Raw genomic sequence first — 57671 nt, 5'->3', positions numbered from 1 at the left:
CCGCAGGGCCTGCGGTCCCTCGGTCACCATCGTGCGCACCGCCCGGCTGTCGCACAGCCCGACCCCGGCCACGAGGGTGTCGTTCAGGTGCTCTTCGGGGGAGTCCGCCGGGTCGAGCACGGCCGCGATGCCGCCCTGCGCCCACTGGGTCGAGCCGGAGCCGAGCACGTCCTTGGTGACGACGAGGACCTTGGCCTGCGGCCTGAGCTCGGCGTGCCGCAGGGCGACCGTGAGGCCCGCGACGCCGGACCCCACGACGACCACGTCGGCCTCGACGGTCCAGCCGGGTTCGGGAGCGCTCAGGCGCAGGGGAAGCGCGGGTCCGCTCATGGGGGTCTCCTCACCGAGGGCAATTTCGTCATAATGACGATAACGCCCTTGGTGAGGTGCTCGCCTGCTGGGGCCCAACAGTGTTGCGGAAGCCCCTGCGCCCGTCGTCAAGCAAGGCCATGCCCCTACGGCACGCCCCACAGCGTTGCCGAAGCCCTAGAGGCGGATGAGCGCGTTGTCGATGAGCCGCGTACGCCCGACCCGGGCGGCCACGGCCAGCACCGCCTCCCCCTTGTACGCCTCGGGAACCGCCTCGAAGGTGGCCGGATCGACCAGCGTGAGGTAGTCGGGATCGAGGCCGGCGGCGCCGAGCACCTCCCGCGCCACCGCCACCACCCGCGACGGCGTGGCCTCGACCGCGCCCGCCGACAACGCCCTGGACAGCGCCAGCGCCCGCTCGCGGTCCTGCGCGGACAGGAAGCGGTTGCGGCTGGACATCGCCAGCCCGTCCGGCTCGCGCACGGTCGGCACGCCGACGATGCCGATCGGCAGGTCGAGGTCGGCGACCATCCGCCTGATCACGGCGAGTTGCTGGGCGTCCTTCTGCCCGAAGCAGGCGAGGTCCGGCTGGACCAGGTTGAACAGCTTGAGCACGACGGTCAGCACCCCGTCGAAGTGGCCGGGCCGGGCCGTGCCCTCGACGATCGTGCCCATGTGCCCGGCGCTGACGCCGACCTGACGGTCGGCGGCGTACATGTCCTCGGCGGCGGGCGTGAAGACGACCGCGACGCCCTCGGCCCGGCACGCGTCGAGATCGGCCTCCAGCGTGCGCGGGTAGCGCGAAAGGTCCTCAGACGGCCCGAACTGCAGCGGATTGACGAACACGCTGACGACCACCCGGGCGGCCAGCGCCCGTGCCTCCCGGATCAGCGCCCGGTGCCCCTCGTGCAGCGCCCCCATGGTGGGGACCAGGGCGATCGGCCCCTCTCCCCTTGCCTTGACCAGCTCAGCGCGGTTGCGCGCGACGACCAGTTCCACGACTTTCGCCTCCTGAACGACGATCAGGGCCCGACCGGGTCCCTGTCACGTCCATATGTTGCCTCCCAGCGCGTCGAGCAACCGCTCCGCCTCCTCCGGTTTGAGCAGTCCGGCGGCCAGCGCGCGGTCGGCGGTGAGCCTGGCCAGCGCGATGTAGGCGTCGGCGGCCTCCGGCGCGGTGAGGATCAGCGCGTCCACGTGCTTGCGCACGGTGCCCGCGTCCCCCCTCACCACGGGCCCGGTGAGACCGGCGATGCCCAGTCGCAGCACGTTGTCGAGCGCCGCGCCGAGCAGCGGCCCCAGCATGCGCCCGGGGTGCTCGACGCCGATGCGGTGGAGCAGGTCTGAGGACTCGGCGATCAGCGTCACCATGTGGTTGGCGGCGCTCGCGAGGGCCGCGTGGTAGAGCGCGCGGTCGGCGTCGGCGATCCAGACCGGTTCGCCGCCCATCTCGATGACGAGCGCCTCCGCGATGGGCCGCAGCGGCTCGGGCGCGGTCACGCCGTACGAGATGCCGGTGAGCTTGTTGAGGTCGTCGTCGCGCCCGGTGAAGGTCATGACGGGGTGCAGCGCGAGCGGGAGCGCGCCCTCGCGGGTGGCGGGGTCGAGGACGGACAGTCCGTAGGCGCCGCTGGTGTGGGCCAGCAGCTTGCCGCGCAACCCGGCGCCGGTGGAGGCGAGCCCGGCGACCAGGCCGGGCAGTATGTCGTCCGGGACGGCGAGCAGGATGAGCTCGGCCGCCGCGACCACGTCCTCGGGGCCGGAGGTGCCGACGCCGAGGCGCTCGGCGGCCCGGCGCTGCGAGGCGTCCGAGACGCCGCTGGCGGCGACGACGCGATGGCCCGCCTGCGCCAGCGCGGCGCCGAGGGCGGAGCCGACCTTGCCCGCCCCGAGCACTCCGACGGCAAGGCGTCCTGGGCGATCACCAGCATGCATGATGTGCCATCCCTGTTGACCCGATGGACCTGTCGAACAGGGTATCCGGCGGCCGGTCTGTCACATGTGACTGGCCTTTTGCCGCGCGTTGAGGTACCGACAAATCCGACAAGGGCACACAAACTATGCACCCCTGTCGGGATGAACAAAGGAGAGGGGATATTCATCGCATGGCCGCGGGCGCCAGGCCCAGGATGTGGACCCGACGCCCGCTCTGACGATGTGCTGCCCCCTGTGGAGGTGCACCCCGGCCGACCAACCGCCGACTGGCCGGCCGGCAAGAGCTCGAACCGGTTAGTCACACCGGTTCGAGCTCTTCTCAACTAGCGGACGGCGTGCGCGGTGCCCTTGCAGTGCGCGTTCGCGCCGCTGAGGGCGGTGACGGCCTGGATGGCGTTGCCGCAGACGACGACGGGAACCTTGATCGGAGCGATCACCTGGGTGCCGGTGAGGATGCCGGAGTTGCCGGCGGTGGTGGCGTTGCCGGAGTTGATGTCGGCGTGGGCGGGAGCGGCCAGGCCGAACATCGCGAAGGTGCCGGCCACGACGAGGGTCTTCTTGAGCACGGGATTTCCTCTCCTGCGCGCGGGGGCGCGCTGTGCTGCGGGACGACGGGCGCGACGGGCTGTGAATCCAGCGGATCCGTACCGTTAACACCCGATGACACTAAGTAACGATAGCGCAAATCTACAACAGTGTGTAGTCAAGAAGTCGCTGTGCGTGTTAGAGCTTTCCCATGAGATAGTCCCTCCCATGTGGCTCACCTGGCGCACGGCGATGGAGCGGGCGCTCTACGGCGACGCGGGTTTCTACGCGCGCGAACGGCCTTCCGGCCACTTCCGCACGTCCGTCGACACCGGTGCGCCGTTCGTCGACGCCGTGCTCGCGCTGCTGCTCGAAGTCGACAAGGAGCTGGGCTCCCCCGCCCTCGTCGACTTCGTGGACATCGGGGCGGGTGAGGGCCGCCTGGCCGCCGGCGTGCTGGCGGCCGTCCCGCCGTCGCTGCGGAGCAGGTTGCGGGTCGGCGCCGTCGAGCTGGCGCCCCGGCCCGAGCGCCTGCCGGAGGAGATCGCCTGGCACGACCGCGTGCCGCGCGAGATCACCGGGCTGGTGATCGCCAACGAATGGCTCGACAACATCCCGCTCGACGTGGCCGAACTCGCCGAGGACGGCCCCCGGCTGGTCATGGTCGACACCGAGACCGGGCGGGAACGGCTCGGCGACCCGGTCGGCCCCGGCGATCTGCGGTGGATCGAGCGGTGGTGGCCGCTGGCCAGGATCGGCGACCGGGCCGAGATCGGGCACCCCCGCGACGCCGCCTGGGCGGGCGTGGTGAGCGGTCTGACGGAGGGCCGGGCGGTGGCCCTCGATTATGCACACCCTGTGGACAACCGGCCGACCGGCGGCACCGTCGCCGCCTATCGCGACGGCTGCCTCGTCCCCGCCGTACCCAACGGGACCTGCGACATCACCGCGCACGTCGCCCTCGACGCGTGCGCGGAGGCCGGGCGGCGGGCGGGCGCGATTTCCACAACATTGTCCACACAGCGCGACCGGCTGCGTGCGCTCGGGCTGACCGCGGAGCGGCCGCCGCTCGAACTCGCGCACCGTGATCCGCCCGGCTATCTGCGGCTGCTCGCCCGCGCCTCGGGCGAGGGCGAGCTGATCGACCCGTACGGCCTCGGCGGCTTCGGCTGGCTCTCCCAGACGGTCCGGGCCGGCTAGATCGCCACCTCCAGCGACTCCAGCCCCCGGATGACGTAGCCGGGCTTCCACACCGGCTCCTTGACCAGCTCCATGGCGGGCGCCTTGGTCAGCAGTGCCCCGAACGACTCGGCCAGCTCGATCCGCGCCAGCGGCGCGCCCAGGCAGAAGTGGATGCCGGCGCCGAAGCTGATGTGCGGGTTGTCCGCCCGGCCCAGATCGAGGCGGTCGGGCTCGACGAAGACCTCGGGATCGCGGTTGGCCGAGCCGAACAGCAGCGCGACCTCGACGCCCTTCGGGATCGCGACGCCGCCGATCTCGATGTCCTCCAGCACCCAGCGCTCGAACATCTGCAGCGGCGTGTCCCAGCGCATCAGCTCCTCGATCGCCGTCGGCAGCAGCGAGTGGTCGGCACGCAGCCGGGCGAGCTCGCCCGGGTTCCTGAACAGCGCCCACCAACCGTTGCCCGTGACGTTCACGGTCGCCTCGTGACCGGCGTTGAGCAGCAGCACACAGGTGCCGACCAGCTCGTCCTCGGTGAGTTCCTCGATCTGGGCGAGCGCGCTGATCAGGTCGTCGCCCGGGTCGCCGCGCCGCTCGGCGGCGAGCCCCCTCAGGTAGCCGGCGAACTCCGTCGCCGCCCTGACGGCCGCGTGCTGGGCCTCAAGGGAGGGGTTCAGCTCGAACATCCCGCACATGTCCGCCGACCAGGGCCGCAGCAGGCCACGGTCGGACTCGGGCACGCCGAGCATCTCGGCGATGACCGTCACCGGCAGCGGCTCGGCCACCTCGGCGATCAGGTCGCCGCCGCCCTGGGCCACGAAGGCGTCCACGAGACCACCGGCGATCTCCTTGACGCGGGGACGCAGCGACTCGACCATCCGGGGCGTGAACGCCCTGGACACCAGGCGGCGCAACCGGGTGTGCTCCGGCGGCTCCAGGTCGAGCATGCCCGCGTTGTTGACCCGCCACCAGGGCTCCTGGAACTCCGGCGGGCTCAGCCGCCCGAACTCCTCGTGGGTCGCCACATGCAGATACGTACGGCCCAGCCGCCGATCCCGCAGCAGCGCGTTGACGTCGGCGTGCCTGGCGACGAGCCACTGGCCGGTCGGCTCGAAGAAGCCGACCGGCGCTTCCCGCCTCAGTTCGGCGTAGGCGTCGTAGGGAAATGCGACGAAATCCGGATTCCAGGGATCAAAACGCACTAGTCCATCTTAGGTTCTGCCTGCTCAAGCTTCGCCCGCCTGGTGCGAACCCGGATGTTGAGGAGTTCGACGATCAAGGAGAAGGCCATCGCGAAGTAGATGTAGCCCTTGGAAACGTGCTGTCCGAAACCATCGGCGACCAGCACCACGCCGATAAGGACGAGGAAGGCCAGCGCCAGCATCTTGATACTCGGGTGCTTCTCCACGAAACGGCTGATCGGCCCGGAGGCGACCAGCATGACGATCACGGAGACGATCACCGCCGCGATCATCACCGGGAGTTCGTCGACCATGCCGACGGCGGTGATGACGGAGTCCAGCGAGAACACGATGTCGAGAATCATGATCTGCACGATCACGGACGCGAACGAGGCGGCCTTGCGCTGCTTCTGGTCGGCCGACTTCAGCTCCATGCTGTGGCCGATCTCGATGGTGGCCTTGGCCAGCAGGAACAGACCGCCGCCCAGGAGAATGAGATCTCGCCCGGAGAACGCGTGACCGAGTACCTCGAAGATCGGTTCTTTCAGCCCCACCACCCACGACAGGGCGAAGAGCAGAAGCAGCCTGCTGATCAGTGCCGCGGCGAGGCCGAGCACTCGGGCGCGGTCACGCTGATGTTCTGGAAGCTTTCCCGCGAGGATCGAGATGAAGATGATGTTGTCGATCCCGAGGACGATCTCCAGCGCCACCAGGGTGAAGAACCCGATCCAGATTTCAGGGTTGGACACCCAGTCCCACATCGTTCAACCTCCACGTTCGGGGACAGTCCCCGCCTTCAACGACCAAACCCCCGAAGAAGTTCTCGCACACACTATTCGTTGTTCCGGGTAAAAAGTGGGGTTGCGGACAACAGCTGAGTGTCGGTTATAGTTCCGACGTAGGTCATGAGTGCCAGCGACAAGCCCCGGCTAGCTGGCCGGCAACCCTCGCGTCCGCGGCGGGGTGCCCCGGGTGAAGACCTGGTCCGCCACGCAGGGTGGTGGGCAAGCGCGGGCTCCGTGGCGCACCAAGGGGTCCCGACGACCCCGGAGGCTTCGCCGTGTCCACGCTCACGATCTTCAGTTCCGTTCCCGCCCAGGCCGACTCCCCCGAGCAGCCCGCGCCGGGCAGCCGGACCGTCCCCACCGTCCTCGGCGGCGACCTGGAGGTCCCGCTCAAGGACGGCCGCACGGTCCACTACGCCAATCTCGACTACGCGGCCAGCGCGCCCTGTCTCGAACCCGTGAGCGCCGCCGTGAACGCCGCCCTGCCCGCCTACTCCAGCGTGCACCGGGGCGCCGGGTACGCCTCCCAGCTCACCACCGCCCGCTACGAGCAGGCCAGGCACAGCGTGCGAGCCTTCGCGGGCGCCCGGTCCGACGACGCCGTCATCTTCACCCGCAACACCACGGACGCCACCAACCTGCTCGCCGGATGCCTGCCCGCCGGCACCACCGCGGTCGTCTTCGACAGCGAGCACCACGCGTCGCTGCTGCCGTGGGACGACGTCGTACGGCTGGCGCCGCCCGCCTTCCCCGGCGAGGCCGTACGGGCCGCCGACAGCGCGCTCGCGGGCATCGCCGGGCCCAAGCTGCTGGTCGTCACCGCCGCCTCCAACGTCACCGGCGAGCTGTGGCCCATCGCCGCGCTGGCCCACATCGCCCACCGGCACGGCGCGCGCATCCTCGTCGACGCCGCCCAGCTCGTGCCCCACCGCCAGCTCAACGTCGCCGCGCTCGACCTCGACTACGTCGCCTTCTCCGGCCACAAGCTGTACGCCCCGTTCGGCGCGGGCGTGCTCATCGGGCGGCGCGACTGGCTGGCCGCCGGCGAGCCGTACCTGAAGGGCGGCGGGGCCGTGAAGGCCGTCGGCGCGGACGGCATCGAGTGGCACGAGGACCCCGAGCCCCGGCACGAGGCGGGCACCCCGAACGTGCTCGGCGCCATCGCGCTCGCCGCCGCCTGCGACGCGCTCGCCGCCACCGGCTGGGCGCCGCTGGTGATCGAGGAGGAGCGGCTGATCGCCCGGCTGCGCGACGGGCTCGCGACCGTGGACGCGGTGCACGAGCTGTCGCTGTGGGGGCCCGACCACCCGCGCGTCGGCATCGTGTCCTTCGTCGTGGACGGCTACAGCGCGCGGGAGGTCGCGGAGGCGCTGTCGAACGAGTACGGCATCGGCGTGCGTGACGGAAAGTTCTGCGCCCACCCGTTCGTCTCCCACCTGCTTGGGGCCGTTGCCGACGGGGGGTGCGAGGACGGGCGGGTCGCCGCCGTGCGCGCCTCGATCGGCATCGGGACCACGGACGAGCACGTGGACCGGCTCGTCGAGGCGCTGCGCGAGCTGGTCAGCCGTTAGAACGCGGCTGGTCGCCGTTCGTCAGCTCGTCGATCGCACGCTGGTCGGCCTCGCTCAGGGAGGACGGCCCGGCCGGGTCCTGGACGGTGCGGACATTGGTCGGGTTCGTCGTGGGGGGCGTGGGCGAGGGGCGCACCTGGGCCACCTCCTGGTCGCGGGCGCGGCGGTCGGCGCGGGCGCGGAACATCGAGTGGACGATGCCGTCGAGGCTGATCCGGCCCGCGCCCAGGGCGAGGAACAACAGGGCGCCGGCGGCCAGGGCACCGACGAGTTCCCATCCGCCGTCGGTGACGAAGACGCCGTTACGGGCGTGGACGAACACGACGGCGCCCACGGTCACGATCAGCAGCGCGAGCGCGGCCACCCGCGTGAGCAGGCCCACGATCAGCAGCGCGCCGCCGAGCAGTTCGGCGGCGGTCGTGAAACCGGCGGCCAGCTCCGGCATCGGCACGCCCGCCTTGGTGAACATCTGCGTGGTCGGGCCGAGGCCGTTCTGCATCTTCTGCGCGCCGTGCGCGACGAAAATCACACCGATCGTCACGCGCGAGATCAGCGCCGCCACATCAAACACTGTCTTCATCAGCGTTACCCCCGTGTGATTCTCCCCTCCACACTCACTCTGAACTCGGCATTCTTCCCTTCCTTGACCAACTCAACTGATCACTTTTGCCATCAAACCCCGACCATCTCTTCCATTCCTCTGGGACAGACCTCGCTATCTGTCACGGCAAGCCCACTTACCCGCCGCCCACCGCACCCGGCCACCGGCCTTTCCGAGCGCCACTCCCCGGTTCACACATCCGCCCGTGACGCCGCCCGGTAACCCCGTTCCACGGCCCAGGCCGGCCGCGGCGCGGACCGTGGAACGCGGGCAACGGCGCGGCGTCACGGGGAGACCTGCGGGCGGGGAGTGGCGCTCGGGGAGGCCCTCGGCCGGAGTGCGGTGGGCGGCGGGTAACCGGGCTTTGCCGTAACAGATGGTGATAAATCCACCCGCACCGAATCCCTCCCCGGGTGGATCGGGAACCGCCCGAGTGGGACTATGGGTGACTATGACGGAGCGGACGGTCGGCATCGGCGCGGGCGCGAAAGAGCTCGCCACCGAGGACATGATCCTCAACATCGGCCCGCAGCACCCCTCGACCCACGGCGTGCTGCGGCTGCGGCTCACCCTCGACGGCGAGCGGATCTCCACCGCCGAGCCCATCATCGGCTACATGCACCGAGGCGCCGAGAAGCTGTTCGAGGTCCGCGACTACCGCCAGATCATCATGCTGGCCAACCGCCACGACTGGCTGTCCGGCTTCTCCAACGAACTCGGCGTCGTCCTGGCCGCCGAGCGCATGCTCGGCATGGAGGTCCCGGTCCGCGCCGTCTGGGCGCGCACGCTGCTCGCCGAGCTCAACCGCGTCCTCAACCACCTGATGTTCCTCGGCTCCTACCCGCTGGAGCTCGGCGCCGTCACCCCGCTCTTCTACGCCTTCAACGAGCGCGAGCGCATCCAGTCCGTCATGGAGGAGATCTCCGGCGGCCGCATGCACTACATGTTCAACCGCGTGGGCGGCCTCAAGGAGGATCTGCCGCACGGCTGGCTCGACCGCGTCTCCGCCACGGTCGCCGAGACCCGCCGCCGCGTCCCCGACATCGAGAAGCTGATCCTGCACAACGAGATCTTCCTGGCCCGCACGAAGGGCGTCGGCGTCCTCGACCGCGAGACGATCATGCAGTACGGCGTGAGCGGCCCCATCGCCCGCGCCTCCGGCGTCGACCTCGACCTGCGCCGCGACGACCCCTACCTGGCCTACGGCGAGTTGCCGGTGAAGGTCGTCACCCGCACGGCCGGCGACTGCCATTCCCGCTTCGAGCTGCTGCTCGAACAGGTCAAGGTGTCGCTCGACCTGGCCGACGTGTGCGCGGACCGGCTGCGTTCGCTGCCGCCCGGCCCGATCAACCAGCGCCTGCCCAAGGTCCTGAAGGTCCCCGAGGGCCACACGTACGCCTGGACCGAGAACCCGCTCGGCATCAACGGCTACTACCTGGTCTCCAAGGGCGACAAGACGCCGTGGCGCCTGAAGCTGCGCTCGGCCTCGTACAACAACATCCAGGTGCTCCGCGAGATGCTGCCCGGCCATCTGGTCGCGGACATGGTGGCGATCCTGGGATCGATGTTCTTCGTCGTGGGTGATATCGACAAGTGAGTCAGACCGTAAGCGGCCGCGACAAATACGTCGACTGGCTGCGCGCACTCAGCCTCATCGTGGTCGTCGTGTGGCACTGGGCGTTCACGATCCTCCAATGGACACCCCAGGGCCCCTCCGCCACCAGCCCGCTCGGCTTCACCAGCGGCCTGTGGATCCTGACCTGGCTGTTCCAGGTGCTGCCGCTGTTCTTCTACGTGGGCGGCCACGTCCACCTGATGTCGTGGCAGCGGGCCTGCGAGCGGGGCGTCGGCATCGGCGCGTTCGTCTGGCGGCGCATCCGGGCGCTGGCCGCGCCCGCGCTGGTGCTGTCCGGCGTGTGGATCGGCATCGGCGCCGCCGTCACCTGGGCCTTCGACGTCGCCTGGATGTGGCGGGTGGTGGTGCTGGTCCTCAGCCCGCTGTGGTTCCTCGGCGTCTACCTGGTGCTGATCGCGCTGCTTCCGATCGCGCTGTGGATGCATCGGCGCTTCGACGTGCTCGCCCTCATCTGGCTCGGCGGCGCCGCCCTCGTCGTGGACGTCCTGCGCTTCCGGTACGGGTTCGAGTGGGCCGGCTGGCTCAACATGATCATCGTGTGGGGACTGGCACACCAGTCGGGATTCTTCTACCGGCGCATCGTGGCACTGCCCCGGCGCTACGACGTGGGACTGCTGTGGACCGGCCTGTTCGCGCTGATCGGCCTGGTGTACTCGGGCATCTACCCGGGCTCGATGGTCGGCGTCCCCGGCGAGAAGCTGTCGAACATGGCCCCGCCGACGTTCGTCATCGTGGCGCTGCTCGTCTTCCAGATCGGCCTGGTCGAGGTGTTGCGCCCGTCGATGGAACGGTTGCTGGAACGTCCCAGGTGGAAACGGGTCAACGACACCATCAACCGGTTCGCGCTACCGCTGTTCCTGTTCCACACGACGGGGATGGCCATCGCGCTCGGCCTCACCTGGTGGCTGTTCGGCAGCATCGGCGGCCGGATCCCGCCGGACCTGACGTGGTGGCTCGAACGACCGATCGCGATCGTCGGCCCGCTGCTGTGCACGCTGCCGGTCATCTACCTGTTCGGCCGCCCGCGCAAAGCCGCCTAAGAACCGTCGCGGTCGGAGTCCTTCGGCACCCGGCAGGCGTGTTCGAGGAACAGCGCCGCCACGACCAGCGCGATGAACGACAGGGACGAGCCCGTCGCCACGAAGAAGTCGGAACGCGGCGTCTCGGCCCGCAACAGCGACAGCGTGTGCAGCGCGAACCCGGCGAAGAAGCCCGCGAACACCGCGCCGACGTACGCCGACGCCTTCGCCAGCGCCGCCAGCCGGGCCACCGCGAGCGGCTCCACCGGCTTGGTGTCCGGTTTACGGGCGATGCGGGCCTTGGTCATCCAGGCGGTGTACACCTCGCCGAGCGCGAGGAGGAGCACCATCGGGATCGCCGTCCACGGGATCACCGGCAGGTCGGTGTACACCAGCCGCACAAGAAGCCAGCTGACGAGCGTGACCACCACGAAGAGAACGGCCAGCGGACCGGCCTTCGTCGGACTCAATCGGGCCTCTGCAACTTCAGGTCCTCCCGCAGCCACACACCCGCGCGATCGAGCCCCGCGAGCAGGTCGGCGACGCGCCCGTGCCCGGGGATCTCACCCTCGGGGTCGGCCTGCGCCCACGGCACCAGCACGAAAGCCCGCTCGTACGCTCGCGGATGCGGCAACGTCAGCTCGGGATCGTCGCTGACCACGTCACCGACGACGATCAGATCGACGTCGAGAGTCCTCGGCCCCCACTGCTCGGAGCCCCTGACCCGGCCGAACGCGTTCTCGACACTCTGCGCCCGGTCGAGCAGCACCCGAGGCTGGAGCTTGGTCTCGACGATCACGATCGCGTTGAGGTAGGACCGCTGCCCCTCGGGGCCGCCCACCGGGTCGGTCTCGTAAACCGGCGAGACCGCCACGAACTCCAGGCCGGGCGCGTCGAACAGCACGTCGAGCGCGCCCTGCAAGGTCTGGAAGCGGCGGCCCAGGTTGCTGCCCAGGGCGAGTACTGCCTTCATGCGCGCCTCCGCTCGATGGTGACCACCACGTCGCCGAACGGCAACGGGATCGGCGCCGCCGGCTTGTGCACACTGATCTCCACCGCCTCGACGAGGTCGTTGTCGAGGCAGACCTCGGCCAGCCGCTGTGCGAGCGTCTCGATCAGTTCGACCGGCTCGCCCTCGACGATCTTCACCAGCGCCTCCGCCAGTTCGCCGTAGTGGACGGTCCTGGTCAGGTCGTCGTTCTCGGCGGCGGGAGCCGTGTCGAGGAAGAGCGTGGCGTCGATCACGAACTCCTGGCCGAGCTCGCGTTCGGCGGCCAGCACCCCGTGCCTGCCACGGGCCCGCAGCCCCTTCAGCGCGATGCGATCAGTGTTCAAGTTCGCCCTCCTCCTCGTCGTCGCCCTGCAGCACCGGGGAGCCGTGGTGGGTCCACAGCCGCCAGCCCTGCGCCGTGCGCACGTACACGTTGCTGGCCACGACCTTGCCCGCCGCGAAGCTCGCCTCGCCCTCCTCGCCAGCCGTCAGGATGTTCTCCACGCACGTGAGCACCGCGACGTCGCCGAGCACGGTCGTCGCCACGTCGGTGAGGACGAACTGGATGTAGGTGGTGTTGGCCATGATCAACGCCCATGACCGCAGCACCTCGGATCTTCCCGACAGCAACGACCACCCCGGATGCACGCAGCTCACCTGGTCGGTGGCGGTGTCCTCGGCCCAGATCTCGGTCATCTTGTCGAGATCGGCGTTCTCGATGGCGGTGTAGAAGGCCTGGTTGACCGTCTCGATGGCCGCGGTGTCCACGCTCATCTGTCGGCTCTCTTCCATGCGGCGGCCACGCGCACGGCGTCCGCGTTGGGTTGGACGTCGTGCACCCGCACACACCAGGCCCCCGCCTGTGCCGCCAGCGCGGTCACGGCGAGTGTGGCGTCGTCACTGCGACTGAACGGCCGAGGAGTGCCGTCGGGACCGGCCAGCAGCCGGCCCAGGAACCGTTTGCGAGAGGCGCCCACCAGCAGCGGGAAACCCAGTTCCGAAAGCTTGTGGAGGCCGGCCAGCACCGCCCAGTTGTGCTCGGCGTTCTTGGCGAACCCGAGGCCCGGGTCGAGGACGATCTGCTCGGCGGCCACGCCTTCGGCCATCACCGAGTCGACGCGCTTCAGGAGCTCCTCGCCGACCTCGGTGACCACGTCGTGGTAGACGGCCTGGCCGTACATGTCGTGGCTGTGTCCCCGCCAGTGCATCACCACGTACGGCACGCCCGTGGCGGCCACGACCCTCGGCATCGCCGGGTCGGCCAAGCCGCCGCTCACGTCGTTGACCAGCGCCGCGCCCGCCTCCACGGCGGCCTCCGCCACCTCGGCCCGCATCGTGTCGACACTGACCACGACCCCTTCTGCGGCCAGGGCCCTGATCACGGGGACCACTCTGGCAAGTTCCTCCGCCAACGACACCCGGGCGGCACCTGGACGGGTGGACTCACCGCCCACGTCCACGATGTCGGCACCCTCCGTGACCAGCGCGAAGCCGTGCCGGATGGCGACCTCCTCGTCGAACCACCGGCCGCCGTCGGAGAAGGAGTCGGGCGTCACGTTGACCACGCCCATGACAAGGCACCGATCGGCAACCGGCAGCCCCGCTCTCTCCATGCCCCAAGCCTAGGCGCTCCCCCCGACACGTTGTCCCTGAGGTCCCCCACATGTAAATAACGAAACCGGGGACCGTCTCGTTGCAAACCTCCGGTCACGCAGCGTAAACCCCCACCCGTCCCGTCTTTCCCTCTCCCCGGGCGCGGGTTCCCCTCAACTCGAACATCCGTCCGCCCGGATCCAGGAGTGTGGCCGACACCCACAGGGCCGCGAACAACGAAAGGTTTCACGACAAACATCGGGTCACGACACATCCCCGCGCACGAAAAGCACCCTCGCGGGGTCACCAGGCGCCGCGACGGCGAGATGTTGGGCGGCGGGTATCGGCGCCCGCTACGGCGGTCAGCGCTGGGCCGGGCCTCGGACAACGCCGGGCTTCGGGTAACAGGGCGGCGTCACGGCGGGTGAGGGGTGCCGGGGAGGAGCGTGTTCCTGGAGGCCGTCAGCCGGAGTACGGCGGGTGGGGGTCACTTGGCTGGCCGTAACGGAGAAAATGACGACCCCCGCCACAACGGAGGTCGGTCAGCGGCCCAGGATCAGGCTCATCGCCTCGGCGCGGGTCTTGTCGCTGGTGCGGAAGTCCCCGCGCACCGCCGACGTCAGGGTCTTGGCGCCCGGCTTGCGGACCCCGCGCATCGTCATGCACAGATGTTCCGCCTCGATCACCACGATCACGCCGCGCGGCTCCAGCACCCGCATCAGCGCGTCGGCGATCTGCGACGTCATCCGCTCCTGCACCTGCGGCCGCCGCGCGAAGACGTCGATCAGCCGGGCCAGCTTCGACAGCCCGGTCACCTGCCCCCGGTCGTTGGGGATGTACCCGACGTGCGCCACCCCGTGGAACGGCACCAGATGGTGCTCGCAGGTCGAATAGACCTCGATGTCGCGCACCAGCACCATCTCGTCGTGATCGACGTCGAACACCTTCGTCAGAACGTCCTCCGGCCGCTGGTGCAGGCCGGAGAACTGCTCCGCGTAGGCCCGTGCCACCCGCGAGGGGGTGTCGAGGAGGCCGTCGCGGTCGGGATCCTCACCGATGGCGATGAGGATCTCGCGGACGGCCTTCTCGATACGTGCGTGATCGACGTTCACGCACTGTCTCCGGACGGCAGGGCATCCTGATGCCCCGAGGCCAGCGACCCGTTGGCCGACTGCTCCTTCCGGGTCAGGATCGGCGGGCGGTCCGAGGGGAGCCGCTTGCCGTAGCCCGCGTAGGACGGGCGGTGCTCCTTGACGACCACCGACGCGAAGATCTCAAGGACCATGTCGCGCGAGAGCGTCTCCTTCTCCATGAGTTCGAGCACGAGGTTGTCGAGGACGTCACGGTATTGGACCAGGATGTCCCACGCCTGGTCGTGCGCGGTCTCGATCATCCGGCGCACCTCCTCGTCGATCGTGGAGGCGATCTTCTCGGAGTAGTCGCGCTCGTGGCCCATCTCACGGCCCAGGAAGACCTCGGCCTGGCCGGAGCCGAACTTGCGGGCGCCGAGCTGCTCGCTCATGCCGTACTCGGTCACCATGCGCCGGGCGACGGCCGTGGCCTTCTCGATGTCGTTGGAGGCGCCGGTGGTGGGCTCGTGGAAGACGAGCTCCTCCGCCGCGCGGCCGCCGAGCAGCATCGCGAGCTGGTCCATCATCTCCGAGCGCGTGGCGAGGAACTTGTCCTCCATCGGCAGCGTCATCGTGTAGCCGAGGGCGCGGCCCCGGGAGAGGATCGTGATCTTGTGCACGGGGTCGCTGTTGGGCAACGCGTGCGCCACGAGCGCGTGACCGCCCTCGTGGTAGGCGATCATCTTCTTCTCCTTGTCGGACATCACGCGCGTCTTGCGCTCGGGTCCGGCCATGACGCGGTCGATGGACTCCTCAAGGGTGTCCATGCCGATCAGCTTCTGGTCGGCGCGTGCGGTGAGCAGCGCCGCCTCGTTGATCACGTTGGCCAGGTCGGCGCCGGTGAAGCCGGGCGTGCGCCGGGCGATGACGTCGAGGTCGACCTCAGGCGCGAACGGCTTGCCCCGGCCGTGGACCCGCAGGATGCCCTTACGGCCCTCCAGGTCGGGACGGTCGACGGTGACCTGCCGGTCGAAGCGGCCCGGACGCAGCAGCGCCGGGTCGAGGATGTCGGGCCGGTTGGTCGCGGCGATGAGGATCACGCCGCCCTTGACGTCGAAGCCGTCCATCTCGACGAGGAGCTGGTTGAGCGTCTGCTCGCGCTCGTCGTGACCGCCGCCGAGCCCGGCGCCGCGGTGGCGGCCGACGGCGTCGATCTCGTCGATGAAGATGATGGCCGGGGCGTTGGCCTTGGCCTGCTCGAACAGGTCGCGGACCCGGCTGGCGCCGACGCCGACGAACATCTCGACGAAGTCGGAACCGGAGATCGAGTAGAAGGGCACGCCGGCCTCGCCTGCGACGGCGCGGGCCAGCAGGGTCTTGCCGGTGCCGGGCGGACCGTACAGCAGGACGCCCTTGGGAATCTTGGCGCCGATCGCCTGGAACTTGGCCGGGGCCTGCAGGAACTCCTTGATCTCCTGGAGTTCCTCGATGGCCTCGTCGGCGCCGGCGACGTCGGCGAAGGTGGTCTTCGGGGTGTCCTTGGTGATCAGCTTGGCCTTGGACTTGCCGAAGCTCATCACCCGCGAGCCGCCGCCCTGCATCTGGTTCATGATGAACAGGAAGAACAGCACGATGATGACGAACGGCAGGAAGCTCACCAGGAGGCTGACGAGGAAGCTCTCCTGCGGCACATCCGTGGTGAAGCTCTTGGTCTTGCCTGCCGCGACCTGCTTGTCGAGCTCGTTGGTGAGCGAGGTGCCGTAGCCGCTGACCCACTCGGCCTGGATGGTCTTGGTGGACTCACCCGGCTTGAGTTCGATCGCGTTGTACAGCGTCGCCTCGATACGGTTTTCCTTGTCAACGATCTTGGCGTTGCTGACGTTTCCGCTGCGAATCTGCTGCAGGACCGTGGACGTGTCAGCCTGCTTGTAGCCGCCTCCGCTGCTCCAGAGCTGGGTGACGAGCAGGAGCAGAACGACGATGCCCAGGATCCACAGCAGTGGCCCACGTGTAAATCGCTTGAGATCCATCCGATGCGGAACCCCTTGCGGGCCCGTCCCTTCCTGACCATGGCCTGGAACCCCGGGCAGGGCCCGGGGCCGCGGCATCCGACGCCGCGACTTCTGACTACCCGAAGGGGACGCGGGGTCACCCTCCCGTTCGTCAGAAGGTACACCGGCCGAAGCGTACGGAGACACCGCCCGCTAGACCGGCCTTGCCCTACCAACGTACGTCAGGTGGAGCGATGTTCCCGGCGGCGAGAGGCAATGTCCGGATTGCTACCGGTAAACGTGGGGCGCCAGCGTGCCGATGAAGGGCAGATTCCGGTATCTCTCCGCATAATCCAGCCCGTAGCCGATGACGAACTCGTTGGGGATGTCGAAGCCGATGTACTTGACGTCGATCGGCACCTTGACCGCGTCGGGCTTGCGCAGCGCCGCGCAGATCTCCAGCGAGGCCGGGTTGCGCGACTTGAGGTTCTCGAGCAGCCAGTGAAGGGTGAGGCCCGAGTCGATGATGTCCTCGACGATGAGCACGTGGCGGCCCATGATGTCGTTGTCGAGGTCCTTCAGCACCCGCACGACGCCCGAGGACTTGGTGCCGGCGCCGTAGGAGGACACCGCCATCCAGTCCATCTGGACGGACAGGTGCAGGGCTCTGGCCAGGTCGGCCATGACCATGACGGCGCCCTTGAGTACGCCTACGAGCAGCAGGTCCTTGCCCGCGTAGTCGGCGTCGATCCGGCCGGCGAGCTCCTTGATCTTGGCCTGGAGTTCGTCCTCGGGGATGAGGACCTTCTCAAGGTCGGTGCCCATGTCGGCTGCGTCCACCTGGCGTTCCTTACGGGATGGGACTGATGGCGAAGACCAGGGTGCCATATCGGCGCACGACGGTCAGACCGCCGGGCAGGTCGATGCCTTTCTGACCGTGCCAGTCGGTGACGAGTCGCTCGGCCGCGCGTACGTGGAGCGCCGTCAGCGCCCCCGGCGGAGCGCCCGCCGCGAGCGCCATCCGCTTGATCACCCGCCGCCTGACGGCGCCGGGGACCTCTTCGAGGGGCGGGACGGCCAGCGCGATATCGCTTAGAGCGCAATGCTGGAACACCTTTTCGGCCCACTCGTCCAGCGCGTCCGCGTCGTCCCGGGCCAGCTCCGCCGTCCGCGCCAGCGCCTGCGCCACTCCGGGACCCAGCTCGCTCTCCAGCATCGGCAGCACCACCGTGCGCACGCGTACCCGCGTGTAACGAGGGTCGGTGTTGTGCGGGTCCTCCCACGCCGTCAGTCCGAGCGCCTGGCACGCCTCGACCGTGGTCGGCCGCCCGATGCCCAGGAGAGGCCGCACGTAGCGCCCCTGGACGGCCGCCATCCCCGACAGCGACCGGGGCCCGCTCCCCCGCGCCAGCCCCAGCAGCACGGTCTCCGCCTGGTCGTCCCTGGTGTGCCCGAGCAGCACGCACGCGGCCCCGAGCCGGTCGGCGGCGGCCTCCAGCGCCTGGTAGCGCGCCTGTCGCGCGGCCGCCTCCGGACCGCCCTCCGTGCCCACCTCGACCGTGAGCACCTCGGAGAACTCCAGCCCCAGCGGTGTGGCCGCGACCCGGCGGGCCTGCTCCGCCGACCCCTCCTGCAACTGGTGGTCGACGGTCACGAGCCCGGCTCGCAACCTCAGGCGCGGCGCCACGAACGCGGCGGCGGCGGCCAAGGCCAGTGAGTCGGCCCCGCCGCTGCACGCCACCAGCACCAGCGCACCCGGCTCGACGGCCGCCAGCGCCTGCCTGACAGCCCGCCGTACGTCGGCGACGGCCGGGTGCGGGCCCATGCCTGGGCTCAGCCCTCCAGCTGGGGGCTGCCCACCACGCGGCGGATCCAGACGTCGGGGTCGGCGATCTCGGCCGTGGTCGGCAGGGTCTCCGGGGAGGTCCAGACCTTGTTGAAGCCGTCCATGCCGACCTGGCCCACGACCGTGCGGACGAAGGCGGCGCCCTCGGCGTACTGCTTCATCTTCAGGTCGATGCCGAGCAGCTTGCGGACCGTGCGGTCGAGGCGCGAGCTGCTTTCACGGCGCTGGGCGAACTTGGACCGGATGTCGAGCACCGACGGCACCACCGAGGGGCCGACGGCGTCCATGACGTAGTCGCCGTGGCCCTCGACCAGGGTCATGACCGCGGTGAGGCGGTCGAGGATCTCCTTCTGGCCGGGCGACTGGATGGCGTCGATGAGGTTGCCGTCGCCGCCGCGCACCACGTCGGCCACCGTGTCGGCGGCGGTGCGCAGGCGTTCGAGCAGCGTGGGCAGGTCGAGGTCGGAGGCGAGCAGGAACTCGGTCATCTGCGACCTGACGTACTCGCGCAGCCAGCGCACGCCGGTGAACTGCACCCGGTGGGTCTCCTCGTGGAGGCAGACCCACAGGCGGAAGTCGCGCGGGTGGACGTTCATCTCGCGCTCGGCGTGGACGATGTTGGGCGCGACCAGCGTGAGCCTGCCCGCCGCCTCCTGACCCGTGGGGTCGGGCGGCAGGAACAGCTCGTACTGGCCGAGCACGCGCGAGGCCAGGAAGGCCAGCACCGCGCCGACCTCGACGCCCGTGATGCGGGAGCCGACCGCGGAGACGATCGCGGGCGGCGGGTTGTCGCTGGCACCCATGCGTTCGGTCAAAGGTTCGAGGACCACGCGGAAGCCCTCGACGTTGGCCCGGATCCAGCCGGGCCGGTCGACGATGGTCGCCGGTTGCGGTGGCGCCTCGGTGTGAATCCGGGTGAACTCGCGTACGTGGCCCTCCGCCTCTCGGGAGAGCATGCGCAGTTCGGTGACCGCCTGCCTGGCCTCCTCACGGCTCACCTGCGGCCCGGGGCGGACGAGCCGCGTGCCGGTGGAAACGGCCAGATCCCAGTCGATCACCTGCATGCCTCCCACCGTACGTGCTCGGCGCCCGCCCCGCGAAGCAACCTCAGGACCTGGCCACGATCGCGGCCAGCCGGTCGAGCACCGGTTCGGCGTTCACCGGGACCTTGTCGGCCATGAACGCGAAGGTCAGCAGGCGTCCCTGGGCGTCGGTGGCGAAGCCCGCGAGCGTGTTGACGTTGTTGAGCGTGCCGGTCTTCGCCCGGACCAGCCCGACCTCGCCCTTGCTGTCGCGCGCGGTGAAGCGCCTGCCGTTGCCGAGCGTGCCGGAGAACCCGGCGACGGGCATGCCGCTGGCGACCGAGTGGAGCTCCGGCCGGTTCGGCGCGCCCGCGACGGCGACGAGCTTGGCCAGGGCCCCGGCGCTGATGCGGTTGCGGGTGGACAGGCCGCTGCCGTCGAAGACGGACACGCCCTGGGCGGCCCCGAGGCGTTCGAGGACCTGCTTGGTGGCCTTGGCGGCGCCGTCGAAGGAGGCGGGCTGACCCTCCTTGATCGCCACCTGCCTGGCCAGCGCCTCGGACAGGTCGTTGTCGCTGTACGTCAGAGCGTGCTCGACCAGCGCGTACACGGGCGGGGAGTCGACCCGGCCGAGTTCCGGCGCACCGGCCTCCGCCTTGGCGGGGCGGACGGTCTTGTTGGCGACGCCGATGCCGTACCTGGCAAGCAGTTTGGCGAAGGCTGTGGCCGCGACCTGCGGCGGGTCGGACACGCGGGGCTGGTTGCGCGCGGGATGCCGCCTGCCCTCGTCCATGGCGAGCGCGTGGACGGGCGCCACATGGCCGTCGGGGATGTAGGACGGCTTCCAGCCGGGCCCGCTCGACGGGCCGGTGTAGAGGGTGCTGTCGTAGCCGAGCGTGACCCTGGTGACGCCCTGTTCCTTCAGCTTGGCCGCCGTGCGCGCGGCGAGCGTCGCCATCGACGCCGGCCTCGGGTAGGTCGTCTGCTTCGCGTACGGCCCGGCCAGCATCGGATCGCCGCCCCCCACGAGCACCACGGAACCCTTGGTGCGCCCTTGGACCACCCTGGTCGACAACCTGGCGTCCGGTCCGAGCGCGGCCAGCGCCACCGCCCCTGTGACGATCTTGGTGGTGGACGCCGGGGTGAGGCCGGTGTCCGGATTGTCGGCGAAGACCCGTTGTCCGGTGGCGGCGTCGAGAACGACCGCGCCCACCCGGCTTCCGAGCGCTTTGTCACCCAGGGCATCGGTGAGCTGCCGGGTCAAAGTACCCTTAGGCGGGAGAGGTCCGTCCCCGCCCGTGGCCAGCACCGGCCCCGCGGTGACCAAGGGGACGGAGGGCCGCGCGACCGGCTGCTTCGTCGGTCGGGGCTCCTGCTTCGACAAGGCCGCCAGGCTGAAGTCGGTCCGCACGGCGTAAACACCGGTCGCGATCGTCGCGGCCTGGAGCAGGGCGAGTGTGCTCACCAGCACCCACCGCTCGCGTCGTGCCACGTCGTCCGACCTCTCTCCGCTAGTTCACCTACGAGACATTAACGCCCACCCGGGGGTACCCGGGGGCTAGGCCCAGAGAAAGGACCGCGGTGGAGTTCGACGTTGTCGTTGAGATTCCCAAGGGTCAGCGCAACAAGTACGAAGTGGACCACGTGACAGGGAAGATCCGGCTCGACCGGCTGCTGTTCACCTCCACGCAGTACCCCGCCGACTACGGCTTCATCGAGAACACCCTCGGTGAGGACGGCGACCCGCTCGACGCACTCGTGCTGCTGCAGGAGCCGACCTTCCCCGGGTGCTACATCACCTGCCGGGCGGTCGGCATGTTCCGGATGACCGATGAGAAGGGCGGCGACGACAAGGTCCTCTGCGTCCCCGCCACCGACCCCCGGATGGAGCACATCCGCGACATCCACCACGTGGCCGAGTTCGACCGCCTGGAGATCCAGCACTTCTTCGAGGTGTACAAGGACCTGGAGCCCGGCAAGTCGGTCGAGGGCGCCAACTGGGTCGGCCGCCTTGAGGCCGAGGTCGAGATCGAGCGCTCATTCCAGCGGGCCAAGGAAGAGGGCCACCACTGACGTTCAGCTCGGGCGGGTGGCGCCGACGAGATCACTGCGCCACATCGAGGCGATGCGAACGACGTCACCCGTCTGCGGCGCGTGGACCATCAGTCCGCGCCCGATGTACATCCCCACGTGGTGGATGGTGCCGGGGTCACTGGTGATCCTGCCGAAGAACAGCAGGTCACCGCGCCGCAGCTGGCTCATCGGCACGTGCGGCCCCGACGTCCACTGCGTGCCCGTCCAGTGGTCGATGCGCACCCCCGCCTGCTCCCAGGCGCGCATGGTCAGCCCGGAGCAGTCGTAGCTGGCGGGCCCGTCCGCCGCCCACACGTACGGCTTGCCGAGCTGGGTGAGCACCCAGTTGGCGGCGATGTCGCCACCCGAGGAGCCGCGCACCGGCACCGCACCGGCGCGGAAGCTGGTGCGTACGCGGGCGGCGGCCCGCTCCCTCGCCAGCCGTTCGGCCCTGCTGCGGGCGGCGTCGACCTGCTTGGTCAGCGACCTCTTCTCCCGCATGAGCCGCGCGGTCTCCCGCTCCTGCACGCGCGTCGCCCGCTCGGCCGCCTCTTTCAGCGTCTCGGCGCGTGCCGTGGCCGAGCGCTGGGCGCCGAGCGCCTGGTCGGCCTGGGTCCTGAAGATCGCCGCGACCTCCTCCGCCTGGCGCAGCCGTTCGAGGGTCATCGCGCGCTCCCCGCTCATCTGCTCCAGCATGCTGGCGCGGTGGAGGGTGTCGCTGTCGCCGCCGCCGTCGAGGAGCACGGTCATCATCGGCTTGGACAGGTCGAAGCCGCCGTACGTCTCCGCCGCGATGACCGCGACGGCCGTCCGCGCGGTGGCGACCTCGGACTCGGCGCCGGTCAGCCGGGCGCGGGCGGCGTCGGCCGTCTGCCTGGCCGCCGCCATCCGGACCAGTTCGCCGTTGTACGCCTCGACCAGCCGTTCGGTCTCCGCCGCCAGGCGGTCGAGCTCGCCCTGCGCGCTCGCGAGCCGTGCGGCGGCGCTGCCGAGGGCCTTGTTCTTGTCGCGTACGGCCTCGCGGGCCTCCGCGACGTCGTCCTGCGACGGACGCGGGTCGGCCTGAGCAGGCGGGCACAGGGTCGCCAGAGCGCAGGCGACCAGGAATCCAGCCCTGACGGAGCGCATAGAACCCCCTTCTGACGATCACTCTATGCACTCGATGCCCAGTCGTCACTCACCGCACACATTACCCGCACGTAACGTAGTTATCGCAGGCGAAACAGACGTTCTATCCAGGGCCGGACGCCCAGAACGGGGGGATTCGTCCCTCTCGGGTAGGTGAAGACCGGCGCCTGACTCCCATACGCAGCGTGAAGTTCGGCGGCCTTGCACCAGTCGGCGCCGACCCGGGCCGCCGCCCACGCGGCGGCAATCGCGGGCCGCGCCTCCGGGTGCCTGTCGTAGGTCTGGAAGAGCGTCATCGTCGCGTCGGCCGCCCGATGGCCGTCGGCCGGATAGGCGGTCGCGGCGAGATACGGCGCCGCCACGCGCCCGCCGTACGAGGTGGTGAGGGCCCAGGTCCAGTTGGCCAGCACGAGGGCGAGCACCGGGTCGGGGACGGAGGCGGCGGCGCCGTACATGCGTTCCTGCCGGCCGCCGGTGAGGCGGCGGGAGGTCCACAGCCACTCGTAGTCCGGGGGCGGCTCGCAGCCGGACAGCCAGGACAGGACGGCCAGGCCGCGCGCGGTGCGCAACCGGCACAGTTCGAGCAGGTCGCGCAGCATGCGCGGGCCCGGGTCCGGCCAGGTGGGCCACAGGACGCGATGACTCCTGGGGACCAGGTCGGCGAGGTCGTCGCTCATCGGCCGGGGGCAGACCCGGCACCCGAGGTGCGGGTCCTCGCGCAACTCGAACGCCCGCACGCCGATCAGCCTGCCGTCGGCGCGGGCGGCGCGGCGGTGCCGGTGGACTGGGGTGGGGGCTGGGTAGCGGACGTGGGCTGGGGTGAGGGCTGGGTCGTGGGCCGGGGTGTGGGGTCCGGGGTGGGTGCGGGCCGGGTCGGTGTGGGGGTGGCGGGCGGGCGGGTCGGGCTGCCGGTCGGCGGGCGCGTGGGTCGCGGGGAGGACGGACGCGTGGGCCGTTCCGACGGCGGGCGCGTGGGCTGGGCGGTCGGGGTGCGGGTGGGGCGGCTGTGGGGGTCGCGGGTCGGGCGGTCGCCGGGGTTGTCGTGAGGGTCTCCGCCGGGATGGGCGGTCGGCGCTTCCTCCGGGTCCACGGTGTCCGGGTCGGACTCCTCGGGCAGCGCGGGCGGTGTCGTCAGGACCGGCCGGGTCGGACCGGACACGGACGGGACGGGGCGGCCCACCGGGTCGATGACTCTCGGGTCGCCCATGCCGACCGGCCCGCCCGTGGCGTACGGGTCGCCGGGGTTCGGTCCGCCCGAGAAGCGGGGGTCGCCGGGATCCGGTCCGCCCGGCAAGCGTGGGTGGTCGGCGTCTGAAAGGTGCGGGTCGTCGGTGTCGTTCTGGTTCTGGCGGGTCTGCCACGGGGGACGGAAGGCGGGCGGCACGCCGGTCACCGGCAGGGGCCCGGTCAGCACGCCGGCCAGGCCGGCGTGTTCCGTGCCGAACTGCTGGAAGATCATCCCCACCGAGGCGGCTGCGGCCACCGCCGCCAGCGCGCCCACCAGCGCCTGAGGCCAGCGACGAACCGTCTGCTCCCCGTGGCCGGGAAACCCGGCGGAGTCGAGCGCCCCCGAGCGCCCGGCCACATAACGCCGGTACGGCGCCAGCTCAGGATCGGCGAAGCAGCTCAGCACCCTGACCCTGAGCTCCTCCGGCGGATCGGGGGCGGGCAGCAGTCCGAAGACCCACTCGGCGGTCGGTTGCGCCCAGGGCGCGCAGTCGTCGCACTCGGCGCCGTGTCTCACCAGCCGGGCCCGCAGGTCGGCGGTCAGCTCGCCGGCGAACCCGGTCATCGCGCGGGCCCGCCCCGGGCAGTACGGCCCCTTCCTGGCGAGATGCTCGGCGGTGGCCGCGTCGCGCAGCCGTGCCCGTGCCTCCTCGGCGTCCGAGGCGGCCTGGCGGGGCGTGAGCGAGAGCACCGTCGCCGCCTCGCCCTCGGTCAGGCGGTGTCCGTGCACCAGGTCGAGGAGTTCGCGGTCGCGGGCGGGCAGACTCTGGAGCGCGTTCCAGGCGATGACCCGGAGATCGGCGTCCTCGTGGCCCCCGGCGTCCGGCATCGGATCCACCGGGCCCGGCACCGACAGGCGGCGGCGCAGGCACTCGCCGCGCGCCAGTGCGTACAGCCAGGGCCGCAGCCGGTCGGGGTCGGCCAGCGCGGCGATGTGCGCCCGCGCGGCGATGAGCGTGTCCCTGAGGGCCACCTGCGCGCTGTCGGAACTGCGCAGCAGGGACCAGCAGTACCGGTGGATGCCCTCGGCGTGGGCGTCGTACAACTCGGCCAGGGCATCCGGATCATCAGTACGCAGCGCATCGACGAGGACACGATCAGTCATGTAGCTGAAGGTAATGGATTGGTAACTAGCAGTTCTACCGATTCAGCGGTAATGACAGGAACGCCGTATGGTTATGTCACTGTTTGACGGCTTCGCCGGGCAGTGCGGCGCGGCCCCGGTCGATCTCGAACGGCTCGGTCCTCGGTGCCACCGTGTGCACCGGCCGGGCACCGCCCAGCGCCAGATCGTCGTACGGTTTGCCCGTCGAGCCCCACGTCCGCGCGACCACCTCGGTCCGCGCCGCCCGCGCCCCGTTGGGCAGGCCCTCGACCGTCAGGATGAACCGGGGCGGGCTGCCCGCCTCCACGTCGTCGACGAACGCGTGACCGCCGCCGATCAGCTTGCCGGAGGCGTCCCGCAGCAGCGCGTTGACCACCAGGCTGCTGGCGGGCCGGGTGTACGGGTTGGCCACGTATCCGGTGATCAGGTAGCTGCCATCCTTCTGCCGCATCGTCTGCACCCCCGAGACCGGGAAGGTGCGGAACGCCGAGGCGATGCGCGCAGCGGGCCGCCAGGTGGCCGGGCGGTACTCGATGGTGACCTTGGCGGGCCGGCCCGTCGCGAGCGCCTGCCCGGCGAACGGCAGCGTGCCGCCCGGCGGCACCGCGTCGAGCGGCTGATCCATCCGGACGACCTCGGTGCCCTTGGCGTCGCGGCCGATGACCGTGGCCACCACGTGCTCGCCGAAGTGCCAGGGATTGCCGTTGGTGAGGACGCCCGCCCAGTTCACCGCGTAGCCCGAGGAGGTCTTGACGGTGTTGGACACCTGTTCCTTGAGCACCAGCGGCTTGAGCTGGACCGGCTGCACCGCCTCCGGCGACGAGCAGGCGGTGAGGACGGCCAAGGAGATCGCACCGAGTGCGACGGTTCGGCTACGCAGGATCACTTTGCCGTGATAACCGGTCAATCGGTGTGGCACGCGAGGGACACGCGTGCGCACACCGACTCTTTACCCTCGGGCGCGGACGACCCGGCCCTCGTCCCAGACCGGCGCGGGGGCCTCGTAGACGCCGCCGTCGGAGCCGAACACCAGGAACCGGTCGAAGTCGGCGGCGAACCAGCGGTCGTGGGTCACCGCGACCACCGTGCCGTCGAAGGCGGCCAGGCCCGCCTGCAGCGCCTCGGCGCTGGCCAGGTCGAGGTTGTCCGTCGGCTCGTCGAGCAGCAGCAGCGTGGCGCCGGACAGTTCGAGCAGCAGGATCTGCAGGCGGGCCTGCTGGCCGCCGGACAGGGTCTCGAAACGCTGCTCGGCGACCAGGCCGGCGAGCTCGTAGCGGGCCAGGATCTTCATGGCCTCGTTCTTGAGCCGCGCGTGCTCGGTCATCACGATCTCGACCGACGTCCGGCCCTGGAGGTCGGGCCGGGCGTGCGTCTGCGCGAACAGCCCCGGCACCACCCGGGCGCCCAGCCTGGCCACGCCCGTGTGCGCGACGCCGTCGCCGGACAGCAGCCGCAGGAAGTGTGACTTGCCCGAGCCGTTGGAGCCGAGGACCGCGACGCGCTCGCCGTACCAGACCTCGGTCGAGAACGGCTTCATCAGGCCGGTGAGCTCCAGGCCCTCCAGGATGACGGCCCGTTTGCCGGTGCGTCCGCCCTTGAGGCGCATGCGGATGTTCTGCTCGCTCGGCGTCTCCTCAGGCGGGCCCGCCTCCTCGAACCGGCGCAGCCGCGTCTGGGCCGCGTGGTAGGGGGCGGCCATGCCGTCGTTGTAACGCGCCTTGTTCTGCAGCATGACGACCAGGGCCTTGAGCTTGGCACGCTCCTCGTCCCAGCGGCGGCGCAGCTCCTCCAGGCGGGCGTTGCGCTCACGGCGGGCCTCGGCGTACGTGGCGAAGCCGCCGCCGTGGATCCACACGCCGCCGGACTCCACGGTGATGAGCCGGTCGGCGGCGTTGGCCAGGAGCTGCCGGTCGTGGCTGACCAGCATGACCGTCTTGGGCGTCTCGCGCAGCCGGGCCTCCAGCCACTCCTTGCCCGGCACGTCGAGGTAGTTGTCCGGCTCGTCGAGCAGCAGTGTCTGGTCGGGGCCGCGCAGCAGCGCCTCCAGGACGAGCCGCTTCTGCTCGCCGCCGGACAACGTGGCCACGTCGCGGTATTTCACCTTGTCGTAGGCGACGCCGAGCGCGGCGACCGTACAGGTGTCCCAAAGGACCTCGATGTCGTAGCCGCCGGCGTCCGAGTAGTCGGTGATCGCCTGCGCGTAGCGCAGCTGCGTCTTCTCGTCGTCGCGTTCCATCATCACGAGCTCGGCCCGCGCGAGCTTCTCCGCCGCCGCCCGCACGGCCGGCGGGGCCACGCCGAGCAGCAGGTCGTGGACGGTCGAGCCGTCCCGAACGCTCCCGATGAACTGCCGCATCACGCCGAGCCCGCCCGAGCTGGCCGTGGAGCCGTCGACAGGCTGCAGATCGCCTGCCACCAGGCGCATCAGCGTCGTCTTCCCTGCCCCGTTGGGGCCGACCAGCGCGGCTTTGACGCCGTCGCCGATCCGGAAGGAGACGTCGTTGAGCAGCGGCCGCCCGTCGGGAAGCACGTATGTGAGGTGTGCGACCTCGACGTGTCCCACTGAGAATCCCCCTTCGGTCTCCGCGCAGGCTACCCGCCCGCCCGCCGGGTCGGCATCCCATTTGTGCGGATCCTATCTGAACTACTTCAGATATCATCACGTCATGACCACGAAGAACTTTCCCTACAGCGCCTTCCTTCGCGGCCCGTCCCACGTGCTTCCGTCTCTCGACCACGCTGACGTGATCCTTGAACGCCGGGGCGAGGAGGATCTTGTATTGATGCGGGCAGAGCGATTCGAGGCGAGCGCGGCCAGCCTGCGCATCGCCGCGCGCGCTCTGGCCATCGTGGCGCGACGCAGTGACAGCCTCGCGGAGGAGGTTCTCGCCGAGGAACTGCCCTGGGTGACGTGGCTGCCGGACACCGAACGTCAGGCTTGTGTGCGCGAGCTTCTCGGACACCTGATCGCGGGAGCGGATACCGGCGAACTCCTGCCGTTCGGCCGCGCCCTGGCATCCTGGCGCTCCACCGCAGTGGCATGGAGTGATCCGCAGCTCGCCCGCGAACTCCAAGGACCGTTCCCCGGCGACGGACCGGAAGTCCCCCGGCCCCTACCGACAGACCGGCGCAAGGGTCGCTAACCGCGCGACCCGTTTCGTAGGTCGTTCAGCTCTTCGTCCACGCCCGTGACGCCGTGCATCTGCTCGCGGATCCGCGCGAGGAGCAGTGTCGCCCTCTCCCGGCGGCCGTCCGCCTGTGTGTCTTCACTCATGTGCGCAATCTAGTGGCGGCGGCGACACACGATGGTTCCTTTGGGGCTAGACAGTAAGTCATCTGATGACTAGAACTGTAGGGACCTCACCTCCTCCCCCCTACGGATGCGTGATGAAGCGTCTTCTGCTGTTAATCCCCCTCCTCCTCACCCTCTTCCTGATCCCCCAGCAGGCCACGGCCGCCACGGTCGCCTGTACCACGCCGACCTTCCAAAGTTCCTCCACCAACCAGCGGCTGACCAGCCTGTTCACCAACTACGGCAACGACAACTCCCGCCATGACGACTGGACCGGCGCCGACGGCACCTACTCCGTCCGCCTGCCCAACGGCCGCGAGCTGTGGGTCTTCTCCGACACCTTCCTCGGCCAGGTCAACGCCGACGGCACCCGCCCGAAGGTCGTGGAGGAGGGCGGCACGACGGTCTTCCTCAACAACTCCTTCGCCGTCGAGAACGCGGGCAAGCTGCGCACGATCTACGGCGGCACCCCGGGCAGCCCGGCCGCGCTCATGCCGCCCCGCGACAAGAACCACTGGTACTGGGCGGGCGACGCGACCGTGGCGGGCAACCTGGTCGAGGTGACCTTCCAGGAGTACGAGCGCTTCGGCACCGGCGCCTGGGACTGGCGCTGGCACCGCAACGTGGTGGCCCGCTTCCCGGTCGGCAACCTGAGCCAGCCGGTCAGCGTGCACGACCTGCCCTCGGGCAAGGGCGTCGCCTGGGCCTCCGGCATCCTCAAGGACGGCGGCTACACCTACGTCTACGGCGTCGAGGACCAGGGCGCCACCAAGCACATGCACCTGGCCCGGGTCCAGGGCCAGAGCCTGGTGGGCACCTGGGAGTACCGCAAGGCCGACGGCACCTGGTCGCCCAACGAGGCCGACTCCGCCCGGCTGATGAACGGCGTGGCCAACGAGTACAGCGTGACGAAGATCGGCGACGCGTACGTGCTCATCACGCACGACACCACCGAGGCGCTCAGCGCCAGGATCGTGGCCTACTCCTCGTGTTCGCCCACCGGGCCGTTCACGAACAAGCAGCTCCTCTACACGACCCCGGAGACCGGCGGCAACATCTTCACCTACAACGCCCACGCCCACCCGTACGCGGCCGGTAACGGCCTGGTCGTGTCCTACAACGTCAACAGTTTCGTCAACACCGACCACTACAACGATGTCTCGATCTACCGGCCGAGGTTCATCGACGTGAGATTCGGGTGAGGCGGAACTGGGCCGCCCGGCTGCACCGCATCTCCGTGGAGGGGATGCGGGCGGTCGTCCTGGAGAACGAACTCCTCCGCGTCACCGTCGTCTGCGACAAGGGCGGCGACGTGGTGGAGTTCCTCCACAAACCGACGGACACCGACTTCGTCTGGCTGTCCCCGCAGGGGCTGCGCGACCCGCGTACGCACCTGCTGGGGGCGGCCGACGACGTCGCCGGGTTCGTCGACCACTACGAGGGCGGCTGGCAGGAGGTCTTCCCGAACGGCGGCGCCCCCAGCCGCTACCGTGGCGCGCGGCTGGCGCAGCACGGGGAGGTCTCCGGCCTGCCGTGGGAGTGCGAGATCCTCGCCGACACCCCGGAGGAGGTGTCGGTACGGCTGAGCGTCAGGACCCGGCGACTGCCGTACCTGCTGGAGAAGGTCTACCGCCTGCGCTCGGGCACGGCCGTGCTGGAGACGGAGGGCCGGGCCACCAACGAGGCGGACCTGCCGCTGCACGCGATGTGGGGTCAGCACCTGGTGTTCGGGCGGCCGTTCCTGCGTCCGGGTCACCGGATCCGGCTGCCCGAGGGCGTGCGGGTGGTCCCGCACGAGAGCGCGATCGGCCCGAGCGGGCGCCGGGTGCGCGCGGGCGGCCCGTGGGAGTGGCCGGTGGTGCCCGCCGACGGCGGCGGCGAGATCGACCTGAGCGTGATCCCGCCCGAGGGGACGCCGAGCGACATCGTGTACCTGACCGGGTTCACCGACGGCTGGTACGAGATCATGGGTGAGATCGGCATGCGGGTGGAGTGGGACGCGAGCGTCCAGCCGTACCTGTGGCTGTGGCAGGAGCTCGGGGCCGCGAAGGACTACCCCTGGTGGGGGCGGGCCTACGTGGTCGGGCTCGAACCGTTCGCCGGCATGCCCACCGACGGGCTGGCGGCGGCCGTTGCGGGCGGCACCGCGCTGACGTTCGGCCCGCACGAGACCAAGGTGACGACGCTGCGCGCGGAGGTGCTGACATGAACGACCCTGACGACTTCGCCGGAAAGGTGGCCCTGGTCACCGGCGGTTCCACCGGCATCGGCCGGGCGGTCGTCGAACGCCTCGAAGCGGGCGGCGCGTCCGTCGTCTTCTGCGGCGCCGAGCCGGGCGCCGCGAGCGAGCGGGAGCGGGTGACGGGGGTCGTCGCCGACGTACGGTCCGCCGCCGACATGCGCGCGCTGGCCGACCTCGCCGTCAGCAGGTACGGCGGCCTGGACGCGGTCGTCACCTGCGCGGGCGTCCAGCGGTACGGCACCGTTGAGGACACCACCGAGGAGCTGTGGGACGAGGTCCTCGACATCAACCTCAAGGGCGTCTACCTGACCTGCCAGGCGGCGGTGCCGAGGTTGCGCGAGCGGGGCGGCGGCTCGATCGTGGTCGTCTCGTCGGTGCAGGCGTTCGCGTCGCAGACGCGGGTGGCCGCGTACGCGACGAGCAAGGCCGCGCTGAACGGCCTGGTCCGGTCGATGGCGCTGGACCACGCCGCCGACGGCATCCGGGTCAACGCGGTCTGCCCCGGCTCGGTGGACACGCCCATGCTGCGCTGGGCCGCCGACCTGTGGAAGGGGGACCGTACGCAGGAGGAGCTGCTGGCCGAGTGGGGGCGCTCGCACCCGCTGGGCCGGGTGGCCAGGCCCGCCGAGGTCGCCGAGATGGTGGCGTTCCTGGCAGGCGAGCGGTCGTCGTTCATCACCGGCGCCGAGCACCGGGTGGACGGCGGGCTGCTGGCCCAGGTGCCCGTGGTGCTGCCCGAGTGATCAGGCCGAGTGATCAGGCCCGGACAAAAGCTGCAAGGTCGGCGGACTGCTGAAGCCTGCTGGGCTCGTGGACGTACATCATGTGCCCGGCCTCGTAGTACTTGAACTCGACGTTGGCCAGCAGTTCGCGCGGCACCCGGAGCTGGGCGAAGGTGTGCTCGGTGGCGTAGTACGGCGTCGCGCCGTCGTGGTAGCCGCTGGCCACGTGCACACGCAGGTGCGGGTTGCACCGCATGGCGGCGGCCAGTTTCTCGGTCACGTGCACGTGGGCGCCCTCGAACTCCTTGTACGACCACGGGTGCACCCTGCCGGAGATCGTCTCGTACGGCAGGTCGCTGGTGTAGCCGAGTTCGGCCCGCAGGTAGTGGTTGATCGCGGTGCCGAACGGCCCGAGGATCGCGCTCATGCTGGGGTCGCGCTGGTAGGTCTCGCGTCCGCCGTCGGACTCCCAGCCGGTGAAGCGCCCGTCGAGGCGGCCGACGGTCTGCCCGCGCGAGCGCAGCAGCTCGGCGAAGAAGCGCAGGTGCTCCACGCGGAGTTCGACGCGGTCGATGTAGTCGGCGGCGAGCCCGGTCAGCGCGGCGGTGCGCGCGACCAGGTCGGCGCGTTCGTCGGCGGTCAGCCGGTGGCCTCTGGCCAGGCCCCACGGGTAGTCGCGGGCGGCGAACTCCTCGGCCTCGCGCAGCACGTCGGCCAGCGGCCGGTCGCCGTGCAGGCCGTGGTGGTGGGCGATGGCCGCGTACGTCGGCAGGTAGAGCGCGTAGCCGAGGTCGTGGCCCGGGTTGAACTCCAGGCTGGCGAAGTCGAGCACCGACGAGATCAGCATGAGGCCGTTGAGGTACATGCCGAAGCGGGTCTGGAGGTGGTCGGCGAGCGCGGCGGCGCGCAGGGTGCCGTACGACTCGCCCGCGAGGTACTTCGGCGACATCCACCGCCCGTTGCGGCTGGTCCACAGGCGGATGACCTCGCCGACGGACTCGATGTCGCCGCTGAAGCCGTGGAAGGGGCCGGGCTTCTCGCCCTTGGCGGCCCGGGAGAAACCGGTGGAGACCGGGTCGATGAACACGAGGTCGCTGTGGTTCAGCAGGGTCTGCTCGTTGTCCCCCAGCGCGTACGGCGGGGGCAGCAGGGCGCCCGCGTCGCCCATGAGGACGCGACGTGGGCCGAGCAGTCCGAGGTGCAGCCACACGCTCGACGAGCCGGGCCCGCCGTTGAAGGCGAAGGTGACCGGCCTGGTGCGGGGGTCGGCGCCGTCGAGCGTGTAGCAGGTGACGAACACCTCGGCCTTGGCCTGGTGTCCGTCGAATGCTCCGTCGGTGAACGATTCCTCCCGCAGGACGACCGTTCCCGTCCTGGCTGTGTACGGCAGCCCGGACGCCAGGGTGTGCCTGCTGGTGACGATGTTGTCAGCGGGGGTTTCGTTCATCATGACAAGCAATTATGTAGCTACTTCGACCGAAATGGTGGGGTCTGCGAACCGTTCGTTGGGGACCTGCGCGTACCAACCGGGACGCCCGGGATCCCGGTCGTACGGATAACCGCCGACCCGCTTGTAGAACTCGGCGTACTCGGCCACCCGGTCGCGGTCCAGCCGCACCCCGAGCCCCGGTCCGGACGGCACCGCGATGGCCCCGTCCTTGTAAGGCAGCCTGCCGCCCTCGATCACGTCGTCGCGCAACTGGTGGTAGTGCGCGTCGGCCGCGTACGTGAGATTGGGCAGTACCGCGCCGAGGTGCAGCATCGTCGCGAGCTGGATGCCCAGTTCCCCGGAGGAGTGCACGGCCACGCCGAGCTGGAAGGTCTCGCACACCCCCGCCGCCTTCACGCACGGCCGGATGCCGCCCCAGAACGTGGTGTCCAGCAGGATCACGTCGGCGCTGCGGCGCATCACGTTCGAGGCGAGCTGCTCGAAGTTGACCACCACGGTGTTGGTCGCGATCGGCACGCCGATCTGCTCGCGCACCAGCCGCAGCCCTTCGAGCCCGAAGACCGGGTCCTCCAGGTAGTCGTTGTTCAGCCCCTCGATGGCCTTGCCGAAGCGCAGCCCCTCGGCCATCGACAGCACCGCGTTCGGGTCGTAGCGCAGCCGGTCGCCGGGGAAGGCGTCCGCCAGCGCCCGGTAGCACTCCAGCTCGTAGTCGGGCGGGAACACCCCGCCCTTGAGCTTGTGGACGGTGAACCCGTGCGCCTGCCGCAGCTCGCGGGCGTGCTCGACGAGCTGGTCGGGCGTGCGGATCTCGGCGTAGCCGTCCGAGGCGTACCTGAAGAACAGGTAGGACGCGAACGGCACGGAGTCGCGGATCCGGCCGCCCAGCAGGTCGTGCACCGGGACGCCGAGCTGCTGCCCCACGAGGTCCAGACAGGCGAACTCGACGGCGGCCAGCAACTGGGTGCGGTTGTTGTACAGCGACGCCGTCGGGTTCGCGATCTTGAACCGCAGCGTTTCGAGCTGGACCGGGTCGTGCCCCTTGAGGTACGGCAGCAGCGCCCGGATGGCGGCCTCGGCGCTCTCGCCGCCGCCGCCCATCTCGCCCAGGCCGATCAGGCCGTTGTCGGCCTCGACCTCGACGATCGTCCTGATGAAACGCCCCCAGTGGGCGCCGTTGCTGTGCCGCAGCGGCGCCTGGAGCGGGACGGCGACCGTGGTCGCCCGGATGTCAACGATCTGCACAGATCCCCCAAACGGCGGCGACCCCACACGCGGGCAGTGTGACCTTCACCGATTCCCCGGCGACCTCGGCGGGCCCGAGGTCGGTGCGCAACCCCGAGCTGACCTGGGCGGAGATGAGGCCGGGCAGCCCGACCCGCACCTCGACCGGCTCCGGGGCGAACGACTGCAGCCGCACCACCAGGCCGTCCTCCGACCGGCCCAGCGAAGTGACGTGCACGTCGGGATGGTCCACCGTGACGTACCCGTCGACGGCCTCCGGCGTGCCGGTGACCAGCACGCCGACGAACGGGTCGGTCAGCCCGGCCGCCACCTGGGCGCCGAGCCGCCGGGCCGGGGCCTCCTGCCCGGAGGTGACCGCGTACCGGAAGGTCGTCTCGCCCTGCTGCTGCGCGGGGAAGTTGGTGTCCCAGATGTTGTTCAGCGCCCACGAGTAGACCGTGCCCGGCTCGTCCTCCAGCGTCGGCGGGAAGGGCGCGTACGGCATGTGGATGGTGCCGAGCTGCACCAGCGGCGCCTCCATCGTCGCCCACGCGATGCTCAGCCCGGCCTCCTCGTAGGCGATCCAGTGCCGGATCGGCAGCATGTACTCCGCCGAGCCCGGCACCCGCGCCACCTCGGGGCCGCCGACGCCGCCGGTCAGTTCCCAGGCCGCAGGGGCGCCCGCCGCGAACGGGAAGGCCAGGAAGACCGCCTCCTTCGCCGGGGTGCCCTGCTTGGCGAGCTGATAGGTCAGGTCGAGGCGGCGCACGCCCCGGTGCAGCTCGATCGTGGCGCGCAGCCAGTCGACGCCCTTGCCCTGCAGCTCGACCACCAGCCGCTCGCCGACGACCGTGCGCTCGGCCCTGACCACGGCGGCGTTCCGCGCGATGGCCCGGTCGCCGAGCAGGGTGCGGTCATGCGCGCCCACGTGCCCGGACATGTGGTTGAAGTGCGGGGCCGTCGCGTAGCGGTCGTAGACGTACTGGCCGAAACCGGCGGCGGCCTCGGCGTTGACCAGTTCCCTGCCCGCCGCCTTGTCGAACACCGAGCTGATGTAGCCCTCACGCACGTCGTAGGTCACGCGGTAGAACTCGTTCTCGATCACCGGGTCCTGGCCCAGCTCCACCGGCTCGGGCGCCGGGGCGTCGGCCGCGACCACGTCGAGGCGGGCGTAGCCGTACCCGGGGACGTCGGGGACGACCGCGTGCAGGTGACGGCCGATCGGGCGGGTCGGCCACTCCTCCGGGAGCACGATCTCCTCGTGGTGCGGCAGGATCTCGCCGCTGCGGGCGTCCCTGAGCGCGATCGGCCGGTCGATCGGCACCAGGTCGCGCGGCAGGAACGCCTTCACCACGTCGGTCCTGGCCTGGGTGCCCGGGTTGAACACCGCGAACGCCGGCTCGCCGGCGCCGCCCAGCGCCGCGCCGAACCTGCGGACACCCGCCTGGAGCAGGTCGGAGGCGTCGTCCTGGGCGTCGTAGGCGCCCGCCGACTTGCGCGTCCACTGCAGGCCGCCCGAGTCGCCGCCCTCCTCCGCGTCCTCCCACGGATTGGCCGCGCCCCAGGTGTGCTCGTTGAACAGCGCCACCTTGTCGTAGGCGGCCGAGATCTGCTCGGTGGCGTCCACCCCGGCCAGCGTGTGCAGCGTCTCGGCCGCGCGCAACGACGACTGCGCCCGCCGTACGTACCCGAGCGGACGCGCCCCGGAGCCGAGCCCGTCGGCCCACCAGTCGGTCCAGTCGCCCTCGTGGACGGCCAGGCTCTCGCCGTACCGCTCCTCCACGTGCTCGAAGAAGTCGCTGTTGACCGCCGAGCGCAGGCGCGGGAAGGCCCACTGCTCGTTCCAGCGCCGCGCGATCGACGCCGGCACGATCGACGGCCCCGCGTTGTCGGCGTGCGCACCCTGCACCCGCAGGTGCAGCACATCCAGCTCGTACGGTTCCCGTGGCGCGTCCGGCCCCTGCCACCCGAACGTCCCCGGCCCGTACGGGTACCCCCGCGAGGCCAGCGCGGACAGGTAGCGCGGCAGCAGGTCGTCGGCCAGTTCGTAGGAGTCGGTCAGCCCGACCGTGTTGCCCTCCATGTAGGCCATGCCGTGCGGCGTGTCGGTGAACCACACCAGCACCCGGTTCCCGCTGGGCGCCCGCCACCAGAACGGCCGCGTCAGCTTGTCGCCCCCGTGCAGGTAGGGCACCGAGCGCCCGGCCCAGTTGTGGGCCGCCGCGAGGTAGCGCACCCCGGCCGCGTTGAGCGCGTCCACGAGCCCGACCACGGCGCCCGGCACGTCGGTGTGCATCGCCGAGCGGATCGGGAAGTCGAACATCGGGCGCAGTTGCCGGTACAGCTCCTCGGTAGAGCACGCCTCGGTGTGGAGCTGGACCGGCAGCGCGGTCACCTCGATGAGGCCGTCGCGGGCCGCCTGGTTGAAGCGTTCCACCTGCTCGGCGGGGCGGGAGGCGAGCCATTTGGCAGCGGGCATCGACGACTCGACGGTCCAGCGGAAGCGTGCGTCGTCCGGCCAGTCCCTGGTCTCCTCGGCCAGCCGTACTGCGGCGTCGAGATAGTCGAGGTGGTGGCGCAGCACCGTGCCCTGCGGGTCGGTGTAGCCGATGTCCAGGTGGGAGTGGTGGACGACGAAGACGCTCCACTTGCGCTGCGGCGTCACCGTGACCTCGGCCGAGCCGATCACGCCGGCGCCGTCGCGCACCTCCAGGGTGAAGGCGCGCGGCGCGTCGACCTCCGGCACCAGCAGCGTGACGTCGTTGCCCACCGCCTCGTCCACACCGACCAGCGACACCGTCAGGTCGGTGCCGACCAGGCCCGTGCACGACACCCGTACCGCCTGGCGGCCGTCATGGGTGAACAGCGGGAGCACGGCCAGCCGTACTTCCAGGCCGCGCGCGCTGATCACCGGGGTCGAGGTGTCGTGGCGCAGGGCCTGCCTGATGCCGTCGTAGTCCGGGGAACCCAGGCTCCGTTGCAGCAACCGGCTCGTCATCAAACACTCCCTAGGGAAAGGCCTCTCGCGAAGAGGCGCTGGGTGGCGAGGAACAACACGACCGTCGGCAGCGAGACCAGCAGCCCGGCGGCCAGGCCGACGGGGGCGGGGGTGCCCGCGTACACGTCGGTGATCATGCCGTTGAGCGCGACCATCACCGGTCGTACGCTCTCGGTCTGGGTGAGCACCAGGCCGAAGATCAGGTCGTTCCAGATGAAGGTGAATTCGAGGATGTAGACCGCGGCCAGCGCGCTCGTGGACAGCGGCAGGTACACGGTCCAGAAGATGCGGAAGGTCGAGGCGCCGTCCATGCGGGCGGCCTCGAAGATCGAGAAGGCGACTCCCGAGTAGAAGTTGCGCAGCACGAACGCGGCCAGCGGCACGTTGATCGCCGTGTAGAGCAGCAGCATGCCGAGCCGGTCGTCGTACAAGCCCGCCTCGCTGTAGCCGATGAACAGCGGCACCAGCAACATCTGCGACGGGAAGATGGTCCCGCCGAAGATCAGCATGAACCACAGGAACCCGTACCTCAGGCGCAGCACCACGATCGCGTAGCCCGCCAGGGCACCGACGAGCACCCCGAGCAGCGGCGAGACCAGGCTGTAGAGGGCGGTGCTGGCCAGGCTCTCGGCCAGGTTCGCCTTCTCCAGCGCGGCCGAGATGTTGTCGAACAGCGCGAAGTCGACCGAGGGCACCCACGCGCTCGCCGGGTCGTAGGACTCGGCCGGGCGCGAGGCGTTCACGAGCAGCAGGTAGGTCGGCCCGAGCCAGACCAGCCCGAGCACCACGAGGACGATCCGCCGGATCATCGCACCTGCCTCCTCAGGTAGAGCCAGGAGGCCAGCCCGGCGACCACGGTCAGCACCACGGCGACCGCGGAACCGTACCCGTACTTGGTGGCCACGAACGTCTCGCGGTACATCATCACCGCGAGCGTCTCGGAGTTGCGGCCGGGGCCGCCCTGCGTCATGGCCCAGACAATGTCGAACGTCTTCAGGCTCGCCACCAGCGCCAGCCCGACGACGACCGCCGTCAGCGGGCGCATCAGCGGCCAGATCACATGCCGGAACAGCGACCAGCCGGAGGCGCCGTCGAGCCGGGCCGCCTCGATCGGCGCCTTCGGGATCGACTGCAGGCCGACCACGAACAGCAGCGTGTTGACGCCGAGCTGCTGCCACGTCCACACCAGGAGCATCGCGATCGTGTTGTACGGCTCCTGCGCCATGTAGGCCGTGTCGGTGCCGAGCAGCAGGTTGGCGATGCCGTCGTGGGACAGGATCGGGCTCCACACCATGCCGAGCCCGGCGCCGCTCAGCGCGTACGGGAGCATGAACGGCAGCCGGAACCACATGCCGCCCCTGAGGTCGTACGACAGCACCGCCACCAGCAGGCCGAGCCCGACCGGCAGCACCATCGTGCCCGCCACCCAGATCAGCGTGTTGCGGACGGAGGTCAGCAGGGCCTCGTCGTCGAAGAGCCGGGCGAAGTTCCTCAGCCCGACGAACTCAGGGTCGGCCAGGCCGTCGTAGGCAGTCAGACTCAGAAAGGCGGTGTAGAGGAAGGGGGCGTAGAGCAGCCCGGCCACCAGCAGGACGGCCGGAGCCACATACCCCCCTCGGAACCGGCCGAGAATGGGGACGTTTCTCACTGGTTGGTGCTCCAGTATTCGTCGGCCGCCTTCTGAATCGTCTCCAGCACCTCCTTGTAGCTGCCGGGTTCGGTGACGAACTTGCCGAAGCCGTCCAGCGCGGCGGTCAGGATCGGCGGCGGGGTCGCCTCGAAGTAGCGGTTGACCAGGCGGTACTTACCGGATCCCGCGTCCTTGGTGATCGTGTCGAGGGCCTTGTCCGCGACGGTGACCTTCGGGTTGGCGCTGACGTCGCCCCGGCTCGACGCCCACTTCTCCTGGGCGCTCGTGCTCGTCCACCACTTGAGGTAGTTCAGGGACGCGGCGGGGTCGGCCGACTTCGTCAGCGAGCACAGCGGGCCGCTCTCGAAGATCACCGAGGTCTTGGGCAGGTCGGCGTTGACGTTGGGGATGACGAAGAAGCCGTAGTCCTTGCCCGGCTCCATCTTCCGCTGGGTCATGCTGGTGTTGAAGAAGGTGCCGAAGGAGACCATCGCCGTCTTCTCGTTCTTCAGCACGTCGGCGGGGTCGGTCTTGTCCCCGGCGTTGATGAAGTACCCGGCGTCGATGAGCGACTTCCACTTCTCCATCACGGCGACCACGCCGGGGTCGGTGTACTTCGCCTTGCCCGTGGACAACCGGTCATACAGGTCGGGGTCCATCCCGGCCATGATCTGCTCGAACCAGACGAAGGAGAACAGCACGCTGGTGTGGTAGAAGGGCGTGACCCCGGCCTTTTTGAGCGTCGCCGCGGCCTGCTCCAGCTCCGCCCAGGTGGTCGGCGGCTTCACGCCGTGCTGGTCGAAGACCTTCTTGTTGTAGAACATGCCCCAGTAGGCGACGTTGAGCGGCACGCAGTACTGCTTGCCGTCCACCGTGTAGTAGGGCGCGAGGTCCTTGGGCAGGTCGCCTGCGGCGATGGCCTCCTGCCACAGCGCGGTGGTCTCGGCCACCTGCTTCTGCTTGACGATCTCCTGGAGCATTCCCCCGGTCTGCCAGGTGAACAGGTCCGGCTTGACGTCGGTGCGGAACGAGGCCTTGATGAACGCCTGGTACTGCGCGGAGTCGGTGTAGCCGACGGGTTTGACGCCCAGGCTGATCTGCTGCTTGGACAGCGTGCCCATGTCCTCGAAGAACTTGCTCCAGGCACCTTTGTCGTTGTAGAGCGACAGCTCGGTCTTCTTCTGCTGTGCGGCGGTCTCCGGGTCGTTGCCACCGCAGGCGGCCAGGGTGAGTGTCGCCGCCAATCCGAGCGCTGCCAGTCTGCGCATGCCGGACTCCTTACCTTACTGGGGGGAACGCAATCTCTGCTCTATGACGGTCCTGACGTCCACGAGATGGGCGCGCATGCGCCGTTCGGCGGCTTCGGGGTCGCCGGACTCGATGGCCGTGAGGATCGCCAGGTGCTCGTCGTAGTCGCGCCGCCGGTCGTCGAAGATCTGGAGGATCTCCCGCTGTTCGGAGGCATGGACGGTCAGCAGCGAGTCGACGACCTCGTGCAGGACGCCGTTGCCCGCCAGCCGTGCCGTGGCGCGGTGGAAGGTCATGTTGGCCTCGTGCAGTTCGGCGTCTTCGCCGCGAAGGTGCCTGCCGGCCTCGTCGAGCAGCCGCCGCAGCCCCGCGAGGCTGTCGTCGGTCGCCTGCTCTGCGGCCAGCGCGGCCAGGGGCGGCTCGATGACGATGCGGGCGCCGAGCAGGTCGAGCAGCTGGGCGCCGCGCATCGCGCGCATGTTGGGGTTGGGGAGGACGAGGCGTTCGATCGCGGGGCCCACGTAGATCCCGGATCCGTGCCGCATCTCGATCGCCCCGGTGGCTTCGAGCCGGCGCAGCGCCTCACGCAGTGTCGGGGTGGTGACGGCGAAGCGCTGGGACAGCTCCCTGGTCGAGGGCAGTCTGTCTCCTGGCCGGTGTCCGCCGGTGCGGATGAGTTCGAGCATGCGCTCGGTGAGCGCGTCGGAGAGGGTGGGACGGGTAACCTCGGCGGACATATCAAGTGATCTAATCACTTATCCGGCCGTCGTGTCTACGGTCAGTCTCGCCTACATCAGGACGCCCGGTCGGTCAGGGCGCCCGGTCCGTTACGACACCCGGTTCGTCAGGGCGCCCGGTTCGTCAGGGCGCCGGTGGGAGCATGCCCTTCATCTGCTCGATCTGTGCCTTGCGCGACTGCTTCACCTTCTCCGCCCAGCCCTTCACCGTGGGGTTGTCGCCGTTGAGCGCCTCAAGGCCGGCGAGTTGGACGGCGTCGTCCTGGTGCGCGATGAGCAATTGGAGGAAGTCGCGTTCGAAGTTCTTCGACCGGGTCAGCCTGGCGATCTGCTCCCGGTCGGTCTCCGGCAGGCCGCCGTGGGCGGCGTGGGCGTCCGACGGCGCGGTCATGGGCTGACCCCAGGAGCGGAGCCAGCCCATCATGGTCTTGACCTCGTCGGTCTGCGTGGTCTCGATCGCGGCGGCGAACGTCTTGAGCTGCTGGTCCTTCCCCTTGTCCCGAGCCTGCTTGACGATCTCGATGCCCTGGCGGTGATGGGGGATCATCATCTGCAGGAACATCACGTCCTCGGAGTTGACCGGCTCCGGCGCGGAACTGCCTCCGGCGGGCGCGCAGGCTGCGGTGAGGAGAAGCGCGAGTCCTAGGACAGTGAGTCTTTTCATCTCCCCCCGACAGTGACATCTGACAACAAAGGCGTCGAGGGCCCTAAGTCGGCCTTAATCATCTTTTATGGGTCGGCGGCCGGACACCGACTGCAGGAACGCGCGCACCCTGCGCTCGGGCGGCGACCGGGTCGGTGGCCACCTCGGTAGGACACCGACCCGTCCGAACTCAGCCCGCCAGGCAGGAACTACCCGCCGCCGGGACCTTCCCGTCGAAGAAGTACTCGTGCACGAGCTTGTCCACGCACGTGTTGCCCATGCCGTACGAGCCGTGGCCCTCGCCCTCGAACGAGACGAGCACGCCGGTCTTCAGCTTGCGCACCATGCTCTCCGCCCACTCGTACGGCGTCGCCGGGTCGGCCTTGCCGCCGATGACCACGATCGGGTCCGAACCCGTCGCGTCGATCCGGTCGTTCGGCACGGCCGGAACCGGCCACAGCGCGCACATGGCGCTCCCCCCGCCGAACAGCCGCGACAGTTTCCGCAGCTGCCGGTCCGCCTTGACCATCTGCCCCAGCGTCAGCGGCTCGACCGCGTCCAGACAGGCGACCGCGTAGCCCGCCTGCAGCATCGTGGAGTAGCGCCCGTCCGGCGACCTGCCCGTGAGCAGGTCCGACAGGGACAGCAGCGCGCGCCCGTCGCCCTTGACCGCCTTGCCCACGGCCGACTCGATCACAGGCCACGTCTGCTTGGCGTACAGGCCGATGGCGACGCCGACAATGGCCAGCGAGCCGGACAGCTTGCGGTCGCCGACCTTGAGCGGCTGCTTCCGCAGGCGCTCGACCAGCCGCTCGACGGTCTTGTTCGCGGCCTTCGCCGTACTGCCGAGGTCGCAGCCGTTCTTGACGCAGTCGTCCAGGAACAGCCGGTACGTACGCTCCCGCCCGGCGATCTGCGCCTCGGCCAGCTTCAGCTGCGGCTGCGCCAGGTCGGCGGCGGCGTCCAGGACCATGCGGCCGACGTTGCGCGGGAACAACGTCGCGTACGTCGAGCCGAGCATGGTGCCGTAGGAGTAGCCGAGGTAGTCGAGTTTGTCCTCGCCGAGCGCGGTGCGCAACAGGTCGAGGTCGCGGGCGACGTCCGGGGTGCCCACGTGGGGCAGGATGTCGCCGGAGTTCTTCTCGCAGCCGGCGATGTACTGCTTGGTCGCCTTGACGGCCTGGGCCCGCTCGGCCGCGCTGCCGCCGAGCCGGGCGTCGTCGGCGAAGAAGCCGTCGAGTTCGGCGGTGGTGCCGCAGGTGACGGGCGAACTCCTGCCGACGCCCCTGGGGTCGATGGCCACCAGGTCGTAGCGTTTGCGCAGCTCCGCATAGCCGGGGTAGGCCACGGCCAGGGCCTCGACGGCCGGGCCGCCGGGACCGCCGAAGTTGAACACCACCGAGCCGAGCCGGTCGCCGGTGGCCTTGACCCGCAGGACGGCCAGGTCGATGGTCTTGCCGTCCGGCTCGGTGTGGTCGAGCGGCGCCGTGAGGGTGCCGCACTCCAGGTCCTTCGAGGCGGGCAGATCCTTGCACGCGCCCCAGGTGATCGCGGGGGCGGCGGGCGCCTGTACGGCGGGAGCGGCGGCTGCCGTGAGCAGCAGAGCCGCCATGGGAATCAGCACTTTTCGCATGGCACCCATACTGGCGATTACGATGAATTACCCGATAGTGCCAGGAATGCACGATTTCTGATGACAGATGTCATTTCCACCGTCGAAGCCGCCTGCCGAGCAGTTCACCGTTACGCACTTCCGCCTCCGCCGGGACACGCACGACGAGCCGTGAATTCCCGGCCAGCGGCGCAAGGTCGAGACCCGGCTCGAATTCGAGCAACAACAGCTCTTTCAGAGCGACACACCCCGCCAGTGGCGAGACATCGTCGAGTCGCCCGGCGGACGTCAGTGTGAGGCGCTCCAGATTGAGCTGGCTGAGCGCCTGCAGATCGACCACGTTCGCGATCCGATTCAGCCGTAGACTCCTGACCGCCGGAGTGCGCTCCACGATGTCGCGGACCCGGACCTCTGCCGCGTCCACGACCATCAACTCGCGGAGGCCGCCCAGCACGGGGAACGACGGCGACCCGAGCAGCCACGACACGTCCTGGAGGTGGAGAGTCCTGAGCAGCGGGAGACTGCGCAGCGGGTCGAGATCGGTCTCCTCGGATACGGACCGCAAGGCCAGCCGGTGCATCCTGCGCAGATCCCGCAGGAAATCGAGGTCGTCCACCCACCGCACGAGAAGATATTCCAGTTTCCGGAATTCACCTATGTCGCGCCGGGCCTGGCGGGAAAGTCGGCAGTTCAGGCTGAGGTTCACCAGCCATCGGCGGTGGGGAAGGACCTCGCTCAGACTCTCCATCACCGGGATATGGATGGAGGCGCCCCGCTTCGCGGGCATACGGGAGAACGCGGAAAGCTGCCCCGGCGTATGGATGATGATGAAATCCACCTGCGCCCGCATCGGGGCGATGACCCGCTCCGCGTAGACGTGGGGATCGAAGAACCGCCACCCCGCGATCAGTTCCCTGCCCACCAAGTCGCGTCTGTCCACCGCGTACCGCGCCAGCAGCTCCAGCGCACGCGGGCCGTTGACGAGCCAGGCCGTCCTGACACACGCGAACGCGGCCTCCACAGACAGACCGTCGAGGTCACGTGGCAGGCGGTCGAGCATCATCTGCCCCGCCGCCGCCAGGGAGGCCGCGTCCGCCTCGCTACACGGCGGGACGAGATCGTTCACACACCGGTCGACGTCCTGCCGGACGCTCTCCGGAACCGACGGCAACGTCTCCAAGCACGCGCACAGCAGGACCTTCAGCCGTCGCGCGTGCGCGGGCTCGGCGGCGATCCGCGCCAGCAACCCTTTGAGCAGTTCCTCCCGCAGCGGCCCGTTGGCGTGACCGGCGGCCATGATCACAACCTCGCGCCACTGGTCCAGGTGCGCATTCTTCACCAAGGGCTCGATGTCGCCGTCCTCTGCGGCTGCCCGGGCCGTCAGGTACTCCTGCACCGTCCGATGGATGAAGTCGATCCGGCCCTCGACCGGCTCGCGGATCACCCCACTGCGTTCCAGCAGGTACTTGAACACCGCCGCCCCGTCCGCCTGCACCCGTGGCATCGCCGCCACGATTTTCTTCACCCGCGCGAGCGCGGCCGACTTGGGAAGCTCCACCCGGTTCGTCATAGACAGCCGCCATGCCAGGTCCTGCAATATCTGGATCTTCTGGGGGCGGTCCAGGTTCAGTTCGGCGTAGCTCGGGATGGCGCGCTCCGCGTCGCGCCGGTCGAGCAGCATCTCCAGGGCGGCCGCGTACAGGCTCATCCGGTCGGGCGGAAGCTGGGCCACCCGGTCCAGGTTGAGCGCGCACAGCATGGACGCGAGCAGCGGCGTCGCCGCGAGCGCCCGCAGATGGGGCGTCCCTTCGAGATTCGACAGCAGCCGCGCCCGTATGACGGACAGCTGATCGGTCGAGCAAGGCAGTTCCTCGCTGCTCCTGATCGCCTCGTGCCAGTGCTCGACCAGCGCCCGGGTGTCGGCCGGTGTCATCCGCTCCAGGTACACGGGTGCGAAGCCGTACTCCTCCAGCCACGCGGCTCCCGCCGCCGACGGCCGGCTGGTCACCACCACGCGGAGGGCGGAGAACTCCGCCAGCAGCCCGCCCAGCCACGGCCTGATCGCCTTGCGCTGGTCGCCGGTGAGTTCGTCCACCCCGTCGACCAGCAGCAGCGGTCGGCCGAAGGCGAGTTGCCGATGCGCCCAGCCGGCCGGCATGAGCCCGGCCAGCGGGCCCGCGACCAGGTCGAGAAGCTGCTCGGGCCTGGGTAGCTCGCGGTCGGCGTAGCTCCGCAGTTTCACCAGGAACGGCACGCAGCCGTTCCAGCCGGCCAGCTTCCCCTCGAAGCCGCCCCGCGCCGCCGTGACGGCCAGCCAGCGCAGCAGCGTGCTCTTGCCGCCACCGGCCTCTCCGCGCAGCAGCACCCACCGCCACTGCCCGAGTGCGCTCTCCACCCGCATCGTCGCGGGTTCGGCGGGTGCGCCGTGCCAGGTCTCCGGCTCGGCCCGGTCGCGCGCGGCCGACACCGACAGGCTGACGTAGGCTACGCTCAGCGACGTCCGGGGCTGGAACCGCTTGACCCGCACCCCCAGCAGTTCGAGGCTGTCGAGCGTGCGCGACATGTGCTCCAGGTACCGCCGCCGGAACTCCGCATCGCGGTCGGTGCCGTCCGGGGCCTCCAGCGTCCGCACCGGGAGCCGTTCGAGTACGGCCGCGACCTGCTCCCCCACGCCGGACAGCCGCGACAGCATCTCCGCCGCCGCCCTCGGCTGGAACTCCGGAAGCTGCCGCACGATCCTGACCAGGCAGTCGCAGCACTCGTCGAGCACGACCTCGTACAACCGCCCGGCCGCCTCGCCCAGCCCCTTGGGGACGGGCAGGCCCTCCCGTACGGCACGCGCCAGCCGCAGCGGATCGGCGTCCACGGACAGCAGCGCCCGATCGGACAGATCGGCCGCCTGCAGTGTGGCGGTGACCTCGGCGAGCACCGCCTGCCGATCGTGGTCCTCCAGCCCCGGGAACTCGTGCGCGCACACCTTGAGCACCCGGGCGGTGACCGCGTCGGCGATGTCCTCAAGCTGCCGCTCGGCCTTACGGCGGACGAGCTGGTCGGGAAAGTGCGCCCGCATCAGCTCGACCAGGTCCCTGTCTCGGCTCTCCTTGCCCGCGTGGTGGGTGAGAACGGTCCGCAGCGCACGGTCTCCGACCGCCCTGCCCAAGCCGAGGGCGACAGTCTCCAAGGCCATGCGCTCGTTCTCGCTCTCACCCGGTCCACGGCTATGACGCCGATGGGATGTCCTGGCTCACCCGGCCAACGGATACGACGCCGACGGAGGGCCCGGCTCAGGCTCACCCAGCCCACAACTACGACGCCGGCGGGAGGTCCTGGTTCAAGCTCACCCGGCCAACGGCTACGACGCCGGGGGGATGTTCTGGTTCAGGCGGAAGAAGTTGGTCGGGTCGTACACCGCCTTGATCTTCGCCAGCCGTTCGTAGGTGCCGTTCGGGTAGGCGGCTCGGATGCGCTCCTCGCCCTCGTCGCCCAGGAAGTTGACGTAGGCGGCGTGGTCGCTCTGGCGCATGGCGGCGACGTAGTCCTCGACCCACGCCTCGTGGACCGGCCGCTCCTCCAGGTTCTCGTAGATGGCGGCCAGGTTGACCATGATCCGGCTCGTGCGGGGCGCGAACGCGGTGGCGTCGGCGGAGACCTCGGCCATCGCGCCGCCGAGGACCCGGAACTGCGTGGCCACCATCGGCGCCGGCGCCGACCCGAGGCGCTCGACGATCAGTTCGGCCGCCGCCCGGTCGATCCGGTCGACGAACATCGTGCGCGCGGCCGCCACCGGACGGAAGTCGTCCTCCTCCGGCGGGTACATGCCCGAGTAGGGCATCGTCTGCAGCATGTCGGCGAGCGGGGTGGCGAGGGCGCGGAAGGGCGCGAGGGCCCGCTCCCCGTCCTCCGGCCCGCCCGCGTAACACATCATCGCCAGGATGACGAGCTTCCCGTGCTGGTCCTCCGGCAGGAACGGCATCGGCGGCGCGGCCATGACGTTGGCGATGGCCGACAGCTCCGGCGGCGCGGCCTCGGCCGCCTCCGCGAACCCCTGGATGGTCTCCGCCGTGGCGGGCAGCATGAGCATGCCGCCGACGATCGACGGCAGTTCGTGCAGCCGGAACTTGAGCCGGGTGACGACGCCGAAGTTGCCGCCGCCGCCCCTGATCGCCCAGAACAGGTCCGGGTGGGTGTCGGCGTCGGTGTGGAGGATCGCGCCGTCTGCCGTGACGACCTCGGCGGCCAGCAGGTCGTCGATGCTCAGGCCGTACTTGCGGACCAGGAAGCCGATGCCGCCGCCGAGCGTGATGCCGCCGATGCCGACGGTGCCGGTGTCGCCGAAGCCGGTGACGAGGCCGTGCTCGCCGGCGGCCGTGGTGTAGTCGCCGGCGCTCGTGCCGCCCCCCGCCCATGCCGTACGGCCGGCCACATCGATGTCGATCTTGTTCAGGTCGGCGAGGTCGAGCACCAGCCCGCCGTCGCACACGCCGTGCCCGGCGCTGCTGTGGCCGCCGCCGCGCACGGCCAGGTCGACGTCGTGCTCACGGGCGATGGTCACGATCCTCGCGACCTGTTCCGCGTCGCGGGCCCGGACGATCGCCGCCGGGCGGCGGTCGATCACGCCCTGGTAGACGGTACGCGCGGACTCGTAGCGAGGGTCATCGGGGGTGATGACCTGCTCACCGAACTCGGAAACCAACTGGTTGACCGGAGCGAGGGTCCGGTCGAAGGAGGCAGTCGTCACGGGGGTTATTCCTTATCAATGGCGAAAGGCGAATCCGTTCAAACAGACGGTCACCTAATTTCTACGAGTGCACCACTCTATCAAAAAGCCGTGCCCACCCCTCGGGCGGCTCCGGCATTTCAGGTGCGTATGATGCTCCCCCTTCCGACTTCCCCGCACCTTCGCCATTGCCGTACCGGCCTGCGGGCGCTGAAATTCAGCACGGCAAAAGATGCGGACCGCGCCGGGTGGCGCAACGGTAAGGGCCCGACCCGGAGGCATGATTCAGAACGACGTAAGGAGTCTTCCGGTGACCTTAAGGGCCGAACCATCCCACAAGTCCCCTGACCCCGCCCCCTCCCTGCCCCAGCGCCTGCCCGCCCTGACCATGATGCGGTTCGTCGCCGCGGCGCTGGTCTTCGTCTTCCACGTGACCATGGCGCAGTTCTTCGTCGACCCGGCTCCGCAGCAGACCATGCTGTCCCTCGCCACACAGGCCGGCTGGACCGGCGTCGGCTTCTTCTTCGTGCTGAGCGGATTCGTCCTCACCTGGTCGCACCGCTCGTCGCACACGGCCGGACGGTTCTGGCGCCGCCGCTTCTTCAAGATCTACCCCAGCCACCTGCTCACGGCGGCCTTCGCGTTCGTGCTGCTCGTCTGGGTCGCCGGAGTGGGTGTCGACAGCGGGTCCGCGCTGCTCAACCTGCTGCTCGTGCAGTCGTGGTCGCCGCTGATCGAGGTGCGCGCCAGCCTCAACGGCGTCGCCTGGTCGCTGTCGGTCGAGATGCTCTTCTACGTCATGTTCCCGCTGCTGATCCGGCCGATCATGGCCATCCGCCCAGAACGGCTGTGGGCCTGGGCCACCGGCGTGGTCGTCGTGATCTTCCTGGTGCCGGTGGCGTCGAGCCTGCTGCCCCGGGAGCCCACCTTCCCGCTGGGGAACATGCCGGTCTACGACTTCTGGTTCGTCTACCAGTTCCCGCCCGTTCGACTGCTGGACTTCGCCTTCGGGATGATCCTGGCGCGGATCGTCATGACCGGGCGGCGGCTGCCGCTGGACCTCGGCGGATCGGTCGCGCTGGCCGTCGCGGCCTACGCGCTCGCGCCGTTCTTCCCGTCGGCCTACACCCTGACGGCCGTCATGGTGGTGCCGCTCGGGCTGGTCATCGCGGCCGGCGCCGCCTCGGCACCGTCCCACGAGCCGACCGGCCTCGTCTCGCGCACCGCGATCAAACTCGGCGAGATCTCCTTCGCCTTCTACCTGCTGCACCAGATGGTGCTCACGTACGGCCGCCAGTGGATCGGCGCCGACCATCCCATGTCGACCCCGGCCGCCTTCGGGGTGATCGCCCTGCTGCTGGCCGTCACCCTCGCGGTGTCCTGGGCGCAGTTCACCTTCGTGGAGGCCCCGATCATGCGGCGATTCGCGGCCCGGCGCACCCGGCCCACCGCCCCTTCCTGACAAATCTGACGGCATTCCGCGAGAAGTGCTGCGAAATATCCGGAATAAACTGGGACGGGATTCTTTTTCCGCCGGAAGGTCCCTCCAATGGACATCACCGCCCACGGCGGCACCGACGGCCGGGCGGAAAGAATGGACAGGGCCTTCGGTTCCGGCCCTGTCCGCTCTGTTGCCGTTGATCGGGGCGGCCCTGTTCGGCGCCGCCCTCACGACCGGGCTGAACGTGGTCGCGGGCACCGGCACCGTCGTGTTCGCGATCCTCGCGGTGGCGGTTCCCGGCAGAGCGGACCGAACCTGACTCATTGTGCGGACGCGGGGACGATCCGTACGCGATATTGGCGGGGTGAGCGCTGAGGAGCTGATGCGCGCCGGGGTCCGTGCCCGGGTGGCGCGGCTGGCGCGGACCACCGCCGCCGGCACCCGCCGCTGGACCCCTCCGGCGCTGCTCGCGATCCTCTCCGCCGGCGCGTTCGGCGCGTTCCTCGAACCGGAGGCGGCCACGGCCGGCGCCGCCCTGCTCGGAGCCGTCAGCGCGGTCGGCGGCAACATCCTGACCGACCTCGTCACCTCCGGCATCGCGAAGCTCGGCGGCGACACCGCCGCGCGCCAGGAGATCGAGACCGAGCTGGAACGGCGCATCCGGCACGTCCTCGACAGCGGCGGCGCCGAGGCGCAGGCGCTGCGCGCGGAACTCGCCGTCCTGCTGCGCGAGATCGGCGCGGTCGGCGCGGCGGTCGAGGCGGCGATCGAGGCGGGCGACCGTGACCTGCAAGAACACCTGGCGCGCGGCCTCGCCGGGCTGGGCGAGGAGTTCGCGTTCGCGCTGACCGAGGTCGAAGGACGGCTACAGGCGCTGCGCGAGGGCCAGGACGAGCAGGGGGCGCGGCTCGACCTGGTCGTCGGACTGCAGTACCGGCAGGCGACCGACACCCGGCTGCTGCTGCAGCTCGTGTCCGAACTCTCCCAGGTGCCGCGTCCGGCCGTCGGCGCCGGACGGTGCCCGTACCGGGGGCTGGTGCCGTTCACCGAGGCCGACGCCGAGGTCTTCCACGGCCGCGAGCAGATCACGGCCGAGCTGGTCACCCACCTGTCGCGGCGGCTGGCCGCCCCCGGCCTGGCGCTGGTGACGGGCGCGTCGGGGGCGGGCAAGTCCTCGCTGCTGCGTGCGGGACTGCTCCCCGCGATCGGGCGCGGCGAGCTGACCCCCGCCGCCCGCGACTGGCCGGTGCAGGTCCTCGACCAGCCCACGTCCGCCCCGCTGGCCCGCCTGGCCACCGGCCTCGCCGCGCTGGCCGGGCTGCCCGCCCCCGACGTGGTGCGCTGCCTGCGCGAGGACCCCCGGCAGACCCCTTCGCTGGTACGGCAGGCCGTCGAGGCCGACGCCCGCAGGCGGGCCCTGCCCCTGTCGTCCGCCGCCCGGCTGGTACTGATCGTCGACCAGTTCGAGGAGGTCTTCACCCTGGCGGGGGAGTCGGAGGCGGCGGCGTTCGTGGCCGCGCTGCACGCGGCGGCGACCGTACCGGCCGGGGGTGGTGGAGCCCCTGCGGCGCTGGTGGTGATCGCGGTGCGCGGCGACTTCGCCGACCGCTGCGCCGCCCACCCGCACCTGGCGGCGGCCCTGCGGGGCGGCCCGTTCGTCGTCGGCCCGATGGGCGAGGCCGATCTGCGGCGGGCGATCACCGGCCCGGCCGACACGGCCGGGCTGCTGATCGAGTCCGGGCTGATCGACACGATTCTCAGCGAGTTGCGCGCCCCCGGCGGCGGGTACGCGGCCGGGGTGCTGCCGCTGTTGTCGCAGACCATGTCGACCGTCTGGGAGCACCGCGACGGCGACCGGCTGACCGCCCGGGGTTACGCCCGCACCGGCGGCGTCACCCAGGCGGTGGCCTCCAGCGCCGAGGCCGCCTACCACGACCTGCCACCCGCTCGGCGCGAGGCGGCGCGGCGGGTGTTCGAGCGGCTCGCGACCGTCACCCGCGACGGCGTGCCGGCCCGGCGCACCGCCGCGCTGACCGGCGACCCCGCCTCGGCCGAGGTGCTGGAGTCCTTCGCCCGCCGCCGGCTCGTGGTCGTCGACGCCGACAGCGCCCAGCTCGCCCACGACGTACTGCTGGGGTCCTGGCCCCGGCTGCGTGCCTGGCTCGCCACCGAGCGCTCCGACCGGGTCCTGCACGCGGAGCTCCTCCAGGACGCCGCCGACTGGGAGCAGCACGAGCGCGACCCCTCCTTCCTCTACCGAGGGGTACGCCTGGAGGGCGCCGAAGAGGCCGTCGCCCGCTGGCGGGCAGACCTCCGCAGATACGCCGGATTCGACCTGCCCGCCTCCGCCGGGGAGTTCCTGCGCACGAGCGCCCGCGCCGCGGGCCGGGCCCGGCGGCGGCGCCGGAACGTGACGGCCGCGTTGAGCGGGCTGCTGGTGGTCGCGGTGGTCACGGCGGTCGCCGCCGTACGGTTCGGCCAGGAGGCCGACTGGCGGCGGTCCCAGGCGTCCTCGCGGGAGGCGGCCGCTCACAGCCGGTCGCTGACGCACGACCCTGGTACGGCGGCGCGGCTCGCGGCGGCAGCGTGGGCCGTCGGGCGCACGAACGAGGCGCGGGCGAGCATGGCCGCACTGCTCAGCAGGCCGGGGCGGCGGGCGCTGAGCGGGCATGCCGGGGAGGTGGGGGCGGTGACCTTCAGCCCGTCCGGCGACCGGCTCGCCACCGGGAGCACCGACAAGACGGTCCGGGTGTGGGAGGTCGCGACCGGACGGCAGGTCACTTTCGCCGGACACACCGACATGGTGTTCTCGGTGGCCTTCAGTCCGTCCGGTGCACACCTGGCCAGCGCCGGGTACGACCGGACGGTTCGGATCTGGGACACGGCGACGGGACGGCCGGTCGGCGAGCCGCTGCGGCATCCCGATGTGGTGTTCTCCGTGGCGTTCAGCCCGTCGGGCCGGTCACTGGCCACCGCCGGATACGACGGAAAAATCAGGATCTGGGACCTGGCCACCCGTCGGCACGTCACCCTCACCGGGTACGGCGAGCGGGTGCGTGCCCTCGCCTACAGCCCGTCCGGCGACCGGCTGGCCAGCGGCGACGAGGACGGCACCGTCCACCTCTGGGACGTCGCCACCGGCCGGCGGATCGGTTCACTCGACCATTCCGGCATCGTGTGGTCGCTCGCCTTCAGCCCGTCGGGTGCCTCACTGGCCACCGCCGGGCAGGGCCGCCGGGTGCGGCTCTGGGATCTCGCCACCATGCGCGCCACCACTGCGCTCACCGGGCACACCGACTGGGTCTCCGCCGTCGACTTCAGCCCGTCCGGCGACCGCCTGGCCAGCGCCGGATGGGACAGCACGGTCCGGCTCTGGGACGTCGCGACCGGCCGCCAGCTCGGCGCCCCGCTCACCGGGCACACCGATGTCGCGGTGGCGGTGGCCTTCAGCCCGTCCGGTGACCGGCTGGCCAGCGGCGGCGCCGATCGGACCGTGCGGCTCTGGGACACCGCCGTCGGACGGCAGGTCGGCGCGGCACTGGATCACACCGACCTGGTGGAGACGGTGGCGTTCGGTCCGGCAGGCAGGTCGGTGGCCAGCGGCGGATACGACGGAAAAATCAGGATCTGGGACCTGGCCACCCGTCGGCACGTCACCCTCGCCGGGCACACCGACTGGGTCCACTCGCTCGCCTACGGCCCGTCCGGCGACCGCCTGGCCAGCGCCTCCCGGGACGGCACCGTCCGCCTCTGGGACCTCACGGCCCGCAAGCAGCTCGGCTCGCTCAAGCACCCGGACAGCATGGTGTCGACCGCCTTCAGCCCCGACGGCACGCGGCTGGCCGGCGGCAGCCGCGATGGCATGGTCCGGCTCTGGGACACCGCCACCCTCCGCCCGATCGGCGAGCCGCTCACCGGGCACGACGGCCCGGTGCGGTCGGTGGCCTTCAGCCCGGACGGCAGGCTTCTCGCCACCTCCGGCGACGACGGCACCGTCCGCCTCTGGAGCACCGGCGCCCTCGGCCGTACGCTCATCGGGCACGTCAACGCGGTGACCTCCGTGGCCTTCAGCCCGTCGGGCGAGCGCCTGGCCAGCGGCGGCGACGACAAGACCGTGCGCGTCTGGGACGTCGCGACCGGCCGCCAGCTCGGTCCCCCGCTCACCGGGCACACCGGCGAGGTCACCTCGGTCGCCTTCAGCCCGTCGGGCGACCGCCTCGCCAGCGGCGGCCGGGACAAGACCGTGCGGCTGTGGGACGTGGCCACCGGCCGCCCGCTCGGCGTTCCCCTCACCGGGCACACCGGCCAGGTCGCCTCCGTGGCCTTCAGCCCGTCCGGCGACCGCCTCGCCGGGGGCGGGCATGACGGGACGGTGCGGTTCTGGGCGGTCGCGCTGCCGTCCGACCTGCTGAAAGCGGTGTGCGACATCGCGGGCCGGCCGTTCACGCCGCAGGAGTGGAAGCAGTACGTCGCGGGGGAACCGTACCGGCCCGGTTGCCCCTGACCGTGTCACATCCCGGGCCGCTCGACACGTCTCTCCAGCACTGAACCACCGGGAGGGAACATGATCACGATCGTGGGCGGCGGGCTGGCCGGGCTCACCGCCGCCATCGTCTGCGCCGAGGCCGGAGCGAAGGTGACGCTGCACGAGGCACACCGGACGCTGGGCGGCAGAGGGCGGGCGAGCGCTTCGCCGTACGTGGCCCATGAGGGGGCGCACGTCTTCTACGCCGACGGTCCGCACTGGACCTGGCTGACCGACAGAGGGCTGACCGGGCCGCTCGGACGGCCCGCGCTGCGCGACGCGCGAGCGGGCTTCCTGCACCGGGGCCGGATGCGGCGCCTGCCTCCGGCGGGGTTCACGCGCATGATGCTGCTCGGCGGGGGCCGCGAGGCACCCGTGGACGTGGACTTCCACACCTGGGCCGCCCGCCTGTACGGCGAGGAGAGCGCGCGGATGGCCGCCAACGCGATCGCCGTCGTCACCCTCGACGCCGACACCGGACGGCTGTCGGCCGCGTTCGTGTGGGACCTGCTGCGCCGCGTCTTCGCCCCGAGAATCCCCGCCGTGCGATGGGTGGTCGGCGGCTGGCAGGCCGTCATCGACCGGATGGCGGCCCGCGCCCGCGACCTGGGCGTACGGGTGGAGCTCGGCTCCCGGGTCACCGAGTTGCCGGGCGGTCCCACGATCGTCGCCACCGAACTGTCCTCGGCGCGCTCCCTGCTCGGCGACCCCTCGCTGCGCTGGGAGAGCGGCGAGTGCGTGCTGTTCGACCTCGCGGTACGGCGCGGCCCGCGCGACCGCTTCATCTGCTTCGACCTCGACGACGGCGGCTTCCACGAGTCGTACTCCATGCAGGACCCGACGATGGCGCCGCCGGGCGAGTCCCTGTTCCAGATCGACCTGCCGGTCCGGCCGTCCGAGACCAGGGCGCAGGCCCGCGCCCGCGTCGAGGCGTTCGCCGACCTGACCGTGCCCGGGTGGCGGGAGCGGGTGACCTGGCAGCGGTCGGGGTGGTCCAAAGCCCGATCGGGGGCGCTGGACCTGCCGGGGTTCACCTGGCGGGACCGGCCGGCGATCGATCGGGGCGACGGCGTCTTCCTCGCCGGCGACCAGGTGGCCGCGCCCGGGATGCGCGGGGAGATCTCGATGAACAGCGCGATCCGGGCCGCCGAGGGCGCGATCCGCTGATGGCTCTGGACATACCGCCCGTATTCTGGGGCTATGAACCGTGAATCTCCGGATGCGTCGCAAAGTCGTCGCGAGCAGTTGCGCGACTTCCTGCGCAACCGCAGGTCACGGCTCACACCCGACGACGTCGGCCTGATCACCGCAGGCAGGAGGCGCACCCCCGGCCTGCGGCGCGAAGAGGTCGCCACGCTGGCCGGGGTCGGTGTGTCCTGGTACACGTGGCTGGAGCAGGGGCGCGACATCAACGCCTCCGCGGAGGTCCTCGACGCGATCGGCGGCGCACTGCGCCTGACCGAGCCCGAGCGCGCGCACCTCTACGTCCTGGCCGGCCTCAATCCGCCGCTGGAGGGCGGGGCCAAGGGCGTCGAGGTCCCCCAGCAGCTACGGGACCTGCTCGACTCCTGGCTGCCCCGACCGGCGATCCTGCGCGACCGCTACTGGAATCTGCTCATGGTCAACGACACGGCGCAGGCGGTCTTCGGCCTCGGAGACGACGACCACAACTGCCTGATCTCGTTCTTCACCAACGCCAGGTACCGGAGCATGCACACCCACTGGGCGTCGGCCGCACCCGACGTGGTCGCCGCCTTCCGCGCCGACGTGGCGCGGGCCCCCGGAGATCCGGAGTTCGGCAGGGTGATCGACGATCTGAGCGCGGTGAGCCCCGAGTTCGCCGAACTGTGGGCGCGTCACGAGGTGGGCCTGCCCGCCCAGTCGGTGAAGGCGGTGCGTCACCCCGAGGCGGGTGAGCTGCTGTTCGACATGACGACCCTCGCGGTGGTCGACCGTCCCGGCTGGTACCTGGAGTTCTACAACCCGCAGCCCGGCTCCGAGACCGGCCACCGGCTCGGGTTGCTGGTGGTGCGAAACCCAGGTTAACCACGCACTGTTTGTCCTGGTCAGCCACTGACATGCTCATCCACATGGAAAACTTCGTCACCCAAGTCAACGGCCACTCGGCGACCACCGAAGACCTGTCCCCGCTCGCCTTCGCGGGCTACGCCCACTTCACCGCCATGCAGGTGCGTGACGGCCGGATCCGAGGGCTCGACCTGCACCTCGATCGGCTGCGCAACGCGTCCGAGGAGATGTTCGGCCGGGTACTGCCCGACGAGCGGATCCGGTCCTACCTGCGCACGGCGATCGCGGCCGGCCCTGCCGACCTGTCGCTGACCGCGACCGTCTACTCACCGGCCGGCGAATTCACCGTCGCGGAGGCCGAGCCCGAGGTGCTGATCCGTACCGGCCCGCCCGCCACCGGCCCCGGCGGACCGCTGGCGCTGGTGACGGTCGAACACGAGCGGGCCCTTCCCGGCATCAAGCACGTCGGCGAGGTGTCCAAGACGTACTACATGCGGCAGGCTGCCGAACTCGGCTTCGACGACGCGGCCTTCCTCGACCGGCGCGGCCGCTTCAGCGAGGCCTCCATCTGGAACCTGGCCTTCTGGGACGGCACCGCCGTAGTGTGGCCACGCGCCGAAATGCTCCGGGGCACCACGATGGGCATCGTCAGCCGCCAACTGGACCACCTCGGCATCCCGCAACACACCCGCGAGGTAACCCCCGACGACCTCCCGTCCCTGTCCGGCGCCGTGGTCATGAACTCCTGGACACCGGGGGTCCCAGTCCACCGAATCGGCTCCACCCCTTTGCCCCCCGCCCCGACCTTCCTGGAGACGCTGCACCGCGCCTACCAGGCCGAACCCCTCACCACTCCGTAAGCCCACGATGCCCGGCCCCGGCACCCGCTGAACGGCTCCCACGACTTTGTCCGACGCCAGCCGCCGAAGTAAGGCCATCCACAATTGGCCGACGAGCCGAACCCAGATGAGCCTTGTTCGGACCACACAAATGGATCATCCGCCGCCACGGCGATCCGATCCCCTTACGGCGGCGACACATCAGCCTGGCCACCCAGTCGATCCTCCACAGTCGCGCGAACTTCGCTCCAGGCGTCGCATCGAAGGGACTCCAACGTCTCCCTGGACGTATTCCTGTGCCGCGCAACCCTCATTCTGATCGATTCGTGCGCATCATGAGCGAGTCGTTCGAGGAGACCCGGTGACAGTTTCCGCTTCATAGCCACCATGACACGGACGCGAATATCGGGATCGTCGATCAATGTTTCGAGAACAGCCAAAGGTACCGTCTTGTTCTGGGCAACCCATAGTCGTTCTTCCGGATATCGATCGACGACTTCTTTCCATACCTGAAAAGGCGCCTCCTCCATCACTGCCCTGCGGTATTCACGTGGATCCGGGCTGTTGCGCAGCCGTACGAACTCTTCGGCGGTCTCGATCAATCCTTGGCTCCCCTCAAATAGAGCCCGCATCGTCTACCACGCCCCCGGCTGAGCGGATCCGTCGGCTTCGGCGGCGCATGTGACACTCGAGGCTTCGCGTAACCTGCACCTCAACGCGCTCGTCGCCCAAGCCCGGCGCAGAGGTCACGTCCTCAGTCTCCACACGTTCATCGCGCACTGCTGCGGATGCTCGATCTCGAACAAGAGCCAAGGCACGATCCGCTGCCTACATCCGCGTCACTCAACGGCCCGGCAGGGCCTCGGATTCTTTGCAGCCACCTACATGACCTCAAGCGAGACACTTGCGATCGCAGCAAGGACACTGATGTGAACCGGTCCTTCCGTTCTGAACCAGACCAACATCGGCAGCGACGACGATCGGACCAGTTGAGGAGCCAGCCCTTCGGGCCAAGGCGAATCGCTGGGTTCCAAAAGTGTTGCCGCCACCTGATCCAGCGGTGCGGTGCCAGGACCCGGAGTCCACTCAATCACGGAGAAGTAGACGTCCCTGAATGCGAGGGTCATATCCGGCTTCTCAGGCCCCCAGCGAAGCCCGATCTCCAGCGCATCGACGTTGTCGATACGCTCCAGCGAGAGGCGATCCAGAAAGTACCCCCGGCAGCCCGAGACAACCGCGAGAAATTTCTGAAATGAACCCACGGGGATCACTATGACCCCGCCGACTACTTCCATGCCACCATCCGAACAGTAGCGACAGCTCTTCACGAGATGAGAAGCTCGGTGGCATAATCGCCGATGGCCAGATCGTCTACGAACGTCGACCAGTAGCCGTCAGCATCCTCCAGGGCAACAGGGTCTATGCGGAGCAAGCCGTTTGCGATCTCGCGGGAAACCTTTTCGCAACACTCGTCGTCGTCTTAGTGAGTGTTTGAGATCGACGATCTTGCTTAGTCGCAGACGATTTTGGCTTGTC

Annotated in this window: 52 protein-coding genes and 1 riboswitch (1 of these 53 running past the window's edge); of the genes, 15 read left to right on the top strand and 37 right to left on the bottom strand. The window is 70.2% G+C overall.

Features of this window, described 5'->3' with window-relative positions; genetic code table 11:
* The 4 genes from ABD120_RS33945 to ABD120_RS33930 form a co-directional block, all read right to left on the bottom strand.
* Positions 1 to 330, bottom strand: partial view of an L-aspartate oxidase gene (locus tag ABD120_RS33945; RefSeq protein WP_343954382.1) — the 5' end (the start) only. It extends 2112 nt beyond the left edge of the window; the window shows 330 of its 2442 coding nt (coding positions 1-330); the start codon lies at positions 328 to 330; the stop codon falls past the left edge of the window.
* A 156-nt stretch (positions 331 to 486) separates the two neighbouring features.
* Positions 487 to 1308, bottom strand: a complete 822-nt coding sequence (gene panC, locus ABD120_RS33940; protein ID WP_343954381.1) for a pantoate--beta-alanine ligase — start codon at positions 1306 to 1308, stop codon at positions 487 to 489.
* A gap of 45 nt (positions 1309 to 1353) precedes the next feature.
* Positions 1354 to 2244: a Rossmann-like and DUF2520 domain-containing protein gene (locus ABD120_RS33935; protein WP_343954380.1), complete on the bottom strand. Its 891-nt coding sequence runs from the start codon at positions 2242 to 2244 to the stop codon at positions 1354 to 1356.
* Between the two features lie 323 nt (positions 2245 to 2567).
* Positions 2568 to 2810, bottom strand: coding sequence for a chaplin family protein (locus ABD120_RS33930; protein WP_343954379.1), 243 nt, complete (start codon positions 2808 to 2810; stop codon positions 2568 to 2570).
* Positions 2811 to 2997: 187 nt separating this feature from the next.
* Here ABD120_RS33930 and ABD120_RS33925 point away from each other — a divergent pair, with 187 nt between their 5' ends.
* Complete coding sequence (locus ABD120_RS33925; protein ID WP_343954378.1) at positions 2998 to 3969, top strand: SAM-dependent methyltransferase; 972 nt, start codon at positions 2998 to 3000, stop codon at positions 3967 to 3969.
* Here the strand turns inward: ABD120_RS33925 and ABD120_RS33920 are convergent.
* Positions 3966 to 5153, bottom strand: coding sequence for a cytochrome P450 (locus ABD120_RS33920; RefSeq protein WP_343954377.1), 1188 nt, complete (start codon positions 5151 to 5153; stop codon positions 3966 to 3968). The two genes, ABD120_RS33925 and ABD120_RS33920, sit on opposite strands and share 4 nt — an antisense overlap.
* On the bottom strand, positions 5153 to 5842 hold the full coding sequence (locus tag ABD120_RS33915) for a TerC family protein (RefSeq protein ID WP_425564080.1): 690 nt from the start codon (positions 5840 to 5842) through the stop codon (positions 5153 to 5155). Before ABD120_RS33915 ends, ABD120_RS33920 begins: the two co-directional genes overlap by 1 nt.
* A 191-nt stretch (positions 5843 to 6033) precedes the next feature.
* A riboswitch (SAM riboswitch) is annotated at positions 6034 to 6149 on the top strand.
* 43 nt (positions 6150 to 6192) lie between these two features.
* Between ABD120_RS33915 and ABD120_RS33910 the strand changes: the two genes are divergently transcribed.
* Entirely contained in the window at positions 6193 to 7488 is a 1296-nt protein-coding gene (locus ABD120_RS33910; RefSeq protein ID WP_343954375.1) for an aminotransferase class V-fold PLP-dependent enzyme, read from the top strand.
* Here the strand turns inward: ABD120_RS33910 and ABD120_RS33905 are convergent.
* Positions 7478 to 8068: a DoxX family protein gene (locus tag ABD120_RS33905; RefSeq protein WP_343954374.1), complete on the bottom strand. Its 591-nt coding sequence runs from the start codon at positions 8066 to 8068 to the stop codon at positions 7478 to 7480. The genes ABD120_RS33910 and ABD120_RS33905 overlap by 11 nt on opposite strands.
* A 472-nt stretch (positions 8069 to 8540) precedes the next feature.
* Here ABD120_RS33905 and ABD120_RS33900 point away from each other — a divergent pair, with 472 nt between their 5' ends.
* Positions 8541 to 9686, top strand: coding sequence for an NADH-quinone oxidoreductase subunit D (locus ABD120_RS33900; RefSeq protein WP_343954373.1), 1146 nt, complete (start codon positions 8541 to 8543; stop codon positions 9684 to 9686).
* A complete protein-coding gene (locus tag ABD120_RS33895) occupies positions 9683 to 10765 on the top strand; it encodes an acyltransferase family protein (RefSeq protein ID WP_343954372.1) in 1083 nt (360 codons plus the stop codon). The genes ABD120_RS33900 and ABD120_RS33895 overlap by 4 nt, the downstream gene beginning before the upstream one ends.
* Here ABD120_RS33895 and ABD120_RS33890 read toward each other — a convergent pair.
* The 11 genes from ABD120_RS33890 to dacB form a co-directional block, all read right to left on the bottom strand.
* A complete protein-coding gene (locus ABD120_RS33890) occupies positions 10762 to 11214 on the bottom strand; it encodes a DUF3180 domain-containing protein (RefSeq protein WP_343954371.1) in 453 nt (150 codons plus the stop codon). The two genes, ABD120_RS33895 and ABD120_RS33890, sit on opposite strands and share 4 nt — an antisense overlap.
* Positions 11211 to 11717, bottom strand: a complete 507-nt coding sequence (gene folK / locus ABD120_RS33885) for a 2-amino-4-hydroxy-6-hydroxymethyldihydropteridine diphosphokinase (protein ID WP_343954370.1) — start codon at positions 11715 to 11717, stop codon at positions 11211 to 11213. Before folK ends, ABD120_RS33890 begins: the two co-directional genes overlap by 4 nt.
* On the bottom strand, positions 11714 to 12079 hold the full coding sequence (gene folB / locus ABD120_RS33880; protein WP_343954369.1) for a dihydroneopterin aldolase: 366 nt from the start codon (positions 12077 to 12079) through the stop codon (positions 11714 to 11716). The genes folK and folB overlap by 4 nt, the downstream gene beginning before the upstream one ends.
* Positions 12069 to 12509, bottom strand: a complete 441-nt coding sequence (locus ABD120_RS33875) for a nuclear transport factor 2 family protein (RefSeq protein WP_343954368.1) — start codon at positions 12507 to 12509, stop codon at positions 12069 to 12071. The genes folB and ABD120_RS33875 overlap by 11 nt, the downstream gene beginning before the upstream one ends.
* Positions 12506 to 13348 carry a dihydropteroate synthase gene (folP, locus tag ABD120_RS33870; RefSeq protein WP_486348453.1) on the bottom strand — a complete coding sequence of 281 codons (843 nt, stop codon included), beginning with the start codon at positions 13346 to 13348 and terminating at the stop codon, positions 12506 to 12508. The genes ABD120_RS33875 and folP overlap by 4 nt, the downstream gene beginning before the upstream one ends.
* Positions 13349 to 13870: 522 nt before the next feature.
* Entirely contained in the window at positions 13871 to 14440 is a 570-nt protein-coding gene (gene folE / locus ABD120_RS33865; RefSeq protein WP_343954367.1) for a GTP cyclohydrolase I FolE, read from the bottom strand.
* The gene (gene ftsH / locus ABD120_RS33860; RefSeq protein WP_343954366.1) at positions 14437 to 16428 is read right to left on the bottom strand and encodes an ATP-dependent zinc metalloprotease FtsH; all 1992 of its coding nucleotides are present in this window, start codon (positions 16426 to 16428) and stop codon (positions 14437 to 14439) included. The genes folE and ftsH overlap by 4 nt, the downstream gene beginning before the upstream one ends.
* 249 nt (positions 16429 to 16677) lie before the next feature.
* Positions 16678 to 17229, bottom strand: coding sequence for a hypoxanthine phosphoribosyltransferase (gene hpt, locus ABD120_RS33855; protein WP_343954365.1), 552 nt, complete (start codon positions 17227 to 17229; stop codon positions 16678 to 16680).
* A gap of 10 nt (positions 17230 to 17239) precedes the next feature.
* On the bottom strand, positions 17240 to 18214 hold the full coding sequence (gene tilS, locus ABD120_RS33850; protein WP_343954364.1) for a tRNA lysidine(34) synthetase TilS: 975 nt from the start codon (positions 18212 to 18214) through the stop codon (positions 17240 to 17242).
* An 8-nt stretch (positions 18215 to 18222) separates the two neighbouring features.
* Positions 18223 to 19299 (bottom strand): zinc-dependent metalloprotease, encoded by a 1077-nt coding sequence (locus tag ABD120_RS33845; protein WP_343954362.1) that lies wholly within the window; start codon positions 19297 to 19299, stop codon positions 18223 to 18225.
* Between the two features lie 43 nt (positions 19300 to 19342).
* Positions 19343 to 20749: a D-alanyl-D-alanine carboxypeptidase/D-alanyl-D-alanine endopeptidase gene (gene dacB, locus ABD120_RS33840; RefSeq protein WP_343954361.1), complete on the bottom strand. Its 1407-nt coding sequence runs from the start codon at positions 20747 to 20749 to the stop codon at positions 19343 to 19345.
* Between the two features lie 89 nt (positions 20750 to 20838).
* Here dacB and ABD120_RS33835 point away from each other — a divergent pair, with 89 nt between their 5' ends.
* A complete protein-coding gene (locus ABD120_RS33835; protein ID WP_343954360.1) occupies positions 20839 to 21330 on the top strand; it encodes an inorganic diphosphatase in 492 nt (163 codons plus the stop codon).
* A gap of 3 nt (positions 21331 to 21333) precedes the next feature.
* On the opposite strand, the gene ABD120_RS33830 is transcribed toward ABD120_RS33835, so the two are convergent.
* The 5 genes from ABD120_RS33830 to ABD120_RS33810 form a co-directional block, all read right to left on the bottom strand.
* Positions 21334 to 22458, bottom strand: a complete 1125-nt coding sequence (locus tag ABD120_RS33830) for a C40 family peptidase (RefSeq protein ID WP_343954359.1) — start codon at positions 22456 to 22458, stop codon at positions 21334 to 21336.
* Positions 22459 to 22538: 80 nt separating this feature from the next.
* On the bottom strand, positions 22539 to 23195 hold the full coding sequence (locus ABD120_RS33825; RefSeq protein ID WP_343954358.1) for a hypothetical protein: 657 nt from the start codon (positions 23193 to 23195) through the stop codon (positions 22539 to 22541).
* Positions 23196 to 23200: 5 nt separating this feature from the next.
* The gene (locus ABD120_RS33820; protein ID WP_343954357.1) at positions 23201 to 24790 is read right to left on the bottom strand and encodes a hypothetical protein; all 1590 of its coding nucleotides are present in this window, start codon (positions 24788 to 24790) and stop codon (positions 23201 to 23203) included.
* Positions 24791 to 24866: 76 nt separating this feature from the next.
* Entirely contained in the window at positions 24867 to 25676 is an 810-nt protein-coding gene (locus tag ABD120_RS33815; RefSeq protein WP_343954356.1) for a hypothetical protein, read from the bottom strand.
* 63 nt (positions 25677 to 25739) lie between these two features.
* Positions 25740 to 27353 (bottom strand): ABC-F family ATP-binding cassette domain-containing protein, encoded by a 1614-nt coding sequence (locus ABD120_RS33810; RefSeq protein WP_343954355.1) that lies wholly within the window; start codon positions 27351 to 27353, stop codon positions 25740 to 25742.
* A 103-nt stretch (positions 27354 to 27456) separates the two neighbouring features.
* On the opposite strand from ABD120_RS33810, the gene ABD120_RS33805 reads away from it, so the two are divergent.
* Positions 27457 to 27933, top strand: a complete 477-nt coding sequence (locus ABD120_RS33805) for a hypothetical protein (protein ID WP_343954354.1) — start codon at positions 27457 to 27459, stop codon at positions 27931 to 27933.
* On the opposite strand, the gene ABD120_RS33800 is transcribed toward ABD120_RS33805, so the two are convergent.
* Positions 27930 to 28064, bottom strand: a complete 135-nt coding sequence (locus ABD120_RS33800; RefSeq protein WP_343954353.1) for a hypothetical protein — start codon at positions 28062 to 28064, stop codon at positions 27930 to 27932. The genes ABD120_RS33805 and ABD120_RS33800 overlap by 4 nt on opposite strands.
* 113 nt (positions 28065 to 28177) lie before the next feature.
* Here ABD120_RS33800 and ABD120_RS33795 point away from each other — a divergent pair, with 113 nt between their 5' ends.
* From ABD120_RS33795 to ABD120_RS33785, 3 genes are read left to right on the top strand one after another with little or no spacing between them, the layout of a single operon-like run.
* Positions 28178 to 29284, top strand: coding sequence for a DUF4185 domain-containing protein (locus ABD120_RS33795; protein WP_343954352.1), 1107 nt, complete (start codon positions 28178 to 28180; stop codon positions 29282 to 29284).
* Positions 29281 to 30291: a DUF4432 family protein gene (locus ABD120_RS33790; RefSeq protein ID WP_343954351.1), complete on the top strand. Its 1011-nt coding sequence runs from the start codon at positions 29281 to 29283 to the stop codon at positions 30289 to 30291. Before ABD120_RS33795 ends, ABD120_RS33790 begins: the two co-directional genes overlap by 4 nt.
* A complete protein-coding gene (locus tag ABD120_RS33785; RefSeq protein WP_343954350.1) occupies positions 30288 to 31067 on the top strand; it encodes an SDR family NAD(P)-dependent oxidoreductase in 780 nt (259 codons plus the stop codon). The genes ABD120_RS33790 and ABD120_RS33785 overlap by 4 nt, the downstream gene beginning before the upstream one ends.
* Before the next feature lie 13 nt (positions 31068 to 31080).
* On the opposite strand, the gene ABD120_RS33780 is transcribed toward ABD120_RS33785, so the two are convergent.
* The 11 genes from ABD120_RS33780 to ABD120_RS33730 form a co-directional block, all read right to left on the bottom strand.
* A complete protein-coding gene (locus tag ABD120_RS33780; RefSeq protein ID WP_343954349.1) occupies positions 31081 to 32496 on the bottom strand; it encodes a S10 family peptidase in 1416 nt (471 codons plus the stop codon).
* 9 nt (positions 32497 to 32505) lie between these two features.
* On the bottom strand, positions 32506 to 33738 hold the full coding sequence (locus tag ABD120_RS33775; protein ID WP_343954348.1) for an enolase C-terminal domain-like protein: 1233 nt from the start codon (positions 33736 to 33738) through the stop codon (positions 32506 to 32508).
* Positions 33725 to 36715 carry a glycoside hydrolase family 38 N-terminal domain-containing protein gene (locus ABD120_RS33770; RefSeq protein ID WP_343954346.1) on the bottom strand — a complete coding sequence of 997 codons (2991 nt, stop codon included), beginning with the start codon at positions 36713 to 36715 and terminating at the stop codon, positions 33725 to 33727. Before ABD120_RS33770 ends, ABD120_RS33775 begins: the two co-directional genes overlap by 14 nt.
* Positions 36715 to 37524 carry a carbohydrate ABC transporter permease gene (locus ABD120_RS33765; protein ID WP_343954345.1) on the bottom strand — a complete coding sequence of 270 codons (810 nt, stop codon included), beginning with the start codon at positions 37522 to 37524 and terminating at the stop codon, positions 36715 to 36717. Before ABD120_RS33765 ends, ABD120_RS33770 begins: the two co-directional genes overlap by 1 nt.
* Complete coding sequence (locus tag ABD120_RS33760; RefSeq protein WP_343954343.1) at positions 37521 to 38321, bottom strand: carbohydrate ABC transporter permease; 801 nt, start codon at positions 38319 to 38321, stop codon at positions 37521 to 37523. The genes ABD120_RS33765 and ABD120_RS33760 overlap by 4 nt, the downstream gene beginning before the upstream one ends.
* 38 nt (positions 38322 to 38359) lie before the next feature.
* Positions 38360 to 39613 (bottom strand): ABC transporter substrate-binding protein, encoded by a 1254-nt coding sequence (locus ABD120_RS33755; RefSeq protein ID WP_343954342.1) that lies wholly within the window; start codon positions 39611 to 39613, stop codon positions 38360 to 38362.
* Between the two features lie 15 nt (positions 39614 to 39628).
* Positions 39629 to 40330 carry a FadR/GntR family transcriptional regulator gene (locus tag ABD120_RS33750; RefSeq protein WP_343954341.1) on the bottom strand — a complete coding sequence of 234 codons (702 nt, stop codon included), beginning with the start codon at positions 40328 to 40330 and terminating at the stop codon, positions 39629 to 39631.
* A gap of 124 nt (positions 40331 to 40454) precedes the next feature.
* Positions 40455 to 40994: a DUF305 domain-containing protein gene (locus ABD120_RS33745; protein ID WP_343954340.1), complete on the bottom strand. Its 540-nt coding sequence runs from the start codon at positions 40992 to 40994 to the stop codon at positions 40455 to 40457.
* Positions 40995 to 41163: 169 nt separating this feature from the next.
* Positions 41164 to 42606 carry an alpha/beta hydrolase gene (locus ABD120_RS33740; RefSeq protein WP_343954339.1) on the bottom strand — a complete coding sequence of 481 codons (1443 nt, stop codon included), beginning with the start codon at positions 42604 to 42606 and terminating at the stop codon, positions 41164 to 41166.
* 70 nt (positions 42607 to 42676) lie between these two features.
* A complete protein-coding gene (locus ABD120_RS33735; RefSeq protein WP_343954338.1) occupies positions 42677 to 45772 on the bottom strand; it encodes an NACHT domain-containing protein in 3096 nt (1031 codons plus the stop codon).
* A 165-nt stretch (positions 45773 to 45937) separates the two neighbouring features.
* Positions 45938 to 47323 (bottom strand): FAD-binding oxidoreductase, encoded by a 1386-nt coding sequence (locus ABD120_RS33730; RefSeq protein ID WP_343954337.1) that lies wholly within the window; start codon positions 47321 to 47323, stop codon positions 45938 to 45940.
* Positions 47324 to 47612: 289 nt separating this feature from the next.
* Here ABD120_RS33730 and ABD120_RS33725 point away from each other — a divergent pair, with 289 nt between their 5' ends.
* The 6 genes from ABD120_RS33725 (at position 47613) to ABD120_RS33700 (ending at position 56156) form a co-directional block, all read left to right on the top strand.
* Positions 47613 to 48764 (top strand): acyltransferase family protein, encoded by a 1152-nt coding sequence (locus tag ABD120_RS33725; protein WP_343954336.1) that lies wholly within the window; start codon positions 47613 to 47615, stop codon positions 48762 to 48764.
* Positions 48765 to 48939: 175 nt separating this feature from the next.
* Entirely contained in the window at positions 48940 to 49062 is a 123-nt protein-coding gene (locus ABD120_RS33720) for a hypothetical protein (protein ID WP_343954335.1), read from the top strand.
* A 45-nt stretch (positions 49063 to 49107) separates the two neighbouring features.
* The gene (locus ABD120_RS33715) at positions 49108 to 53247 is read left to right on the top strand and encodes an nSTAND1 domain-containing NTPase (protein WP_343954334.1); all 4140 of its coding nucleotides are present in this window, start codon (positions 49108 to 49110) and stop codon (positions 53245 to 53247) included.
* Positions 53248 to 53307: 60 nt separating this feature from the next.
* Positions 53308 to 54435, top strand: coding sequence for an FAD-dependent oxidoreductase (locus tag ABD120_RS33710; RefSeq protein WP_343954333.1), 1128 nt, complete (start codon positions 53308 to 53310; stop codon positions 54433 to 54435).
* 33 nt (positions 54436 to 54468) lie between these two features.
* A complete protein-coding gene (locus ABD120_RS33705) occupies positions 54469 to 55314 on the top strand; it encodes a helix-turn-helix transcriptional regulator (protein WP_343954332.1) in 846 nt (281 codons plus the stop codon).
* Positions 55315 to 55358: 44 nt separating this feature from the next.
* Entirely contained in the window at positions 55359 to 56156 is a 798-nt protein-coding gene (locus ABD120_RS33700; RefSeq protein WP_343954331.1) for an aminotransferase class IV family protein, read from the top strand.
* A gap of 164 nt (positions 56157 to 56320) precedes the next feature.
* Here ABD120_RS33700 and ABD120_RS33695 read toward each other — a convergent pair whose 3' ends face one another.
* Together ABD120_RS33695 and ABD120_RS33690 are read right to left on the bottom strand one after the other, a co-directional pair.
* Positions 56321 to 56737: a hypothetical protein gene (locus tag ABD120_RS33695; RefSeq protein WP_343954330.1), complete on the bottom strand. Its 417-nt coding sequence runs from the start codon at positions 56735 to 56737 to the stop codon at positions 56321 to 56323.
* Between the two features lie 279 nt (positions 56738 to 57016).
* Positions 57017 to 57430: a hypothetical protein gene (locus ABD120_RS33690; RefSeq protein WP_343954329.1), complete on the bottom strand. Its 414-nt coding sequence runs from the start codon at positions 57428 to 57430 to the stop codon at positions 57017 to 57019.
* Between the last annotated feature and the right edge of the window lie 241 nt (positions 57431 to 57671).

Source organism: Nonomuraea longicatena, assembly GCF_039525605.1.
GTDB classification, from domain to species: Bacteria; Actinomycetota; Actinomycetes; order Streptosporangiales; family Streptosporangiaceae; genus Nonomuraea; species Nonomuraea longicatena.
The sequence above is the reverse complement of the archived record's forward strand: the minus strand, read 5'-3'. Positions and strand labels throughout refer to the sequence as shown.

What these genes read in the sequence shown, in the direction of transcription:
- tilS (WP_343954364.1), bottom strand. Translation starts at nt 18,214, where the DNA reads ATGGGCCCGCACCCGGCCGTCGCCGACGTACGGCGGGCTGTCAGGCAG.
- folK (WP_343954370.1), bottom strand. Translation starts at nt 11,717, where the DNA reads ATGAAGGCAGTACTCGCCCTGGGCAGCAACCTGGGCCGCCGCTTCCAG.
- ABD120_RS33875 (WP_343954368.1), bottom strand. Translation starts at nt 12,509, where the DNA reads ATGAGCGTGGACACCGCGGCCATCGAGACGGTCAACCAGGCCTTCTAC.
- ABD120_RS33785 (WP_343954350.1), top strand. Translation starts at nt 30,288, where the DNA reads ATGAACGACCCTGACGACTTCGCCGGAAAGGTGGCCCTGGTCACCGGC.
- ABD120_RS33750 (WP_343954341.1), bottom strand. Translation starts at nt 40,330, where the DNA reads ATGTCCGCCGAGGTTACCCGTCCCACCCTCTCCGACGCGCTCACCGAG.
- ABD120_RS33765 (WP_343954345.1), bottom strand. Translation starts at nt 37,524, where the DNA reads ATGATCCGGCGGATCGTCCTCGTGGTGCTCGGGCTGGTCTGGCTCGGG.
- ftsH (WP_343954366.1), bottom strand. Translation starts at nt 16,428, where the DNA reads ATGGATCTCAAGCGATTTACACGTGGGCCACTGCTGTGGATCCTGGGC.
- ABD120_RS33740 (WP_343954339.1), bottom strand. Translation starts at nt 42,606, where the DNA reads ATGCGAAAAGTGCTGATTCCCATGGCGGCTCTGCTGCTCACGGCAGCC.
- ABD120_RS33925 (WP_343954378.1), top strand. Translation starts at nt 2,998, where the DNA reads ATGTGGCTCACCTGGCGCACGGCGATGGAGCGGGCGCTCTACGGCGAC.
- ABD120_RS33935 (WP_343954380.1), bottom strand. Translation starts at nt 2,244, where the DNA reads ATGCATGCTGGTGATCGCCCAGGACGCCTTGCCGTCGGAGTGCTCGGG.
- ABD120_RS33805 (WP_343954354.1), top strand. Translation starts at nt 27,457, where the DNA reads ATGACCACGAAGAACTTTCCCTACAGCGCCTTCCTTCGCGGCCCGTCC.
- ABD120_RS33700 (WP_343954331.1), top strand. Translation starts at nt 55,359, where the DNA reads ATGGAAAACTTCGTCACCCAAGTCAACGGCCACTCGGCGACCACCGAA.
- ABD120_RS33830 (WP_343954359.1), bottom strand. Translation starts at nt 22,458, where the DNA reads ATGCGCTCCGTCAGGGCTGGATTCCTGGTCGCCTGCGCTCTGGCGACC.
- ABD120_RS33690 (WP_343954329.1), bottom strand. Translation starts at nt 57,430, where the DNA reads ATGGAAGTAGTCGGCGGGGTCATAGTGATCCCCGTGGGTTCATTTCAG.
- ABD120_RS33845 (WP_343954362.1), bottom strand. Translation starts at nt 19,299, where the DNA reads ATGCAGGTGATCGACTGGGATCTGGCCGTTTCCACCGGCACGCGGCTC.
- folP (WP_486348453.1), bottom strand. Translation starts at nt 13,348, where the DNA reads ATGGAGAGAGCGGGGCTGCCGGTTGCCGATCGGTGCCTTGTCATGGGC.
- ABD120_RS33770 (WP_343954346.1), bottom strand. Translation starts at nt 36,715, where the DNA reads ATGACGAGCCGGTTGCTGCAACGGAGCCTGGGTTCCCCGGACTACGAC.
- ABD120_RS33705 (WP_343954332.1), top strand. Translation starts at nt 54,469, where the DNA reads ATGAACCGTGAATCTCCGGATGCGTCGCAAAGTCGTCGCGAGCAGTTG.
- ABD120_RS33735 (WP_343954338.1), bottom strand. Translation starts at nt 45,772, where the DNA reads ATGGCCTTGGAGACTGTCGCCCTCGGCTTGGGCAGGGCGGTCGGAGAC.
- ABD120_RS33755 (WP_343954342.1), bottom strand. Translation starts at nt 39,613, where the DNA reads ATGCGCAGACTGGCAGCGCTCGGATTGGCGGCGACACTCACCCTGGCC.
- ABD120_RS33800 (WP_343954353.1), bottom strand. Translation starts at nt 28,064, where the DNA reads ATGAGTGAAGACACACAGGCGGACGGCCGCCGGGAGAGGGCGACACTG.
- ABD120_RS33795 (WP_343954352.1), top strand. Translation starts at nt 28,178, where the DNA reads ATGAAGCGTCTTCTGCTGTTAATCCCCCTCCTCCTCACCCTCTTCCTG.
- ABD120_RS33745 (WP_343954340.1), bottom strand. Translation starts at nt 40,994, where the DNA reads ATGAAAAGACTCACTGTCCTAGGACTCGCGCTTCTCCTCACCGCAGCC.
- ABD120_RS33780 (WP_343954349.1), bottom strand. Translation starts at nt 32,496, where the DNA reads ATGATGAACGAAACCCCCGCTGACAACATCGTCACCAGCAGGCACACC.
- ABD120_RS33820 (WP_343954357.1), bottom strand. Translation starts at nt 24,790, where the DNA reads ATGACTGATCGTGTCCTCGTCGATGCGCTGCGTACTGATGATCCGGAT.
- ABD120_RS33905 (WP_343954374.1), bottom strand. Translation starts at nt 8,068, where the DNA reads ATGAAGACAGTGTTTGATGTGGCGGCGCTGATCTCGCGCGTGACGATC.
- ABD120_RS33900 (WP_343954373.1), top strand. Translation starts at nt 8,541, where the DNA reads ATGACGGAGCGGACGGTCGGCATCGGCGCGGGCGCGAAAGAGCTCGCC.
- ABD120_RS33710 (WP_343954333.1), top strand. Translation starts at nt 53,308, where the DNA reads ATGATCACGATCGTGGGCGGCGGGCTGGCCGGGCTCACCGCCGCCATC.